Genomic DNA, 56,979 nt, shown 5'->3' on the forward strand with positions numbered 1-56,979 from the left:
TGTGGCGGCCCGACGCCGCCCCCCTCGTCATGGCGATCATGTCGTACCGCGGTGACAAGGACACCCCGTTCGACAACAAGCTGATCGCGGACGCGGCGTCCGTGGTGGCCGACACGATGTCGTAACCCGATCGGCCGGGCACCTCAGCCGCGCAGGAAATACAGGACCGTCATGGTCACGGCGGTGGTCAGGATGACGGCCCGCAACAGCCACGCGGGCAGACGGCGGGCGATCCGCGCCCCGGCCACACCACCGGCCACCGCCCCGACCAGCATGGCGACGAGCAGCCGCGGCGCGCCCAGCGCGTCCGAGGCGATGAGGAACAGCCCGGTCGCGCTGAGGTAGATGGCCGTGATCTGGGCGACCCGCATCGGGTTGCCGGTCGAGGTGTCGAGGCCGAGACCGATGCTCCACACGGCCAGCATCATGATGCCTACGGCACCGCCGAAGTATCCGCCGTACACGGCGAGGAGGAACTGGCCGAGCAGGACGGCCCGGGGACTCATGCCGACCGCGTGGCCCCTCGCCTCGCTCACCGCGCGGGAGACGCGGCGCCCGAAGGCGAGGACCACCGTGGCGAAGGCGAGCAGCCAGGGCACGGCGGCGTCGAACGACACCGCGGGCAGCGTCAGCAGCAGACCGGCGCCGAGCCCGCCACCGAGCACACTGACCGTCGTCAGGGCCCGTGTGGACGTGTCCCCGACCGGGGCGAGATCGCGCCGGTACACCCACGCGCTGGCCACGCTCCCGGGGACGAGGGCCACGGTCGAGGACGCGTTCGCCGTCACCGGGGGCAGACCGGCCGCCACCAGGGCGGGGAGCGCCACGAAGGTGCCGCCGCCCCCGACCGCGTTCAACGCCCCGGCGGCCACACCCGCCAGCAGAACGAGCAATGTCTCGGACACCCGCCGAGCATGGCCCCTCGGCCCCTGGGCCCACAATGCGTGATCCGCGTAGCGAGCCCAAGGCTCTGCCTTAGGCTCGTCAGGGTGCGGTACGACCTGGACGACCTGCGGCTCTTCCTTCACATCGTGGCGGAGGGCTCGATCACGGCGGGCGCTCGCCGGATGCATCTGAGCCTCCCGTCGGCCAGCGCGCGGGTGCGCTCGCTGGAGCACCACGCGGGCGTGGACCTGCTGATCCGCGGACGGCGGGGGGTGCGCCCCACCCCGGCGGGGACGGCGCTGGCCCGCCACGCACGGGACGTGCTCGCCCGAACGGCGCGCCTGGAAAGCGCCGTGGCGAGCTACGCCCGGCCGCCGACCGCCCCGCTGACCCTGCTGGGCGGCGGCTCCGCGCTGCACCGCCTGGTGCCACGGGCGCTGGTCTCGTTCCTCCGCGCACACCCGGACGTCGACGTCGAGGTGTCCGAGAGCCGCACCCCACGAACCGTGCGGATGCTCGCCGACGGCGAGGCGGACCTGGGCGTCGTCCTCGACCGCGAGGCCCGCGACTGCGGCCTCACCATGGAACCCCTCGGCGACGACTCACTGGTGGTGATCGGCCAGTGCGGCGGGATCCTCGCGGGGCGTACCGAAGTGACCTACAGCGAGGTGGCCGAGCATCCGCTCGTGGGGCTCGACGCCGGTTCCTCGCTGCGCCGCTGGATCGAGAAGAACCTCGGTCCGCACGCTCCGGCGGTGCGCTACCGCACCACCGTCGCCCACCTCAACACCCTGGTCTCCCTCGCGGCCGCCGGTGTCGGACTCGCCGTCGTGCCACGCCGTGCCATCGCCCCGTACCAACCGCTGGACGTGTGCGACCTCCGCGATCCCTGGGCCCGCCGCCACCATCTGCTGGCCTGGGGCGCCAAGGCCGGGGCAGCGTCCACCGCCACCGCGGCACTCGCCGAGCATCTGCGCCGCGCTGCCATGTCCGAGCCGGACGGGGGCGAGGGCCTTCCGGCCCAGTAGGGTGCCGTCGCCGGGAGCGGCAGCCGATGGAGCCGACGGAGCCGACGGAGCCGATGGAGCCGACGGGAGAGATCGTGCCACGCAATGTTCGCCCGCCTCTGGGGCGGCTGGCAGTCCTCACGTGCACGTCCGTCCTCGCCGCCACGGGCTGTGGCGGCGACGGATCCGGCACTCCGAAGCCGACCGCCGGCGCGGGGCTGATATCCGTCAGCCGGGCCTGCGGTGGCCTGTTCGACGAGACCATCGCGAAGGAGGCCCGGGAGCCGAAAGGGCCCAGCGAGGTCCATCCGGTCAGGACCCCGAGCACCGGGCAGGTCGCCGAGGCGCTGCGGGAGGAGTCGGCCAGGAGGAGCACGCCCGAGGACCTCTGCACCTTGACGGACAAGGCCGGCGGCGAGGAGCTGCTCGCCATCACCGTGGCGTGGACTCCCCAATCGCCCCCAGCGGGCCGGTCGGTGCGCTACACGGCCACCGTCGGTCCGGAGGACGCCGGCAGGCTCCTCGCGTGTGACATCGGCAGCGGCGGCGCGACGGCATCGGGCGGGGACCGTTCCCTGGAGTTCGCCATGCGCGATCACTTCACCGTCAGCGACCACTCGCACGCCAAACTGCTCATCGCCTCGGCGAAGAAGATCACCGCGCGGTTGGACTGCCGGGAAGCTCCCGCGTATCCGGATCCCGAGGATGTGGCCCCGCCACCGGATCCGGGGCTCGCTAGCCCGGTACGCGATCCCGGTCGCGCCTGGCACAGCCGCGACAGCCACGACGACATATGTACAAGACCGACACCCATCGGCCCCCGCACCATCCCAGCATGAGTGAACACAGCGTTGAGCTCTCGCACGGGATGCATGTGGTCCACGACGGCCCTCGGCAGGCACCGCCACTGTTGGCACCGCCACTGTTGCTGATCCACGGCTCGGGGGCCTCGGGCGGCTTCTGGGGGCCGGTGGTCCCGGCGCTCGCCCGCCACCATCACGTCATCCGGGTCGACCTCCCGGGCTGCGGCCAGTCCCCGCCCGCGGCGTCGTACGACGTGCCCGCGCAGGCGGGTCAGGTGGCGGCGCTGCTCGATGGCCTCGGCCTGCCTCCCGTGGTCGCGGTCGGGCACTCCAGCGGCGGCTACGCCGCCACCGCGCTCGCCGAACTCCGCCCCGACCTGGTGAGATCGCTCGCGCTGATCAGCAGCGGCCCGAGGCTTGACGCCCTCCTGCCGCAGCCGCTGCTCCTCCGGGCCCTGATGGCGCCACCCCTCGGCCCGCTGCTGTGGCCGAGACGTTCGGACGCGACGATCCGGAGGGGGATCAACGCGACGTGCGCTCGCCCGGTGGACCTGCCCGACGATGTGGTCGCCGACATACGGAACATCACCTACCGCGCGCTCAGGACCTTGCTGCGCCGGAACGCCGCGTACATCACCGAGCGGAGCGTGCCCGCGCGGCTGGCCGCCCTCGAGGTGCCCGTACTGGTGATCTTCGGCGCCGCCGACCCCCGTTGGGAGCCCTCGTCGGCACGCCAGTACGAGGTGGTGCCGAACGCGCGGGTCGAGTTGCTGCCCGGCGTCGGGCACCTACCCATGTTCGAGGAGCCGGGGGCGACCGGCACACTGCTGCTGGGCTTCACGGCGACGGGCGTTGACGCCGCGCCCGTGACGCCCTGAGACCTAGACTGGCCGTGTGATGCCGGGAGGGACGCCATTCGACTGGGCAGCGGTGGACGTCGCGGTCCCGCGCCCGCCAGATCGGCTGCCGGGGGTCAGCATGGCCGGGTTCCGCCAACGCGTCCCCGCACCGGTGGACATCGCCATGGTCGCGCACCCGTCCGTCACCCTGCTGGTCGACCTGAGCGAGGGAGAGGGCCTCGTCTACGACGCGCACGGCCGGCACGGGCGCGGCAGCGTCGTCGTCGGGCTCCACCCCGGCGAGCTCCGGGCGGGCGGCCGGGTGGGCGAATGCCTCCAGATCCGGCTGGAGCCGGTCGCGGCTGCCGCGGTTTTCGGTGCGTCGACCCAGCTCAGCGGGTCGGTGGTACCGCTCGAGGACGTCTGGGGCCCAGGCGCCGGGCGAGCCGAGGGCAGGCTGCGTGCCGCCGCGTCGTGGGACGAGCGGTTCGCGATCGCGGTGGACATCCTCGGCCGATGGCTGGGGACTCGCCCGCCCGTCGCCCCGGAGGTCGCCCACGCCTGGCGGCTGACGCTCACCGGCCGGGGGCGGGTGCGGGTCGAGCGCCTGGCGGAGGAGGTGGGCTGGAGCCGCAAGCGCCTGTCGGCCCGCTTCCGGTCCCAGCTCGGCATCACGCCCAAGCACGCCGCTCGACTGGTGCGGTTCGACCACGCGGCCCACCTTCTCGCGGCGGGTCACGCCGCCGCAGGCGTCGCCACCGAGAGCGGCTACGTCGACCAGTCCCACCTCCACCGCGAGGTCAAGGCGTTCACCGGGCTCACGCCCGCGGCCGTGGCCGCCGCGCCGTGGCTCGCGATCGACGACGTCGCGTGGCCGGCTTCATCGCCGGTGTGGCCGGCTTCATCGCAGGCCCGGAAGCCGCCCGCGGCGATCGCGGGGGCGCGACGAACCTCATCGCCGTGACACGGCACACCCGTCGCCGCCGACCACGCGACGGATGAACACCGGGCCGGGCCCGGATCAGCCCTGCCAGGTGTGCCCGGTGCAGAGGCGGCGCAGCTCACCCACGCTGTCCGCGAGCGTGCGGTCGCCCAGCGACTCGAGGACCGCATTCTCGGCCTCGGCGGTGAGCGTGGCGAAGTACTCACCGGCGTGCGCGGTCACCGGGCACACGGGCGCCACCCCCGGTGAGGGGGCGAACAGGGGCTTGTCACCGACGGCACAGCGATAGATCTCGGCCAGGGTGATCCGGTCGCTCGGCCGCCCCAGCCGCGCCCCACCGGTGCGGCCCTTGACGCAGACCACCAGCCCCTCGTCCGTCAGCGGGACGAGGAGCTTCCGGACCAGGCTCGGGTTGGCGTCGAGTTTATGGGCCAGCTCGGCGGAGCTCAGCGGCCCGTACCCGTTCTCGGCGGCCACGGCGAGGAACAGCATCACCTGGAGCGCCCGGGAAAACCGGATGTCCAGCACCTTCTCCACCTCCGCCCGCAGATCGGGGCACAGCCTACTCGACGGTGCCGTTCCGCTCTCACCTAAAGAGCAATCGCTACAGTTGCAGTTTACGCCGTGAAAACTGTACCTTTCAGACTCACACTTTCGAGGCTCGGGGGAAGCCTCCTCGGAACGACACGTCTGGAGAGCGACACCGTGAACACCCGCCTGGCCGCGGCACTGTCCCGCCCGTTCACACTGGGTTCGGCCAAGCTGCCGAACCGGATCGCCATGGCACCGATGACCCGTGGGCACTCCCCCGACGGCATCCCCGGTGCGGACGTCGCCGCGTACTACGCGCGCCGGGCGGCGGCGGGGACCGGCCTGATCATCACCGAGGGCACCACCGTCGACCACCGGTCCGCCGGTTACCTCGACGGCGTCCCCCGGTTCCACGGCGAGGAGCAACTGGCCGGGTGGCAAAAGGTCGTTGACGCCGTGCACACCCACGGTGGCGCGATCATGCCCCAGCTCTGGCACGTGGGCATACAGCGCACCGCTGGAGCGCCGCCGTTCCCCGACGCCCCGTCCATGGGCCCGTCCGGAATCTCGCTGGACGGCACGCCCGGAGCGGGCGAGACGATGACCCTCGCCGACATCGACGACATCATCGGCGCCTTCGCGAAGGCCGCGCGGGCGGCCGAGGAGATCGGCTTCGACGGCGTGGAGCTGCACGGCGCACACGGCTATCTCATCGACCAGTTCCTCTGGGAGCGCACCAACCGGCGCACCGACGCCTACGGCGGCGATCCGGCCTCCCGGACCACGTTCGCCGCCGACCTCGTGGCCGCCATCCGCGAGCGGGTCGCGCCCGACTTCCCGGTCGTCCTGCGGTTCTCCCAGTGGAAGTCCGAACAGTACGACGTCCGGCTCGCCGAGAACCCCAAGGAGCTGGAAGCCGTGCTCACGCCACTGGCGGAGGCCGGGGTCGACGCGTTCCACGCCTCCGGGCGGCGCTACTGGCAGCCGGAGTTCCCCGGCACGGGGTCGGACCTGAACATCGCCGGATGGGCGAAGAAGGTCACCGGCAAGCCGGTGATCACCGTCGGCTCGGTCGGCCTGGACAGCGCCTTCCACCCCGGCTCCCTCTCCGGCGCCAACTCGGCCGTGGAGTCCCTCGACCGGCTCCTGGAGCCTCTGGAGCGGGATGAATTCGACCTCGTCGCGGTCGGCCGCGCACTGCTCGCCGACCCCGAGTGGGCCGACAAGGTCCTGACCGGCCGGGTGAGCGAGCTCACCCCGTTCAGCCGGGACGCGGTGGAGTCCCTGCACTGAGACCCGCACCGATCCCCGCACCGAAGGGGACGACGCCGGCCAGCACGGGGGGATCTGGCCGGCGCCGGGCACGGGGTGCGCAAATTAGTTTAACATTTCACGACTGCACCCCGCGTTCCCGGTGCTAGCCGGTGGCGCAGGCGTCGCCGTTGAGCGTGAAGGCGGTCGGCGCGGCGTTGGTGGCGCCCTTACCTGCGGTGAAGCCGAGGGTGACCGAGCCACCGGCGGGGATGGTGGCGGTGTACGAGGCGGGGGTGACGGTCACCGCGGCACCGCTCTGCCGCGGCGTGCCACCCCACATGCTGGTGATGGTCTGGCCGTTGGCGAAGCCGAATCCCAGCGTCCAGCCGCTGATGGCCGCGGCGCCGGTGTTACGGATGGTGATCTCGCCCTGGAAGCCACCGCCCCATTCGCCCGCCACTCGGTAGCCGACCGAGCAGCCGGCGCCGGAGCCGCCGCCGTAGATGGTGGCCTCGCGGGAGGTCTCGGCGATGCCATCGGGGCCGTTGAAGACGCGCTTGCCCCAGTCGGTGAGCCTCGCCGGGTCGAAGTCGGTGGCCAGGTCCAGGACGGGATCGGTGTTGCCGCTCCAGGACCAGGCCAGATAGCCCAGCTTCAGCCGCTGGGCGGTGGCCATCATGGTGTTCTCGTCCGGATCGCCCCACTGGTCGGCGGGGCCGCCGAACTCACCGATGAGGATGGGCAGCCTGGCGCTCACGAAGGCGTTCAGATAGTCGGTGATCTCCTGCGCCGTGTCATAGACGCTGTACATGTGGATCGAGAAGATCAGGTTGCCGGTGGAGTCGGCGTCGTAGACGGTCCGCGCGTTCGTGCGCATCACGTTCTGGAGGTCCTGCCCCCAGTTGGGGGCGTCCACCATGATGGTGTGCTGGAACCCGGCGCTGCGCAGCTTCTGGACGGCGGCGACGGTGGGGGCGGTCCAACCGGCCGGGTCGGTGTTGCCCCAGGGTTCGTTGCCGATGTTGATGATGACGTAGCCCTCCTGGCCGGTGAGCACGCTCTTGAGGCCGATCCAGTAGTCGGCCGCCTGGTCGAGCGTGCCGGCCGCGGCGTCCTCGCCGTAGCCGGTGGTGTCGTGCACCTCCAGTACGCAGATGAGCCGGTTGGCCTTGCACTGGGCGATGATGGCGGCCACGTCCTCGGGGCTGTTCTTCGTCCAGCGGTGGCCGTTGGAGAGGACGACGCGGACGGTGTTGGCGCCCAGGGCCTTGATGTCGGCCAGCGACCGCGTCTCACCCGGATACCAGGTGTGGGCGTGGTTGACACCGCGCATCACGAAGTCGTTGCCGTTGCCCTCCAGCAGCCGGCCGTCGCCGATGTGCAGACCCGCGGCCACGGGGACCCGCGCGCGGGCCGGGTCGGCATGGGCGGTCCGGCCGAGGCCCGCGATCCCGAAGAGGCTGACCAACAGGGCGAGTAAGGCGGCCAAGGATCTCTTCCGTCTCATCATGACTCCAAGGAGTGAGCGCGCGATGGCGTCCGCAGTGGACGTACGGTCGATTTGGGAGCGCTCCCATCCATTGCATCGGGCCCGGGAGACGTCAAGACCCCAAGGGAAGGGCGGCAACCGGAATGCGGACCGGCGTACCGGGGTTATGCCGGTCATGAGCGATTCATCCGGCGATGCCGCTTTCTCTCCGGCCGAGCGCGAAGCCATCCGCGAACGGCTGGCGGCCGAGCGTGCCGAGACCAGCACACGGGTCGCTGCCCTGAACCGTGAGTTCGACGCGATCGTCGCGTCGAACGCCCTGGTGGCGGTGGACGACGAGCACGACCCGGAGGGGTCGAGCACCGCCTTCGAGCGAGCCCACACCGCCGCCCTGCTGGCCCAGGCCCGCGATCATCTGACCGCCCTGGACGAGGCGCTGGAACGGCTGGACCGCGACGACTACGGGCGGTGCGATGTGTGCGGCGAGCCGATCCCCGCGGAACGCCTGGAGGCGCGCCCCACGGCGACCACCTGCGTACGCTGCGCGACCGCCCACCCCCGCTGAGCGGCTCAGACGGCGGACCAGCTGTCGGGCCGCGAGCCGTCGGTGTCGGTGAATCCGTACTCCCGGGCGAGCTCGGCGGAGCTCACCGATCGCTGGTTCCACCTCGCCCGGCCGGGGTCGGCGGCCAGGGCCGCGACGGCGCGGCCGACGTAGCGCGGTGACTCGGAGGATCCGAAGGCTTCGGGGGCGGTCGGGCGGCCCTCGCCACGGTCCGGGAGCAAGGCGTCGCGCCAGTTGCCCTCGCCGACCCCGTACGCCTCCAGCATCATCTCCGAGCGCAGCCAGCCCGGTGTGACGGCGACGGCCGTCGCCCCGTGCGGCGCAAGCTCATGGCCCTGGGAGAAGGCCAGCCGGTTCACGGCGGTCTTGACCAGGTCGTAGAAGACCGAGATGCGGTAGCGCTCGGCGTTGTACGCGGCGGTGCCGTCGGTCATCTCCACGAGCAGCCCACCCGGCTTGCCGATCAGCAGTGGCAGCAGGTGGTGCGAGGTGATCAGGTGGGTGTCAAGACCGAGCCGGAGGATGCGCAGTCCGTCCTCGATGCTGTGCTCCCAGATCGGGGTGTTCCAGTCGGCTGGCCCGCCCTTGAGCCGCTCGGCGCCCCAGATGTCATTGACGAGCACATCGATGCCGCCGTGATCGTGGCGGATGCGCTCGGCCAGCCGCCCGACCTGCCCGGGGTCGAGATGGTCGGTCCGTACGGCGACACCGGTGCCACCGAGCCGTGTGACCAGCTCGGCCGTCTCCTCGATCGTCTCGGGCCGGTCGTAGTCCGACCCGCCCCCGCCCAACACGCTGCTGCGTCCGGTGCAGATGACGGTCGCTCCGGCCTCGCCCAGCGCGGCCGCGATACCGCGCCCGGCGCCACGGGTCGCCCCGGCCACCACGGCGACACGTCCGCGCAGCGCATCGTGATCGAGTGTCCCGTTCACCCCATGAGTGTGGCAGATCGCGGAGCAGCGGGCGCGGGCTCCGGGCCGGACGGGGCCGCCCCGGATCCGCCATCGGGTCAACGGCGCTGGTCCGGACACTAGTTGTTTCCCCAGAGCCACCGCGTGTCCGCCACCCCGAAGCATGACCGATTTTCGCCTGGTGAGACGATGCGCTCGCCCGAAACACACCTCAACAAGCGAAACGGAGGGCGAATGCATAAACGTCGTGGAACCGTGACCCGCCGCTGGAGAGTCGCGGCGGTCGCGTCCACGGTGGCCGTAGCGATCGCGGTCCCGGTGGCGATGGCCCAGGCTTCGGCCGAACCGCCACCGGAGGTCAGCGCCAAGGGCGCCTACCTGCTCGACACCGGTTCCAACAAGGAGCTGATGGCCAAGGACGCCGACACCAAGCGTCCGATGGCGAGCACCACGAAGATCATGACTGCCCTCGTGGTGCTCGAGACCCGAGGCCTGGACCTCAACCAGCAGGTCACCATCAAGCAGGAGTACCGCGACTATGTGACCAAGTCCGGTGCCAGCACGGCGGACCTGCAAACCGGTGACAAGCTCACCGTCAACCAGCTGCTGTACGGGTTGATGCTGCCGTCCGGCTGCGACGCGGCGATGGCGCTGGCCGACACGTTCGGCACCGGCGACACCACCGCCGAGCGGACCAAGTCGTTCATCTCCAAGATGAACGCGAAGGCGAAGGACTTGGGGCTGACCAACACCAAGTACGACTCCTTCGACGGTGTCTCGGCCGACGCCGACAACTACTCGACGCCCCATGACCTGGCGCAGCTGACCCGGCGCGCCATGGACAACGCGACGTTCGACACGGTTGTCAAGTCGGTGTCCACCAAGCAGGAGGCACCGGCGGCCAATGGCCACACCCGGTACTACTCCTGGGACAACACCAACCAGTTGCTGGGTTCGTACCAGGGCGCGATCGGCGTCAAGACCGGGACCACCACCCCCGCCGGCCCCTGCCTGGTGTTCGCCGCCAAGCGCGGTGACAAGACGGTCGTGGGAGTCATCCTCAACGACGCGGACCGTTACCCGGACGCGAAGAAGATGCTCGACTGGACGTACGACACCACCACCGAGGTGAAGTGGCGCCAGCTTCCCAAGGACGCTCAGCGGGACTGATCCACAAGCCCCGTGCGGCGACAGCGCGGTGCCCCGGCCGGACTCGCTCCGGCCGGGGCACCGGCGCTCGGGGCCGGAGTCAGCACATAGGAGCGATGTACCCCGATCGGGTGATATAGCGGGTACACACATCACAGGAGCCCGGCGCGGCCGAAGAATGACCTCGGGTCAGGCGGCGCGCAAAGGGGGAGTTCCGCGATGACGATGCCCGTGGCTGAGGAGATCACGGTCGACTGGGTCCACATCAGGGACACCATCCAGGTCAATGACGCACTGCTCGCCGAGATCAGGGCCGAGCTGACCCGTCTGCCACCCGAGGCGCGGCTGGCGCTGATCGCGCGCGAGGTGGTCCACGATCCCCAGTACGTCCTCACCGGACTCCCGGGGCACCCCCTCGTCGTGGTCGCCGAGACCTACCGCGGCAACGGCGGCGCGCTGGACAGCAGCGGCGCGCCAGGGGCCACGGGTGCGTACGGCGCCACCGGCCCGTCCGGTGTCGGCTACAACGGCATGGACGGCGGTCCCGGCGGACCGGGCGGCACCGGGGGCACGGGCGGCGCCGCCACACCCGTCACGGTGCTCGCGCACACCATCACCGACCTGCGGATCGCCGCCCGCGGCGGCCAGGGCGGCCAGGGTGGTTCGGGCGGGCCCGGCGGACGGGGCAAGAACGGCGCATACCCGCCCAACCGGCCCGGCGGGGACCCGCCCGACTCCATCCCGGGCGGCAACGGCGGCGCCGGTGGACCGGGGGGCACCGGGGGCGTCGGCGGACCGGCCGCGGAGATCGTGGTCGAGACGGTCGCGTACTCGGGCCTGTCGCTCGACGGGGCGGGCGGAGCGCCCGGCGCGGCCGGGTCCGGCGGCAGGGGCGGCACCGGAGGCAGTCACGGTGGCGAGAACGGGCCCGGCGGACCACCGGGCGCCACCGGGTCCACGGCCGGTGCGGGGGTGGAGCCGAGGCTCCTGGTGCACTCCGACGCCGACTGGTGGGGCGCGGTGCGGCCGCGCCTGGGCGGGCGCGCGGCGGAGTGGGCCCACTACCGGACGACGGTGGGCGAGTTCCTCTTCCGCTCCTACGCCCCGGGGCTGCCGGAGCGGAGCGGTCACCGCGACACCGCGGCCCATGAGTTCGGCCGGGCGCTCGCACTCGACCCGGGGCAGGAGCGGGCCGCCGAGCTGTCGCGGTACATCGCGACCAACCTCTCGCCCATCGGCCAGCCGTACAACCTCGACCTCATGCCGGACTTCCCGAACTTCGAGGACGTGGTCGTCGACTACGACGCGATCGTGCACGGCCGCTTCACCGACGCCATGAACCTGCTGCTCTCCGTCCTCAGCACCGGCCAGAAGCGTGACCTGCTGAAGACCGACATGGAGCAGCTGGCCGGTATGCGCGAGGTGCTGGTCCTGGAGGAGAAGGCGGCGGGGCTGGCGCTGGAGGGGGCCGAGGGCCGGCAGAAGATCATCAATCAGCAGATCGAGGAGGTCAACCAGCAGATCCAGCAGGTCCGCGAGGAGATGACCCGGCAGCGCATGCAGTTCCCACCGGGCAACGACCTCGGTCCGCTGGTGGGCGCGGCCATCGCGGTGGCCGCCGCCGCGTCCGCGATCGCCACCGCCGGTGCCACCGCCGTGGCGTTCGTCGCCGCGGCCGAGGCGATCGCCACCTCCAGCGCCTCGTTCGAGGGGTTCGACACCGCCACCGGCCGGTACGGCGAGGGTGCCTACCTCATCAACTACGTCGACTGGTCCAACCCCACCAGCCCCAAGCCCAAGCCGGAAGCCGCCAAGGTGATGGGCGGGCTGAGCGATCTCGTCAAGAAGAGCGCGAAGTTCATCGAGGCCGGGCGGACCATCGCGGAGCTGGCCTCCACCACGATCGACGGCAAGCTGGAGAGCAGGGAGCGGGACCTGGTGTCCCGCCACCTCGACCTGGTCCGGCAACTCGGCGTGCAGATCCTGGAAGTCCAGCAGAAGCAGCTGCTCAAGCGGGCGGCCCAGGCCAAGATCGCCCGAAATGAGGCCGACGTCGAGGCGATGCGGAGGCTCGACGGGGACTGGGCCTCCGACATCACCGTGCTCAGCGCGACCGCCCGCCGCCTGGTCACCCAGACCCAGTTCTATGTCGACGTCCTCATCCGGTACTCGTTCTACGCACACCGGGCGCTGGACATCTTCACCTTCGGCAACGAGGCCCCGGCCTACAGCTTCGACTGGGGCCATCTGCACCCGGACGAGGTGGAGAACGCCTATCAGCCGCTTGCCCGGGGCGATGCGAGCAGGGTGCCCGGCCTGTTCGACCGGTACCACCAGTCGTGGAACGCGATGCTCAAACTGGAGCCCCTGCGCACCAGGTACATGGAGTACAAGGCGTTCCTCGACCACACGGTGCGCTTTGTGAACATCACCGCGCCCGAGGTGCTGACCGCGCTGCGGACCACCGGGCAGGCGACGTTCACCGTCTCCCTCGACGGTTTCCCGGCCGCCTTCTCGGAATTCAAGATCGACCGGGTTCATCTGGGTCTGGTCGGGGCCACCGCCGAGACACCGGCCGTCGTCCTGTTCCTCCAGCACGGAGGCGCGGCCGTGAGCCGCCGCCGGAGCGGGACGGAGGAGCGTCCGAGCGGCCGCCCCCTGACCGCCACCGTGGAGGCCACGTTCGACCGGAGCGACCCGACCGACCCCGCGGATCCCCGGCCGTCCTACTGGGGCCGCAGCCCCGCCACGACCTGGACGGTCACCGTCGAGCCGACCTCGGCGCGGGAGGGCGGTCTGAAGCTGGACCGGCTGAGCGCGCTCCAACTCACCATCTGGTACTGGTACTTCACCGCGCCCGCCGGTGCCGCGCAGCCCGTCGCGCCCATGCCGGTGCGGGCCGACTACGACGGGGACGGCGTGGCCGACGAGGCCACCTGGTCGGCCGCCGAGGGCTCCTGGCAGATCCGGCCGTCGTCCGGCGCCGCGCCGCGCTCACTGCCCTGGGGACGGCCCGGCGACATCCCCGTACCGGCCGACTACGACGGTGACGGCAAGGCCGAACTGGCGGTGTTCCGGCCGGACAACGGCAAGCTCTACACCACCCGGGCGGACGGTGGTCCCGCCGCGGTCCACTACTGGCGGACCGCCGACTACGTCCCCCGGCCCGCCGACCTCCCCCGTATGCATCTGCTCGCGAACACGTTCCGGCAGCGCGCCGCCGTGCTGACGAACGCCGGTCGGCACGCCGAGGCCGTCGAGGTCCAGTTCCAGGCACGCGACGCGTATCTCCAGCTCGCCGCGGTGTCCGCCCCGGCCCGCCGGGACGTGGCCCAGACGCTGGTCGTCCTCGGGATGTATCTGTCCCGGGCCGGGCGCCATGACGAGGCGATCACGATCGGCCAGGAGGGCGTCGCCGAGTACCGGGCCATCGGGGACGAGGAGCATGTGGCCTGGGCGCTGGGAAACCTGGCGGCCCGGTTCTACGAGGCCGGCCGCCCCGCGGAGGCCGCGGAGGCGCAGCGGCGTGCGGTGGCCGCCTACCGGGTCCTGGCCGCGGCCAACCCCGCCTTCGAGACGGAGATGGCGAAGATGCTGGTGTTTCTGGGGATGTATCTCCAGCACGCGGGCCGCCACGAGGAGGCGGTGACGGCCGGACGGGAGGCGGTGGCGGTCTACCGTCGCCGTGCGGATCTGCCCAATCTGGCCTGGGCGTTGGGCAATCTGGGCGCCCTGTCGCAGTCCGCGGGCCGGCCCGGCGCGGGTGCCGACGCATGGCGGGAGGCGCGCGAGATCTACCAGCGGCTCGATGCCGCCGTGCCCGGCACCTACCGCCCGCTGCTGGCCATGGCCGCGTACCGGCAGGCGGCGCTGCTGGTGGCGGACGGGCGCCGCGAGGAGGCCCTGACCGCGGTCGAGCAGGCGGTGGTGCTGTACGAGGAGCTCGGCGCGGCCAACCCCGGCAAGTACATCGCCGAGACCGAGGCGGCCAGGAAGCTGAGGGACTCGCTGCGACCCGGGTGAGGCGGTCAAGGATCCGACACCTTGTCGCAAGCCCACGTTTCCCGGGAGTACGGAAGCGGAGGCGGGGAAAGCGATGATCGGGAGAGCCGAGGGTCAGGGGCGGGCGCACCGCGGCGAGCGGGGCGCCCGTCCCTGAGGTCTTCCTCCCTGAGGTCTTCGTCCCTGAGGGTCTTCGTCCCCGAGGGGCCAATCCCCGGGAGGCTTCGTCCCGTTCACCCGGCCTCTGTACCGGGCCTCGAGTGCAACTCGGCAGTCTGGGAGGACAGTTGGGGCAGCGGCCCCGCCGTCCTCGAACGGAGTCGACCATGGCCTTCACCCTCGACCCTGAGCTCGCCGCGGTTCTCCAGGCCCTCGCCGAACAGAGCGACCCCACTCCCCCGCCCGAGCGCGACGACTGGCGGACGCTGCGTGCCAGGGGCACGGCCTCGATGCGGTGGATGGCCTCACTGCTCCCGGCGTACCCGTCCGGCTATCCGCTGGTGAAGGCGTCCTCGCACAAGGTGCGGTCCGCGGACGGGGCGGAGATCCTCGTCCGCTGGTACGAGAAGGCCGAGTCCGCGCCGGGCTCCGCGGTCGTCTACGCCCATGGCGGAGGGATGATCGCCGGAAGCGTCGATCTCTATGACTCCGTGGTGGCCGGGTATGTCCAGGCCACCGGGGTGCCGTTCGTGTCCGTGGACTACCGTCTGGCCCCCGACGCGGCCACCGGCACCGGCCCTGTGGAGGATGTGTTCGCCGCGCTGGCCTGGCTGGGCGACCAGGCGCCCGAGCTGAGGGTCGATCCCCACCGCATCGCCGTCATGGGCGACAGCGCCGGGGGCGGGCTCGCCGCCGGAGTGGCCATCCTCGCCCGTGACCGGGGCGTTCCGCTCGCCCGCCAGGCACTGCTGTACCCCATGCTGGACGACCGCACTCTCGCCCCGGATCCCCGGCTGACCCCGTATGTGGCCTGGACCTGGGACGACAACTGGACCGGCTGGCATGCCCTGCTGGGTGCGGCGTTCGGGACCGACGATGTCCCGCCGCAGGTGGCGCCCGCGCGTGTCGCCACCGTCGAGGGCCTGGCACCGGCCTATGTCGAAGTCGGCGAGCTCGACATCTTCCGCGCCGAGGCCGTCAGCTACGCACAGCGGCTCGCCGACGCCGACATCCCCACCGAACTGCATCTGCACAGCGGGGCCATCCATGAGTACGACCGCCTCGCCCCCGCCTCCCGGCTCGCCCGCCGGGCCATGGAGGACCGCAGGCGGGTGATCTCCTTGCTGTGAGAGCCCGTCACCGGGGAGCCCGTCATGAGCCGGTGCGAGGATCCGGCACCACTGCCCGCCCACCCGCGTCCATGGCGTCGGTCCGCCGCGCCGCGGCGCTCTCCCGCAGCGAGCCGAGGAACGCCCCGGCGGCGGGAGTGAGGGCGTGGTCGGCCATGCGCACGAGCAGGATGCGGCGCACCGGCGCGGGCGGCCGCAGCGGCAGCACGCTGACGCCGGGGCGGATGCCCTCCAGGGCCAGGGTGGGGGCCAGCGCCACGCCCAGACCGGCGGCCACCATCGCCTGCGCCTCCTGGTAATCGTGGGCCTCATAGGCGATCTGCGGTTCGAAGCCGACCGCCCGGCAGCCGCGCACCAGGGCCTCGGCCACCGGATGGCGGTCGGCACGGGTGATCCACGAATCGCCGGCGAGATCGGCGAGCGTGGCGTCGGTACGGGTGGCCAGCGGGTGGCGGTCGCCGACCAGGAGGGCGGGCGGATCGTCCAGGAGCGGGGTGATGTCCACGTCCTCGCGGTCGATGCGGCACCAGTCGTAGTCCCACATCAGCGACATCTCGATCTCCCGGCTCTCCAGCATCGACCACAGTCCCGCGATACGGGCGCTGCGCACGGTCAGCCGCACGTCCGGGTGGGTGTCGCGGAAGGCGATCACGGCGGGCGGCAGCAGCGAGGCGCCGACGGTGGGGAAGGTGCCGATGCGCAGAGTGCCCGCGCGGAGCCCCGCGAAGTCGGCGAGCTCACTCTCCGCGGCCTTCAGCTCACGGGCGATCCGCTCCCCGCGGTCGGCCAGGGCGCGCCCGGCGTCGGTGAGGGTGACACCCCGTGCGTGGCGGTCGAGCAGCGGCTGGCCGGCCTCCGTCTCCAACCGGCTGACCTGCTGGGACACCGCTGATGGCGTGTAGTTCAGGGCGCGCGCGGTGGCCGTCACGGAGCCACGCCGGGCCACCTCGGCGAAGAGCAGAATGCGCCGGACGTCCAGCACGGCATCACCTCAAGCCTTCAGTTCTGCTTAATACCCCCACAGATTTCCGAGATTGTACTTCACGCTGCGGTAACACACCGTGGATGCCACCGCCCACGGAGGAGCCGTCGGCGGGGTGTCGATTCCACGGCCATGGGGAGTCCGTTGTGTTGCGTCTACAGGGCGAGATGATCCGCGGGGGTACCAGCAAGTGCTGGATCTTCGACCACCACGATGTGGTGGCCACCGGAGTGGATGCCGACACCCTGCTGCTCGCCGCCTTCAACGCGGCCGACCCGCGCCAGATCGACGGAGTGGGCGGCGCCTCGTCCACCACCTCCAAGGCCGCGATCGTCCAGCTGTCCGACGTGGCGGGCGTGGATGTCTCCTACGCCTTCGCGCAGGTGGGCATCGGCGATGAGCGGGTGGAGTGGACCAGCAACTGCGGCAACTGCGCCACCGCGGTCGCGCTGTACGCCGTCCACCGCGGACTGGTGCCGATCACCTCGGACACCACCACCGTCCGCATGCTCAACGTGAACACCGGGGCCCGCCTCACCGGCACCATCCCCACCCCCGGCCGGACCGCGCCCGACGAGGGCACCGCCGTGGTGCCCGGCACCGACGCGCTCGGGGTGCCGGTGCTGCTGGGGTTCCAGGACCCGGCCGGGTCCACCACCGGCCACGCCTTGCCCACCGGCCGTCCCCTGGACACCCTGACCGGGCCGGACGGCCCCGTCGAAGCCTCGCTCGTGGACGCGGGCGCGCCCGCCGCGCTCTTCGACGCCAAGGCGTTCGGCCTCGACGGCTCCGAGTCCCTGGCTGCGTTCGCCGCCGTGGTGCCCGCGCTCACCGTGCTGCGCCGCAAGGCGGCGCTCGCGATGGGGCTGGTACGCGAGGACGCCCCGGTCAGCCACGCGGTGCCCAAGGTCGGTGTCGTCGGCGGCCCCGTAACATATCGCACCACTCACGGCCCACAGGTCACCCAGGACCAGTACGACGTGGCCGTGCGCATGGTCTCCATGCACGCCCCGCATCCGGCGATCGGCCTCACCTCCGCCGTCGCCCTGGCGACGGCCGCCGCGACCCCCGGTACCCTCGCCCACCGCGTCACCCGGCAGACCGCCGACGGCACGCTGCGGCTGGGCACCCCCGCGGGCGTCATCACCGCCCGAGCCGTCCCCGCACCGGACGGCGCGTCCCCCACGGTGCTCCTGCACCGCGCCGCCCGGCGCATCGCCCGAGCCGAACTTCTCGTTCCCGTCCCGGAAGGACGCCCCGTATGAGCCGCAACGCCGCAGCGCCGGGCACCGTCGCCGCCCCCGACCGGCCCGGCCGCATCCGCCTGCTGCTGTCCCGCCTCTATGTCCAGTGCCTGCTCGCGGTCCTCGCCGGGGTCGTCGTCGGTTCGCTGTGGCCCTCCTTCGGGGCGGAGCTGAAACCGTTGGGAGACGGATTCGTCGCGCTGGTGCGGATGATGATCGCGCCGATCATCTTCTGTACGGTCGTCCACGGTATCGCGGCCATGAGCGACCGCAGAACGGTCGGCCGGGTGAGCCTCAAGGCGCTGGTCTACTTCGAGATCCTGACCACCATCGCCCTGGTCATCGGGCTGGTCGTGGTCAACGTCGTACGGCCCGGCAGCGGACTGCACGTCGATGTCTCCACCCTCAGCACCGACGGTCTCCCTGCCGAGGCGACCCAGGCCCATGAGAGCTTCGCGGACTTCGTCCTCAGCACCATCCCGGACACCCTCGTCTCCGCGCTGACCGGCGAGGAGATCCTGCCGGTGCTGCTCGTGGCGGTCCTGTTCGGCTTCGGTCTACAGGCCAGTGGCGAGGCCGGGGCGAGCATCACCGCGGGCGTCGAGAAGCTCTCCACGGTGCTGTTCCGGCTCATCCGCTGGATCATGCGGCTGGCCCCGATCGGCGCCTTCGGCTCGATGGCCTTCACCATCGGCAACTACGGCCTGGGCACCCTGCGCCATCTGGCGCTGCTGGTCGGGTCGTTCTGGCTGACCGCCCTCTTCTTCGTCCTGGTGGTCCTCGGCACCGTGATGCGCCTGGGCGGACTGCGCCTGCTGCCGTTCCTGCGCTACATCAAGGAGGAGCTGCTGATTGTGCTCGGCACCTCGTCCACCGAACCGGTGCTGCCGCGCATGATGGCCAAGCTGGAGCACGCGGGCGCCTCGAAGCCGGTCGTGGGCATCACCCTGCCCGCCGGGTACTCCTTCAACCTCGACGGAACGGCCATCTACCTCACCATGGGGTCGGTGTTCCTCGCCCAGGCCGTGGGGGTGGATCTCAGCCTCGGCCAGCAGCTGACCATGCTCGCCGTCATGCTGCTCACCTCCAAGGGCGCGGCGGGGGTGACCGGTTCGGGCTTCGTCGCCCTGGCCGCCACGCTCAGCGCCGTCCCCCATGTCCCGGTGGCGGCCCTCGCGCTGATCTTCGGCATCGACCGGTTCATGTCCGAGGCGCGGGCGCTGACCAGCCTGGTGGGCAATGGTGTCGCCACGCTGGCGGTGGCCCGCTGGGAGGGGCAGCTGGACGAGGCCAGGACCCGGGCCGTGCTCCGGGGCGACCTGCCCTTCAACCCCGATGACACGGCCACCGACGACCTCGCTCCCAAGGAGGAGCCTGCGGGGTCGCCCCGCGAACCCGTCCCCGCCATCGGCTGATCCCCTCCGACGTGGCCATCCGCCCGGGCCGAAGCGAACGCTTCGGCCCGGGCGTCGCTCGTCGGCCCGCCGTTTTCCGTTGCACGCGGGTAAACCCAGCAGTGCCATATGTGCAATTGCCGTCATCGACGAGGGTGCCTACGGTCGAGGCACAGACGGCGAAGCGCGCGCCAAGCCTCCCCTCTTTCACCATCCGCGGGAGCACTCATGTCCACGTCCACCGGCACCACCACCATCGACAGCGGCGTCGACGCCGCGTTGCTCAGCCGGGTCACCACGGCCGTCCGCGCCGCCGGTGACCTGCTGCGGGAGCGCCACACCCCACAGGCCCGCGGGGTGGCGCTCGACGAGATCGTCGCGGAGATCCACGCCAACGACGACGCGGTCCTCGACGTCCTGAAGGCGCCGCTGATGGCCGCCCGGCCGGGTGCGCGCTGGGCCGAGGACGAGCTGGAGGGCGGCGCGCTGCCGCCGGGCGAGTGGTGGATCGTCGACCCGGCCGAGGGCAACATCAACCATGTGCACGGCATGTCCGACTGGGCCGTGACCGCCACCCTCGTCCGCGACAACCACCCGGTGCTCACCGTCGTCCACCTTCCGCTGACCGGTGACTGGTACACCGCGGTGGCCCGTGACGGGGCCCGGCTGAACGGCGCGCCCCTGCGGGTGTCGGCCAAGACGGACCTGGGCGCGGCCCTGGTCGGCACGGGCCAGGCCCGGCCGGGCGAGGACGAGCGCACCTTCCACCGGATCGGCGCGTCGGTCACCCGGATGCTGATCCACGGCCTCGTCGTACGGGTCTCCGTACCCGCCACCCTCCAGCTGATCCAGGTGGCCGCCGGACGCATGGACGCGTTCTGGCAGTTCTCCGATGTGCGCTCGGGCCTGGTGGCCGGCGCGCTGCTGGTCGCCGAGGCCGGTGGGACCGTCACCGACACCCGGGGCAATCCCTGGGACCTGGCCAGTCGTGACTTCCTGGCCACCGCCCCCGGCATCCACGCCGAGGCCGTCTCCGTCCTGTCGTCCATCGTCTGACCGCCCGCCCCGGCAAGGAGTTCATTCGCATGACCACCATCGGCATCCTCGGCACCGGACGCGTCGGCAGCGGTCTCGCCCGCACACTCGCCACCGCCGGCCACCAGATCACTCTCGGCCACCGGCGGCCGCCCCGGGAGACCCCGGCCGACGAGACCGGCGCCGTCCCCGCGATCCGCCACGCCGACCAGCGCACCACCGCCGCCACCACCGACATCGTCATCAACGCCACCCCGGGCGACACCGCCCTGGAACGCCTCTCCGCCCTGCACACCGAGCTGGCGGGCAAGATCCTCGTCGACGTCTCCAACGCCACCCGGCACACCCCCGACGGACTCCCGTCGGACCTGTGCTATTCCGGCGGCAGCCTGGCCGAACGGCTCCAGCGGGCCCTGCCCACGACCCGGGTGGTCAAGACCCTCAACACCATGCTCTTCCCGGTCATGACGGCCCCCGCCGAGCTGTCCACCCCGCCCACCGCCTATCTCTCCGGCGATGACGCGGACGCCAAGGCCATCACGGCGGGCCTCCTCGCCGACCTCGGCTGGAAGCCCGAGTGGGTCGTGGACCTGGGCGACATCACCACCGCCCGTGCCACCGAAGCCCTCGTGCTGCTGGTGCCGCATGTGCTGCGCCGCCAAGGATTCCGGCCGTTCGCCGTCTCCCTGGCCCGCTGACCGCCCCACATCTCCGGCATCGCGGGGACGTGTCGTACCACACGCCGTGAAACATACCCTTGCGCATCGATAGAACCTCAGGCCAGCATCGACCGTCTTCTCTTCCGAACAGCCGCCGGACGAAGGACGCGCATGACAGGCAGAGACGGGGAGACGACGAGGAGCGCCACCACGGAACGGACGGACGCGGGGCGCCAGCCCAAGGGGCGCCGCCCGCTGCGGATCGCCCTGGTGATCGTGGTGTCGTTCCTCGTGCTGCTCGGCGGCGGAGTGGGCTGGCTCTACTTCAAGCTGAACGGGAACATCACCACCTTCGGGGCGGACGGCCTCTCCGACAACCGGCCGGAGGGGAACGCCGCCGGTCAGAACGTGCTGGTCATCGGCTCGGACACCCGGTCGGGCGACAACAGCGAACTGGGCGGCGGCACCGGAGACGTGGGCCGTTCGGACACCGCCCTGCTGCTGCACGTCTACGCCGATGGCAAGCACGCGGTCGGGGTGTCGATACCCCGCGACACCCTGGTCGACATCCCGCCGTGCCGGCTGCCCGACGGCAAATGGACCAGGACACAACGGAACGCCATGTTCAACTCGGCGTTCTCCGTGGGCGAGACCGCCCAGGGCAATCCGGCCTGCACCCAGAACACCGTCGAGAAGCTGACCGGGCTGCGCATGGACCACACCATGGTCATCGACTTCGAGGGCTTCTCCCGGATGACCTCCGCGGTCGGCGGGGTCCAGGTGTGCGTGCCAGAGGACGTCTACGAGCGCGATCTGAGCCCCAGCCGGGCCACCCGCGGCAAGCGCATCTTCAGCAAGGGGGTCCAGACGGTCTCCGGGCAGAAGGCGCTGGACTACGTGCGCATCCGCCACGGGATCGGCGACGGCTCCGACATCGGGCGGATCCGGCGGCAGCAGGCGTTCATCTCCGCCCTGCTCAAGAAGGTCAAGAGCCGGGGAATCGACCCGACCACGCTGTATCCGCTGGCCGACGCGGCCACCAAGTCCATGACCGTGGACCCGGGGCTCGGCTCCGCGAAGAAGCTGATGTCGTTCGCCATGTCGATGAAGGACATCGATCTGCACAACACCAAGTTCGTCACCATCCCCTGGCGCTACCAGGGCGAACGGGTCGCCATCGTCCAGCCCGACGCCGACCGGCTCTGGGCGGACGTCAGGGCCGACCGCACCATCGACGGGAAGGCGGCCGGCGGGAAGAAGGACGAGCCCCGGGACCCCGCCACGCCGAGTGCCACGTCCACCGTGTCGGGCGCGGGCATCAGCGTCGCCGTCTACAACGGCACCACCACCTCGGGCCTCGCCGCACGCGCCGCGGACACGCTCAGGAGCCACGGCTTCACCGTGACCGGCGCCACCAACGCCGGCACCCAGGACCACGCCACCACCGTGGTCGGCTACGGCCCCGGCGAGCGGGACCGGGCCCAGACGGTGGCCAAGCTCTTCCCCGGCGCCGGACTGCGCCCCGCCACCACCCCGGGGATCAGCCTCACCCTGGGCCGTACGTACCTCACCGCGCCCTCCCCCGACGCCTCCACCCCCTCCGCGCCCTCCACACCGTCCTCCCATGTGGCCGACGACGCCCGCTCCGCCGACGACGACCCCTGCTCCAATCTGTCCTACGGCTGACCGGATCCCCGCACGGTCCTCACATCCCGTTCAGGCATGGCCCACCACTCCCCGGGCATCAGGAAGATCAAGCCGCTCGCAACCACCGCCGAGCGAACCGCGTCTTCGTTGACGCCCGTACACCCGCACAACCGACTGAACACGTCATCGACCGGGCTCACTCACCCCGGCACCGCACAACAGCACGACGAAGGGGACGAACAACGTGGGCATCGTGAGCTGGATCATCCTCGGCCTGCTGGCCGGAGTCATCGCCAAGATCCTCCTCCCCGGGCGCGACCCGGGCGGGCTGGTCGGCACCACGGTCACCGGCATCGCGGGCGCGTTCGTCGGCGGCTGGATATCCGCGAAGTTCTTCGACCGCCCGGTCGAGAAGGATTTCTTCGACCCCGCCACCTGGGGCGCGGCGATCGGTGGCGCCTTCGTTCTGCTCGTTGTGTACCGCCTGTTGTTCGGCAATTCACGGAACTGACGCATCCATCGTGCTCATCCTGTCCGCCACCGCGACCGCGAGCCCGCGGATCGTACGGGCGGAGGGGGACCCCGGGTCGGCCGTGATCAGGACCACCTCCTGGTCGTCCTCGGGGACGAGCAGGACGTCGCAGTTCAGCCGGAGTGGCCCGGCCGTGGGGTGGTCGATGGTCTTGGTCCGGTGGCCGGGGGCGTGCACCGGACGCTCCTCCCAGATCTGCCGGAACTCCTCGCTGCCGGCGCGCAGTTCGCCCAGCAGCGCGGTGAGCGCCGGGTCCCGGGGGTAGCGGTCGGCGGCCCGGCGCAGCCGGGCGACCACGATGTGCCCGAACTCCTCGGCGCTGGAGCTCTCGTACGCGTGGCCCCGGCCGAGGAAGCGGCGGCGGGCGAGGTTGCTGTCCCGGCCGAGGCCGTCGCCGAGCAGGGCCTGCGCCAGCGGGTTCCAGGCGACCACGTCGTAGACCGCGTCGGTGACGATCGCCGCGGTGTCGGGCAGCCGCCGCAGCATCTGGGCCACATGCGGGCGGACCCGCCGCACCGCCCGGGCGCCCGGGGGCGCGCTCGTCCCGGCGAGCCGGAACAGATGGCTGCGCTCGGCGGGCGCGAGCAGCAGCGCCGCCGCCAGTCCGTCCAGGATGCGGGGCGAGGGCCGGGGGCCACGGGCCTGCTCCAGACGGGTGTAGTAGTCGACCGACATATGGGCCAGCTCCGCCACCTCCTCCCGCCGCAGCCCGGGCGTACGGCGGTGGGGGTCGGCGGGCAGGCCGATGTCCTGGGGGCGCAGCCCCTCGCGGCGGTCCCGCAGGAAGCGGGCCAGCTCCTGCCTCGGCATGCTGCCTCCTTCGGCTGACGGTACTGCCTGGGACAGGTTGTCCCTGGCAGGGTGAGCGTGGCCGGGCAACCCTTGGTGGCATGAACAATCGCACAGCACTGGTCACCGGTGCCAACAAGGGCATCGGCAGGGAAATCGCACGGCAGCTCGGTGCCGAGGGGCTCACCGTGTACGTGGGCTCGCGCGACGCCGAGCGGGGGCGGCGGGCCGCCCGGGAGATCGGCGGCGACGCCCGGCTGATGGTGCTCGACGTGACCGACGCGGACAGCATCGCCACGGCCGCCGCCCAGCTGGAACGGCTGGACATCCTGGTCAACAACGCGGGCATCATGGCGGGCGGCTCCACGGCGCCCGAGGCCGATCTCGAGGACTTCCGCCGGACCTATGAGACCAACGTCTTCGGTGTCCTCGCCGTCACCAACGCCTTCCTCCCGGCCCTGCGCCGCTCGGACGCGCCCCGGATCGTCAATGTCTCCAGTGGCACCGGCTCGCTGACCTGGAGCGCGGACCCGGAGCACCCGTTCGCCGTGTCCGCCGGGTCGGGCGCGGCCTATCGCTCCTCCAAGACGGCTCTGAACGCTCTCACCCTCTACACCGCACAGGCCCTGGCCTCCGAGGGCTTCAAGGTCAACGCGCTGGCCCCGGGGCTGCGCAGGACCGATCTGAACGCCCGTGCCGCCGAGAGCGACGGGGACCCGGCCGAGGGGGCGGCGGGCGCGGTCCGGCTCGCCCTGCTCCCGGACACCGGGCCCACCGGCGGGTTCTTCTCCTGGGACGGCACTCCGGCGCCCTGGTAGCCCCGGCTGCACACGGGCCGTGCGGTGGTCCTCTCGCCACCGCCCCGGTGTCCCCACCCGCTCCCGCCGACCACGTCAGTCAGTCGGCGGAGAGCTGGGTGTTCGGCACCCGCCAGGCGGCGATCACAAAGGCGATCAGGCCCACCGCGGCCCCGGTGAGGAAGACCACGCGCAGGGCGCTGACATAGCCCTCCAGGAACGGCTGCGCCACGGCCGGATCGAGGTGGTGGAGGAAGGCCGAGTCCTCCAGGTTCACGCTGCCGTCGGGCCGTACGACGCCCTTCAGCGCCTCCGCGTTCGCCGGTTCCCCGGCCAGCCTGCGGAACGAGGCGTCCTCGGAGGCCACCGCCAGGCGGTCGCTGATCCGCGAACCGGCCAGGGAGAAGAGGATGGACAGGAAGGCGGCGGCGCCCACCGTGCCGCCGTTGGAACGGAAGAAGTTCACCGACGCGGTGGCCGCCCCCATGTCCCGCCCGGGCACCTCGGACTGGGCGAGCGTGGTGATCGTCTGCATCGCGGCGCCCAGGCCCGCCCCCATGAACACCATGCCGATGGCCACGTACCACAGCGGGCTGTCGTCCCTCAGCGTGGCGAACACCAGCATGGCGACGGTGAGGGAGCCGACGCCCGCCGCCAGATGGATTTTGAACCGGCCCGTCCGTGACATCAGCCGGCCCACCACCAGGGTCACCGTGACATTCGCCGCCATGGTGGGCAGCGTGGCCAGGCCCGCCCCCATCGGGCTCATGCCCTTGGCCAGCTGGAGATAGAGCGGAAGGGTCGTCATGGCGCCGAACATGGTGATGCCCACGGTGAAGTGCAGCACGGTGCCCAACCGGAACGCGCGGATGCGGAACAGCCTGACCGGCAGCAGCGCGGCATCCGCCATCCGCCGCTCCAGCAGGACGAAGCAGATCAACCCGGCCACTCCCACCGCGTACATCACCAGCGCCCGGGGCGAGGCCCAGCCCCAGCTCCGCCCCTGTTCGGCCACGACGAGCAGCGGCACGATCCCGACCGCGAGCGTGAGCGCCCCGCCGTAGTCGAGCCGGTGCCGTACGGGCTGGTGGGGTATGTGCAGCACACGCAGGATCACCACGATGGCGAGGGCCGCCAGCGGCACGTTGACCAGGAAGATCCAGCGCCATCCGTCGATCCCCAGCAGCGTGGCGCGCCCGGCGAACACCCCGCCCACCAGGGGGCCGATGACACTGGACCCGGCGAACACCGCCGTGATGTAGCCCTGGTAGCGGCCGCGCTCCCGTGGCGAGGTGATGTCGGCGATGATCGTCATGGCGAGGGACATCAGCCCGCCACCGCCGAGGCCCTGCACCGCCCGGAACGCCGCGAGCTGATGGATGGACGTGGCGAATCCGCACAGCAGCGACCCGAAGGTGAACAGCACGATCGCGGACAGATAGACCGGGCGGCGGCCGTAGATGTCGGAGAGCTTTCCGTACAGCGGGGTGACGATGGTGCCGGTGACGAGATAGGCGGTGGTCACCCACGCCTGGGCGGTGAGGCCGTGCAGATCGTCGGCGATGGTGCGCAGCGCCGAGGAGACCACGGTCTGGTCGAGCGCGGCCAGGAACATGCCGAGCACCAGCCCGGACAGCACGGTGACGACCTGGCGGTGGGTCAGCCGGGCGGGGGTCTGGGGCTCGGTGGGCTCGGTGGTGGTGGATGAGGACGACATACGTACCTGCGAACCTTCTCTGCCGCGCGTGGGGGACGTAGCGGGGGCTGGATACCCGCGGGGAAGAGCGGGGCCCGGAGCCCGGGCGCCGGGGGCCCGGGCTCCGGAGCCGGGGGTTATCCGGCGAGCTTCTCCAGGTCGGGGACGGCGCTCTCGATCTCCGGCAGCGCCAGCATCTCCAGCCGCGCCCGGCGGGCCCGGGCCCGGCAGCCGTCGTCGGCCAGCACCTCGCGGCAGACGGCGGTGATGCCCTCCGGTGTGGGGTCGGTGATACGCCGGCCGAGGCCGAGCTCCTCGACCCGCTGTGCGTTGCCGGGCTGGTCGCCGAACTGGGGCAGCACCGCCATCGGTGTCGCCGTGCGCAGCGATTCGCGGATGCTGTTGAAGCCGCCGTGAGTGAGGAAGAGGTCCACGGATTCCAGCAGCAGCGGCTGGGGCAGCCGATCGGTGATGTGCACATGCGGCGGCACCCCGTCGGTGTCCACGGGGATGCCCCCGGTGGCGAGGATGACGGTGCACTCCTCCAGCCGGGACACCGCCTGGATCATGGTCCGCAGCGTCTGCACCGGGTCCGGCATCGGCATGGGCGACGCGGAGGCGCCCGCCTCGCGCGCCTTGTCGCGGAGCATGGGGATCGCGGTGCCGATGGCGGCGAACATCAGGGGCCGGTCGGTGGGCAGTTCGGCGACCCAGCGCGGCAGCACGGCACCGCGGTCCACGTCCACCGTCTGCCGGTAGGCCAGGGACGTCGGCAGGTGCTGGGCGAAGGAGAAGGCCGGGGGTACGCAGTCGATCCGCCCGTGCGGGACCACCGACAGCGGGTCTTGGGACGTGGACAGCCCGTGCTGCTGTCGCAGGGCGTTGAGGTGCGGCAGCACCTTGTCCGGGTTGAAGGTGTTGCTGCTCCCGGAAGGGGTGGGCAGCTGCGGTATACCGAGGGTTTCGGCGATGAGGCAGGAGCCGAGGTCCATGCCGTCGCGCAGGATGAGGTCGGGCCGGAAGTCGCGTGCCACGGGGAGCAGGGCGTCCAAGAGCGTTGTGGCCATCGGGCCGGACAGGACCTTGGCGACGACTCGCAGCAGGAAAGCCTGCCGTTCCGCAGCGTCCATCCGGGCCATGTCCGGCGGACCGTCCGGGCCGGCCTCCTCGGCCATCGCGGGGCCGAGGAAGGATGCCGGGGAGAGGTCGTCGAGGCACGTCGTCACCCGCACATCGTCCGATGCGAAGACGGCGGCGAGGGTCGGGGTGGTGGCCACCAGCACCTCATGGCCTGCCGCCGCGAGGGCCCGGGCCAGGGGAAGCTGGGCGCGGCCGTGGGAGGGGCTGCCGAGCGTAGTGAACATGACCCGCAACGCAGGGGCCTTTCTGTGGGAAGGGTCTCGTACGGCGAGGAAGGGGCGGGCGGGGCGGTCAGCGCGCCATCGCGGGCGTGCGGCCGATGCCCTCACAGCTGAGTCCGGCGCGGCGCAGCCGGTCGGGGTCCAGGAGGTTGCGGAAGTCGTAGACCACCGGGGACCCGAGCAGTCCGGCGGCGCGCTTCCAGTCGAGGGCGCGGAACTCCGGCCACTCGGTGAGCACCAGACAGGCGCGCGCTCCGCGGAGGGCCTCCTCTGGGGTGTCCGCGAGGGTGAGCAGATCGCTGAGGTCGGGGCGGGTCTCGCTGAGCGCGGGGTCGTAGGCGTGGAGGTCGGCGCCCCGCTCCTTGAGCAGCCGGGCGATGGCCAGGGCCGGTGAGTCGCGCAGATCGGAGGTGCCCGCCTTGAAGGCCAGGCCCAGCACCGCCAGCCGTACGCCGCGCAGCGAGCCGTCGCCCGGGGTGCATCCGGCCACCACGCGCTCCACGAGCCGCCGCTGGTGTTCGACGTTGGTCTCGATGGTGGCGCCCAGCAGCGGGAAGTCCACGCCCGACTCCTGGCAGATCGTCAGCAGGGCGTGGGTGTCCTTGGGCAGGCAGGAGCCGCCCCAGCCGGGGCCAGGTTTGAGGAAGGCCGAGCCGATGCGGGGGTCGTGGCCGATGCCCGTGAGCACATCGTCCACATCGGCGCCGAAGTGCTCGCAGAGCGTGGCGAGGTTGTTGGCGAAGGAGAGCTTCATGGCCAGGAAGAAGTTGGCCGCGTACTTGGCGAGTTCGGCGCCCGCGGCATCGGTGAGCACCAGCGGGGCGTCAAGACCGGCGTACAGGTCCGCCACCCGCCGCGCCGCGTCCCGGTCCGCGGCGCCGACCACGATGCGGTCGGGGTGGAGGAAGTCGCGCACCGCGTAACCCTCGCGGAGGAACTCCGGGTTGGACACCACGGTCACGTCGGGGCGGTCCAGCAGCGCGGCGACGCGCTCGGCGGTGCCCACGGGCACGGTGGACTTGTTGACCACCACGCTGCCGCTCGGCAGCGCGTCGCGGATCTGGTCCGCCACCGCCTCGACGGCGGCCAGGTCGGCGGCGCCACCGACGCCCATCGGGGTCGGCAGGCACAGGAACACCACGTCGGCGCCGGCGACCGCGGCCCGGGTGTCGCGGATGAACGCGAGCCGCCCGGAGTCCAGTCCCTCGCGGACGAGTTCGGGCAGCCGGGGCTCGAGGATGTCGACCTGTCCGCGCCGGAGCCGTTCGACCTTCTGGTGGTCGGTGTCCGCGCACACCACTCGATGGCCGAGGGTGGCCAGACAGGCGCCGGTGGTCAGTCCGACATAGCCGGTGCCCACCACCGCGACGCGTCGTATCTGCACAGGGAATCACCACTTCTGCTGGGGGTCAGATGCGGATGCGTGGCGAGGGCGGCACGGGGCCGCCCGGTCGGGAGACGAGCGGGCCGGACACCGTCGTCCGGCCGGGATCGCGCGCTGCGGCGACCAAAGTCACCACGCGTTGACAAAACATAACGCGCCGACCCACAGCTTGGTCAACAAGTGATGACAACAGTGGATGACTTCTGGACATGCGAGGCTGAACCGGCAGCATGTACGGCACGGTCCAGGCGGAGGTACGACGAGTGAACCGGGCAAGCGACACAGGAGGGTGCGACGACCACCCTCGCCGCGCCCGCAGATACGACGCGGCGGGCACGCGCAGCGCCCTGCTGGGGGCCGCGGCGCTGCGGTTCGCCAGGTACGGCTACGACGGCACCAGCGTGCGCGACATCGCCAAGGACGCGGGGGTGGACGCCGCCCTGGTCTACCGCTATTTCGGCTCAAAGGAGGCGCTGTTCGACGCCGTGTCGGCCAGCACCGGCATGTTCGAGCCGCTGCGCCATCTGCCGCTGGACGAGGTGTCGGCGTGGATCTGCGATGTGGTCTCCACGGGGCCCACCGAGGAGGAGGCCCCGCATCCGCTGCTGACCAAGCTGCGCTCCTCCAGCCGGGAGGAGACCGTCGGGCGGTTCCGCGAGGAAATCACCGAGGTGTTCTCGGAGGGGTTCGCTCGGCGTCTGGAGGGCGAGGACGCCGAGCTGCGGGCCGAGTTGATGGCGGCGTGGCTGATGGGCATCACCCTGCTGCGCCTGGCCATCCGCTCACCGGCGCTGGCCGCCACGCCGGACGACACCCTGCTGCGCTTCCTCCGGGCGGGTATCGACCCGCTGCTGGACGCGGGCCGCCCCGGGGGCGGGAGCGAGGACGGCTGACCCGCTCCTCGCTCCGCCCCCGGGGGCAGGGGAAGCCGCCACCGGCCCGCGGGTTCCCCTGCCCGCTCCTTCCCGCGGCGTCGATATGCGGCTCCGCCGCGTGGCAGGGGCTTCGCCCCTGGACCCCGCGGTCAGACGTTCGGCACGCGCAGCTTGTCCCAGCTGGTCTTGCCGGGGACGCCGTCCGCGTCATCGCCGGAGTAGCCCAGCTTGCGCTGCCAGGCCGCGTAGGACTTGCGGTCCGCCTCGGTCCACTCCGGGCTCGGGCCCTCCTCGTAGCGTCCGCAGCCCTCGGCCACCAGCCGCTTGCCCATCGCCGTGATGATCTTGCTTTCACGGCCGTCGCGGAAGAAGTCGGCGCCCGGGAACGGCTCGTAGGTCGCCGGTGGCTTGGGTGCCGGGCCGTCCGGTTTGGCGCCGAGCCGCTTGGCGACGCGGCTGCGCATGCTGTCCATCGTGAAACCACGCGGGTCGACCTTGCCCGGCTGCCACTCCAGATGGCCGATCACCGAGCGCTGGGTCCAGCCGTGGGCGCGGCAGATGGCCGCGGACACCTTCTCGATCGCCAGCTTCTGCGCCTCCGGCCAGGGGTCCTCGCCGTCGCCGAGGTTGATGCACTCGAAGCCGTAGAAGTGGCGGTTGCCGTCGGTGTCGGCCTCGTTGTCGGGGGGCAGCGCGGATTCGTTGACGACGGCTCTGAGCACATCGCTGTCGCCCAGGCCCGCGTGGTTGGCGCGGCCGTTGCCGACCAGGTGGACCGCGCCCGCCTTGTCGATGACGCCGTGGCACAGCGGCCCCGGCAGCGAGGAGTGCCCCTCGTAACACAGCTCCACGGAGGAGTCCGTGCCCTTGGTGACGGTGTGATGGATCATCACACCGTTGACCGGCCCCCAGGGGCCCTTGCTGTTGCGGTTGTGAGTCCGCCAGTCGCGGTACTCATGGACTTCCAGTCCCTCGTCGCGAAGCGCCTTGAGCAGACGGTCGGCGGTGAGCGGCGTGGCCATGGTGGTGTGCTCCTTAGGGATGAGGCATGGTGATGTACGGATGCCACGGGCACGGAACTCAATCGGCTCCGCACCGGGGCTACGCTTCCGGTTCGGCGTCCTCCCTGGCCCTGGTCTCGGCCGCCGCCTCGGCCTCCGCCGCGAGCGCCGACGCGTCCGCGGCCGGGGCGGGCACGGCCAGCGGCCCGAACACCATCCGCAGGTCCAGCTCCGCCTGCTCGGCGGTCACCCACGCCAGGGGCGCGTAGTGCGCCTGGATCCCGTCCGGGGCCCGGAGGAGCGGTTTGCGGGCCGCGTTCACCGGCCACTCCACGCCGCCCGTTGCGGTGCGGGCCGGGATCAGCCAGTGGTCCCCGGAGCGGTAGGCGCCGTCGGGGGCGAAGTACACCTCGACCCCGTCCTCCAGCGGCAGCCAGCGGCCCTCCTCGACCTTGAGCGCACCGCGCTTCAGCCGCGCCGCCGCGCCCTTGCGGGGGCGCCGGGCGGTCTCCCGGTGGTCCCAGCGGCGCAGGAACGGCCGCAGCTCGGGGCGGCGGCCGACGCCCGGCTCGGGCTCACCGGACAGCCGCACCCGCCGCCCCGGCAGGTCGACCTCCTCCACCCGCAGCAGCGGCAGCGGTTCGCCCCGGCTGGTGTAGGCGGTGTCCACGAACTCCACCAGGTCCCCGACGCCCAGGTCCAGCTTGTCGTCGCTGCCCAGCGACGCCAACTCGACCCAGGTGCCGTCGAGTTCATCGACCGGGAAGACCACCGAGCCGTTCTCCCGGGACCATTTGAAGGTGGCCTCCTTCGCCGTGCCGCCCTCGTGGATCTCCACCCGGTACAGCTGGTTCTCCGGCCCCCGGTAACGGGCGTCCGGGCGGACCAGGCAGGGGTCCTGGTCCGCGTGTTCCGGCCGCTCGGCGCGCGCCGCCAGCCGGGACCCGGGCGCCGTGGCCTTCCGCACCCACGCCTCGAACGCCTTGCCCACCTGCTCCTTGCTCGCCCCTCCCGGGTTCTCCAGCTCCAGCGCCGTGCTCTCCACCGGCAGCACCTGCCAGACCACCTTGACCCGCGCCGCCGTGTCCGGCATCGCCGACCCGAGGGCCACTTCGCGCAGCGCCGGGTCCTCGGCGGCGGTCACCGACCGCTCCCACACCTTCAGGGCGACCAGGAACGGACGCTGCTCCGGCAGCCGGTCGCCCGGCCGCTCCGGGTCCCGGTAGGCGTCGGGCTGGTCCCAGTAGGTCCAGGTGGCGGGCGGCTCGTCGGGCTCGGGCGGGTCGGCCTCGCCCTCCGTGCCGGAGGCCCCGTCCGCCGCCTCGTCGTCGACGGCCGCGCCGGGCAGCGGCCGGGTCGCGTCGCACAGGATGCCGTCCACGTAGTAGCGGCCGCCCTCGATGATCAGGTCGTCCAGATCGCGGCTGCCGCCCTTGAACCGGATGTGGAATCCGGCGTCCCCGGACGGGCCGCCGTGCTGCCCGATCAGGTCGGCGGCGAGCGTACGGGCCTGGTGGAGCTGGATCGCGGTCTGCTCGTTGGCGTCGGCGTCGAGCTGTACGCGGCCCTGCTGGGCGACGACGGCGGAGTAGCGCCGTTCGGGCCGGAAGGTGAGTCGGGAGAGGTCGGCGTGCATGGAAGGGGTCCCCCTCGGAAGGTTCGGAAGTCTGGCGGGCGCGGGTCGGGGCATCGGTGTCGGTGGCACATCGGTTCACGTCACAGCGATGACTCCCGCGTCCGTGCCCGCCGGCGCGTACTCCGCGAGCCGTGCCCACAGGCTGTCCTCGCGCTGCGGCTGGTACAGGTCGTGGAAGGCGCCCAGCTCGGCGCCGTCCTCGGCGCCCCGGCGGATCTCCTCCGCGCATCCGGCCGCCAACTGCCCGTACACCGGGGTGCCGTAGCGCTCGCCGCTGAACAGCGGCCGCACCCGCCACGCCTGCTCCGCCCCCACCAGATCCGGCTGGCAGCGGTGGCGGCGCGGGGTGCGCGAGCCCGGCGGCACATAGCTGAACCGCAGACATCCGACACCGCGCCGGGCCACGTGCATCCGCCCGGTGAAGAGGCTGTTCTCACCGATCCGCACGGCGTGGGTGTGCACTTCGCCGATGACGGTGGTGCGGTGGGCGTGCAGTACGGCGTGGGCGTGGCGGCAGTCCGGGGCGGACAGCGCCGGGCGGTCGTGTCCGGTGGCGTCCAGGATGGAGTCGCGGATGTGGAGGGCGAGCGGATCGGTGCGCACCTCCTCGCCGATCACCTCGATGGTGCCGAGAACGCTGCGCTCGATCTGGACACACGCGGTGGTGCGCTCCAGGACCAGGCTGGGCTCGTCGGGCGAGCGCGGCTCGCACTCCGGCTCCAGGGACCAGCCGGGGACGAGGGTGCAGTGGCGCAGCACCACGGCGCCGACCGGCCCGGTGACATTGAGCCCGCGTCCCGCGATCAGCAGCCCGTCCAGCACGATGCGCGGCGCCTCGCCACCGGTGTTTCCCTGCTCCTCCCGGGCCCGGATGTTGAGCGCGTCGGGGCGGTTGCTGTACCAGTCCAGCAGCCGGATCACCGGCCGGGTGCCCTCGGCGGCGCGCAGTTCGAGCCGGTCGCCCGGGTCCAGGTCGAAGTCCAGCTGCTCCTGGTAGGCACCGCTGTGGGTGATCTCGATGATGCCCTCCGGGCCGCATCGCCCGCCCCGCCGGTCGTGCCGCCACTGCCGGTACGCGTCCATGATCCGCTGGTACGCGCACCCCGGGCCGACCCGGTAGACCTCCGCGGTCGGGGAGGTCTCGCGGTCGTCCCGGTCGTACTCCCCGCCGCCCATGTCGTCGGGGTACGCGTAGTGGTAGGTGACCCAGACGCCGTGGCGGGGCGCGGTGCGCGAGCCGAAGGCGATCCGGCCGAGCTCGGGGTCGATGACCACCTGGCCGCGCTTGGCCCGGTAGCGCCAGTCCGTCAGATCGGCCACCACGATGTCCGAAGGCGGTACGGGCTCGTCGTGGCCGTCCCGCCAGATGGTGAAGCTCTTGCCCGGTCCGTAGTCGTCGAGGAGATGGTCGGCGAGCTGACGGCGACGGATGTAGGCGGGCACGTTGTCGATGGACGCGATGTGCGAGGCCGACGGCTCGGGTTCGGGGCGGGTCACCAGCGGGGTGTCATTGCCGAGGATCGAGAAGGTATAGAGGTTGCGGGCCCGGTCGATGCAGTACGCGGGCGCCCTGGTCACGCGGTACGGCTTCAGCCGCCACACGAACAGCCCGACCCCGGCCGGGGTGTGGCCGCCCTGTCTGCGGCGGGAGCCCGCGCGCCGTACGTCCACCGAGCGCGCCACCGTCCCGAACGGCCCGCCCGCCAGGTCCAGCGCCGCCCCGTCCCGCAGCTCGGCGAGCCGGCCCCGGGAGAGCCTGCGCGGGTCCGCCGCCGCGCCGCCGGTCCCGCCGTAGAGCTTGACCGGCTGCTGGTGTGCGGTGAGCCGGGAGAGTTCGACGGCGCGGGCGGGCCATCCGGCCACCGACGCGGAGAGCTCCTCCAGCAGCGCGAGCGTGCCCTTGCGCCGCCGGTAGGCCACGGTGGCGGCCACGTCCCGGCGCGGCGCCAGCGCCTCGGCCAGCCGCGCCAGGGAGGCGTCCGGCGGTCCGCCGTCGCGCAGTCCGGTGGCCAGCACCCGCTCGTAGCCGGGCAGCGGGCGGTAGCCCACCAGATCGCCCAGATACGGCAGCACCCATGCGGTGGCGGTCTCCACGAACCAGTCGTCGTAACTGTGCTCAACCCCGTCCCGCACCCGATCGACCTGCTCGGCGAGCACGGCGAGCAGGGCGCGCAGGGGCTCGCCCGCCTCGGCGTCCCTGAGGCGATGCCACTGCGGAAGCAGTTCGGCGAGCCCGTCCGGCTCCCTGCTCATGAGGTGACCTCCGTGAGGATCAGCGTGTCCGGCACATCGGGTGAGAAGATCGCGAGCCGCGCCGGGCGGATGCCGCGGAACACGGACACCGAGCGGCCCTCGGCCAGGCGGCGGGTGTCGGTGATGTCGGGGTTGAGGCGCAGCAGTTCGGCGAGCGGGATGCCGTGGCGTCCGGCGATGTCGGTGAGCGTCTCGCCGTCGGTGGCGGTGACCCGGTAGGTGTCCTCGGCGTACTCGGCGGGCCGGGCGGGGACCACGGCGCCGGGCTCGGTGAGCCGGGCGGCCAGATCGGCCAGTTCCCGCGGGGTACCGGCGGCCGGGACGCCGGTGAAGGCGTCCACGTCCACATAGTCCACTCCGGGCACCGACTGGGCGGTGGCCAGCACCTCGGAGAGCGCGGCGGGCTGTCCCAACTCACGTCCCGGATAGCCGAGTTCGCGCAGCAGGGCCTGGCGCAGCCGGGGTTCGACCAGCTCCCAGGAGTGGTCCGGCGCCACCTTCACCCGTGCCACCAGCACCAGCAGCACCAGTTCCCGCACATCCACCCGGACCGGCAGCCGGGTGTCCCCGTACGCGGCCAGCGAGGCGCGCAGGGCGCGCAGCACCTCCGCGTCCGCGCCGATCGGCGCGTCGTCCACCCCGGCCACGGTCACATGGAGCACCCTGCGCCGACCGTCGAAGAGTTCGCGGGCGGCGGCCCGGCCGATGCCCGCGCGGGACCGGGCGAAGTCCTCGTAATCCTGGACGGAGACCAGCCGGTCGAGCGCGGAGACCGCGAGCGGGACGGTGCGGCGGGTCAGGCCCGGGCCGTCGCCGTCCGCGCCGCCGGTGGCGGGCTGCGGATTGGTGACGGCGGTGACGCCGAGGGGCCGGGTGAGGGCCTGGGTGATGCGGTCCGCGGGCACGTTGGCGGCCTCGCCGGTGCCGAAGCGGTAGCGGGCCCGTACGTTCTCGTGGCCGCCGGGCAGCCGGGCGCCGTGCGCCCCGTCGCCGAAGGTCACCGTGGTCCGCCCGTCGCCGGTGGTCCCGGTGACGTAGACGCGCTCACGGGGTCCGCGTCCGGCGAGGCTGTCCACCCGGTGCCACAGCAGCCCGTCGACGCGGATCTCGAGGGCGGGGGCGGCGCCCAGGGGGTTGTCCGCGGGGAGCCAGGTCAGCGGCGACTGCCACAGCGTGAAGGTCTGGTTGGCCACGGCCGGGTCGCCGCTGCCGATGGGCTCGTCCCGACTCTCGCCGTGCGTGGCGGGCACGACGTTGCCCTGGACGCGGACCGTCTCGCGGCGGTAACGGTAGGCCAGATCGGCGGTGAGGGTGAGAGTGGTGTGCACATGGTCGCCGGGCAGATCGGGGTCGACGCGCTGGTCCACGGCGGCGATCACCGCCAGTTCCGTGCCCCGGACCCCGGTCGGGGCGCCCGGACCGGCCGGACCCGGGAGGTCGGCGCGCTCACCGGAGACGACGATCCGGCGGCCGGGCCGCAGCCCGTCGTACAGCTCGGCGAGCTCGATCTCGTTGCCGTGCACATCCTCGCCCAGCAGCTCGTCCGCCGGTCGCAGCGGCTCACCGCCCGCGTGCACGGTGGTGTCGCGGATGGCGGAGAGCAGCACATCGTGTTCGTCGAGCCACGGGTCGGCGAGGGTCAGCTGGGTGCCGCGGCCGGTGATGCCGTAGTTGGTGTACGCGGCGGTGCGCACGGCGACGACACGGGTGGTGAGGGAGGCGAGCTTCTTGTCGCCCGGGATGCCGTCCGGCTCGCCGGAACCCTTGCGGGGGCGCTCGACGGCCACCCAGCTGCCGACCGTGATGGAGTCCTGGACCGAATCCAGTGGCAGCACATAGCGGTTGGTGGGCTCGGGCACGGTGGCGATGCCGATCTCGACGGCCGGGGGCTCACTGCCGGGGGTGAACCGCAGCGTCAGTTCGTAGGACCCGTAAGTGATCTGCTTCGGGGGTTCGCCACGGCTCAGCATCCACTGCTGGGTGTCCCCGTTGTCCACGACCACATGCACCCGCCCGTCCTCGGCGGGCCGGGACACGAACAGGGTGAGCGCGGGCAGTCCGGGCAGCAGGGTGGCGGTGACACCGGGCTCCTGCGAGTCGGTGGGACGGCCCCGGAGCCAGCCCAGGTCATGGTCCTGGCCGGTGCGGGTGGACAGCTGGATCTGGCCGGGGCCCAGCGTGAACGAGATGGTGTTGGGCAGATTCTCGCTGCGCTGCCATGACGTCCCGGTCTCGATGTGCTGGAACTCCGCCTTCACCGGCACCTTGCCCGCCGTGTCGTACACGATCCGTACGGCGGTCAACTCCCCGCCGGTCAACGGCCAGTCGGTCTGCCGGATGACCCGGCCCCGGTCGTCCTGCACCGGCTTGAGCGGCGCCATCGCCCCGAAGGGCGCGGCCGTCACCCGCAGCGCCAGCAGCTCGCGCAGCAGCGGGAGGGTCCCGGGCGGGGCGGTGGCGGGCGGGGCGGCCCGGCGCCACGCGGCGTACATCCCGCTCCCCACCCTCGGGTCGAGGGCGGAGAGCAGCCCGGCGGCCAGGTCGGAGCCGGGCCCGAAGAGCCGCCCCGGATCGTGCGCCGCCGTGGCGCGGGCGCCGGACGGGGGCCGTACGACACGGGTGCGCAGGGCGGGCAGGACGGCGCCGAGCGCGCGCAGGGCGGCGGTGCCGTGGGCGGGGCCGTGGGTCCCGGTGGCGGAGCCGTGGGTCCCGGTGGCGGAGCCGTGGGTCCCGGTGGCGGAGCCGTGGGTCCCGGTGGCGGAGCCTTGGGTCCCGGTGGCGGAGCCGTGGCTTCCGGTCGCGCTGCCGGCCGCGGGCCGGTCCTCGGCGAGCTGGGACCGCAGCCGCACCTCGCCGGACCCGGCGGCGTCCAACTCCGCCGCACGCTCGCGCAGTTCACCGACCACCGCTTCCAGCCGCTCGAACCAGGCGGCCACCTCCTCGTACGGGGCGGCCAGCACCTGCGCCTCCGCCAGCCGGTCATGCGGTTCGGCGAGCCGCCGGGCGAGCTGTCCGGGCGTGGTGATCCCGTCCAGGTCGCCCCGCAGCGGCGCCAGCACCTGCGCGTCGAACTCCTCGATCAGGCGGCTGACGGGACGCGGATCGGGGTGGTCCGGCGTGGGCTCGGCGTCCCCCCGGTCGTCCGGGTCCTCGTCCGCCTCCGGGTCGGTGATCCACCGCCGTACCTCGTCCACCAGCTCCTTGAGGGACGGCGGGGCGGACTCCGGCAGCCCGATCGCCGTCACGTCCTCCTCACGGTCGACGGTCACCCGCGCCACCGGCAGCAGCAGCCGCTTGCCGCCGCCCCCGGACTCCGCCGTCCCGCCGAAGACGAGGAGCAGCTTGTCGCCGACGGTCAGCCCGAGCGAGGTTCCGGACACCAGCAGCTCGGAGCGGCGCCGCAGGTCGTCGGGGCCGATCAGGGCGGGCCGGCGGCGGCGCACCGCCAGTTCGTTCCACGCCCAGCGGGCCGTCAGCTCCTCGCTGGTCTCGAAGGTTTGCGACTCCTCGTCGGAGGCCGCCGGGACGCTGTGGCTGATGGCCCCGCGCGGAATCGTCACCACCACGTCCTCGGCGCGCGGATCCCGGTCCAGGGTGTACGCGAGGTGGGTGTCGGCGGCCACGCCCGGCCGTGGCACATGCCCCACCAGCCGGCCCAGCAGGGCGAGCGAGCGGGGGTCGCGGGCGGTGCGCAGATAGCCCTCGTCGGCGATCCGCTCGGAGTGGAAGGTCAGCAGGTCGCCCAGGACCGCCCAGGCGTCCAGCAGCCCGATGGCCGGGTCGTCCGGGGTGCGTACGGTCAGGCCGCGCAGCGCGGGGTAGGCGGGCGAGGCGAGCCGGTCGAGCATGGCGGCCAGGAACGAGCCGTAGTCGCCGACGCGATAGTCCAGGGCGGTGCGGCCGGGCGGGTTGTGCGGGATACCCGGGGCGGCCCGGCGCTCGTCGTGGCCGCCGCAACTGCAACCGCAGCCGCGGCCACCGGAGTTGACGTGGTCGGAGTGGTCGGGGTGGTCGGGGTGGTCGCTCATCGGGCCCCCTTCAGCTCGATGACCAGGCGGCCGTTCTCGGGCCGTTCGGGGTCGTTGTCGCATTGGGCGATCTCCAGGGGGCCGATGCGCAGGATGCCCTCCTCCAGCGCCTCGCCGTGTGATGTCTCGTACGAGGTGCCGTCATCGGGCTCCTTCGGCCCCTCCAGCCCCTCGTGCCACAGCCGCCGCAGCCGGCTGACCTCGACGCGTCGCACCCCCGGCACCGCCGCGGCGACCGCCACCAGCCGGCTGAGCCGCACCGGTTCGCCGAAGGTCAGCGCGTCGGGGTGGAAGAAGCCGAGCCGCCCGCCGGAGAGCCGACGGCTCCCCAGCGCCCGGTACAGCTCGGCGAGGATCTGCCCGTGCTGGTGTCCGGGCGCGGCGCACACCTCGAGCGCGATGTCCAGCGGCACGGCGCGGGCCGGGCCGACCACCAGGTCGTGTCCGATCCGGCGGTAGCCCTCCAGGGCGTGCGCGACCGCGTCCAGGAGGGCGGGGGGCGGTGCCCCGGTCCCGTACGCGTCGATGGCGACATGCGCCTCCCGCACACTGCCGGTCCAGCGGATCTCCGCCGCCGCGCGTTGCACCCCGGGCAGTTCGGCGGCGAGCGCCGCGTAGTCCTCGGCGGTGATGGCCCGGTGCCGGGTGCGCCTCAGATCGAGCGGGGCGAGCTGGCGGACCTGTTCGACCGGCTCGGGCTCGGTGCCGCCGACGGCGGGCAGCGGATTGCGCACCCCGGCCACGGGCAGGGGCCGTCCGCTGGCAGCCTTTTCCGGGCGTTCCGGATCCCGGCACAGCACCAGGTGGTTGATGGCCTCGGGGCCGACGTTGCCCGCCGTGCCACCGCCGGTCCGGTAGTGGACCGCGAGGCGTGCCCCGGGCCTCGGCACCGCGCCGTACCGGCCGTCGCCAAAGCGCAGCGCGATGCGGCCGTCGTCCTCCAGCTCGCCGACGAAGTGGCGGTCCCGGGGGCGGGAGGTGAGCAGATCGCGGCGCGGTGTCCAGGTCTCGTCGCCGTCCTCGATCGTCACGGCGGGAAGCGCGGCCCGTGGATCCTGGACGAGCGCGGCGGCCGGACCGTGCAGCACCGGATCTTCCGGGCGCAGCCCGGCGGCGTACGCCCGGCCCCAGCTGTGCGCGATCTCCCAGGCGATGCGCCCGTCCAGGACGGTGCCCGCCCGGGCCCTGGCGGTCAGTGCGGCCAGGCGCCCCAGCTTGGCGTCGAGCAGCCGGTCGCAGCGGTGCAGCAGCTCGCGCAGCGCGCGGACGGGGTGGCGGGCCAGTTCGAGGCGCTCCAGGACCCGCGGCCCGAACAGGACGGCCAGCTCGGCGATCTCCTCGTCCGAGAGCCCGTCGCGGTCCCGGGCACTGCGCCACAGCTCCGTCAGCCGCTCCCGCACCCGCCCCGGGACGGCGGCCAGGTGCTCGGCCTGCCCGGCCGCGATATGGCGCGGATCGGGGAAGGGCACGGCCTGGGTGACGGGCGCCTGGTGCAGTACGGGCCGGAAGCGCGGCACGATCCCGGGGTAGACGGACTGGGCGAGAAGTGTCCGCAGGGCCTCGGCCTGGGCGTACGCGGTGCCGGGCACGACCTTCTCGCGCCGCTGCCCGGCCGCCTCCAGACCGATCCCGGCCCGGCCGGTCGCTTCCAGGCCGACGGTGGTGATCAGCTCCCGTACGTCGTCGGGGGTGAGCTGCCGCCCGTGGCGGGCCCGCTCCAGCAGGAAGTCGATGAGCCGCGCGGGGGCGTTCCCGGCGTCCTTGTCGAAGCAGCCGAAGGCGGGTGGGTCACAGGACCCGGCGACGGCGGGTACGGGCGGCACGGTGAGGGTTTCCGGTGTGCCGCAGCAGAAGGTCAGAGAGCGGCCGTGGTCGACCAGCACCACATTGCCGCGCGCCACGCTCACGTCCTCGACGGGCGCGCAGTCCGGACCGCCCCGGGTGGCCAGGCACAGCGGGAAGGCCAGCGCGTCCTCCCGCGCCCAGGTGACCTCGAGCACCGGCTGCTCGGCGAGCCGGTCGACGGCGGGGGTGACGGAGGTGAGGCGCACGGCCTGCCGGTGCGACGGGTCGGCGTCGCCGGGCATCCCGGAACGCGGCCCCCGCACCTCCTCGAAGAGCAGCAGATCGCCGGGGCGCAGATCAAGCACGCGGGCCCGGCACTCCTCGTCGGCCCACGCGTCGCGCAGGGTCGCGGACGTGGCGCCCACCGGCAGCGAGCACACCTCGCCGCCCCAGGTCCACAGGCGGATGCGGTGGTGTTCCGGCCGCAGGTGGAGGGGTCGATCGGTGACGACGGGCTCGAACACCTCCACCGATCCGCGCTCATCGAGCACGGCGAGCTCCCGGTCGTCCAGCACGGCCCCGATGTCCGGCCGGTCCAGCGGGCCGAGCGTACGGATGTCCACGGCGGCGAAGCGGTACTCCCCCGGGCTCAGCGTCAGCGGCTCGACCGTCTCCACGGTGACGAAGGCGCGGGCGTTGCAGCCGTCGTGCATCGGATAGTCGATGAGCCGTACGTGGCGGCGTACGGACACCCGGCGGCGGGCGGTGTCGAGATACGCCTCGGTGGCCACCGCGTCCTGCTGGTAGCTGATCTGGTCCGCGGTGTAGGCGAGCAGCTCGACCAGGGTGATGCCGAGGTCGGCGGCGTTGCGCTCGACCCACTCGGGGGTGGTGAGGCGGAGCCGGTCCAGGACGACCTGGCGGAGGGTGTCGTAGTCGCGGGCGGTGTAGTCGATGACGGGAGCGGGGTGGAGGGCGGCGGGGAGGGGCGGGGTCTCGTCCTGGCAGTCGAAGAGGGTGGGGCAGTCTGGCCGGAAGGTGAACTCGGCGGAGTAGTACCGCTGGTCGAAGCCGGGGAAGGGCTCGGTGCCGGGGCGCCCGTAGGGGTCGGTGTCCACGAGGGAGAGCCGGTAGGTGGAGGTGTCCCCGGCCCGGTCCACGGTGACGTACAGCTTGTCGTCGAGCTCGGGGTCCTCCTCGCGCTCGACGGAGATCTCCATGACCTCGATGCCGGTGATCCGGCGGCCGCCGTCGACGCGTACGTTCTCCGGGCACAGGCCGTGCGGGGCCTTGCCCAGGAAGGTGACGGTGAGGGTGACGCCGTCGTCGCCGACCTCGACGGCGTCGACCCCGTTGAGGTGGGCGGCCCTGATGCGATCGCGCCGTGACGCGGTGGAGGGGTGGCTCACGCGGCGCCCCTCCCCTCGAACACCTCATCGCGCAGGCTTGCGGTGGCGCGCACCACATACCGCAGATGGACGCGTACGACGTTCTCCTCGCTGACCACGTCCAGGGACTCCACCTCGATCAGCTCGCCGAGCCAGCGCTGGAGCGACGCCTGGACGGACAGCCCGACGGCGGAGGCCAGTTCGGGGCTGTTGGGCGTGAAGACGAGGTCGAGCAGCCCGCAGCCGAAGTCCGGCCGCATGACGCGTTCGCCGGGGCTGGTGAAGAGCAACTGCTCGATCAGATCGCGTATGTGGTCGTCGTGGTCGGCGTGCGCGGTGCGCCCGCGCCGGTCGATACGGAACGGGAAGGCGATGTCGGTCCGTACGGTGTGTGTTCTGCCGGTCCGTGTCCTGCCTGTCGGTGTCCTGCCTGTCGGTGTCCTCATCCGCACCTCACCCCTTGCCGCGCGGCGGAGACGACGGGTGGCCCCTGCGGCACGAGCCCCGCGCTGAAGCACTGTGCCGAGGAGGTGTCGAGCAGGACGGGCACGCCGTCGATCAGCACTGTGTCGCGGTCCGGAGTCCACCGGACGGTGGTGCACGGCAGCGGGACGCGGTCGACGGTGTGCGGGCAGCCGACGACCGTGAAGACGTCGTCGGCGGATGGCATGGGCTGCCCGTCGAGCCGCACACCGGACGACGACGCACCGGATGCCGCCTGTACGCGTCCGCCGTGCGGGCAACTGATCACGGCGGTATGGCTGACGAGGTTCCCGGAATTCCCGGACACGTCGCTTGTCCCTCCCCGTTCGCTGCGTTCGCTGCTGACAATCGCTTCTTGTGGCTATCGCTTCTTGTGGCTATCGCTTCTTGGGCACGGTCAACCGGCCCTTGTTCAGGTCGACTTGGTCCCCGAAGAGGGAGACGGAAGCCCCCTGGCCGTTGTCCATGTGCACCCCGGTCGCGTCGATCCTTATGTACGCGCCACCGGGAGCCTGGAGCAGAATGCCCTCGGCCGGAACGTCGGACATCACGATCTTGTGCTTCCCCGGTGTCTGGATGACGACGGGGTGCGCGGTGGCCGGATCGGACCGCGCGTCCTCCGGGAGCTGGTCCCGCGCCCCGAACCAGCACCCCGTCCAGATGGGGAAGCTGGGGTCGCCCTGCTCGAACTCCACCCAGACCCCCGCCCCGACGGACGGCACGACGTATTGCCCGGCGGGCCGCTGCTGCTCCCCGGTGAAGGGGAAGCAGGGCATGGCCCAGGTCGACGGCTCATCGCCGAGGACATCGGGCACCTCGACGGTGATCCGGCCGATGCCGAGCGGGTCCTGGTTGTCCCGCACCCGGCCCCGGAATTTGCCGAGGAAGCGGTTGTTGGGCGTGGCCGCCATAGGGGCTCCTTGAGGGCTTAGGGCCGAACGGTGTCGCTCCGGGCGATGAGCCCTTCGCGGGTGAGCGTGAAGTTCTGCTGGAAGGAGCCGGGCCGGAGGTGGTGGGTGACGGTCTTGACGTAGTACTCCCCGTCGTAGGTGACCCCGGCTCCCCGGACGCCGACGAGCTGGCGTGGCTGGAGGATGTACCCATGCCGGTTGACGTCCAGCGAGCCGGAACCGGAGATGGCGTCGGCGGTGGTGGCGGCCCTAGCCAGCGCCTCGGCCTCGGCCTGCGCCCGGTCCTTCTTGGCGGTGCCGGAGAGCGTCTTGCGCTTGAGGGCCGGGGTGGCCCGTTTGCCGAGGGGCGGCCGGAGAGGGCTGATGTCGGGCTGGGCGAGGAGGGTGGAGGTGCGGGTGGCGGGGTCCTGCACACGGGCCTGGGGCTCCTCGCGGGCGGTCCCGTCGTAGGCGAACGTCAGCTGGTCGACGGTGGAGTTGACGTCCATGTTGACGGTGAGGGCGTGCTGGGCCGTGCCGACGCGCTTCTCGGGCCCCCAGTAGGCGGTGGAGACGCCGGCCACGGGCCCGGGGATGAGGTAGAAGACATAGCCGTTGGCGTGGGCGAGATCGGTGACGTACTGGAGGTCGGTGCCGGTCTGGTAGTCCACGCGGCGCTGTGCGTTGGGCGGCTGGAGGATCTTCTCTTTGACGACGTCGGCCTCGATGCCGTAGTCGGTGTACTTGGTGAGGATGCGGGTGACGCGCTGCCAGGGTGAGAGGTTGGGGTAACGGTCGGCCCGCTCCTCGAGGTCCATGAGGAGGGTGAGGTCCTCGCCGGTGACGGTGAGGGTGGTCTGCCCCGGCTGATTGCTGGCCCCCACCTCGTGGCGCACGATGAGCCCGTCGAGGAGGACGATCGGCGTGCCCTTGACGGCGGCCGTGACGATGACGCGGGTGCGGGGGTCGAAGAACCCCTCGGGGAGCAGCCGATCGATGATCGCGCCCCTTTTGGTGAGGTCGAACGCCATCTGGAAGCCGCTGCGTTCGCCCGCGGTGGTGGTGATCTGCGCGGACAGCAGCGCGTCGGTGACCTCGGGGGGCACGGGGCGGGTGAGCTTGGGCCCCATCCGTAATTCGAGGTGGATGGGCCCCTGCCCGACGGGCTCATCAGCCATGACGCCCACCGCCTCCGCCTCCCGCGTACCCGTCCGGTATCGCTATCTCCTCGCCAGGCTCGGCGGTCAGCTCGCGGGGGTCGAGGACGGGGTTGGCGTCGGCGATCCGCCACCAGGCGGCGGGGTCGCCGAAGTAGCGCTGACCGAGGTGGTCGGGGCGCTCGCCACTGCTGACGGTGTGGGTGGCGGTGTCCTCGTCCACCCCAGCCTCACCGAGGGGCGGCAGCAGCCGCCGCTTGACGTACCGGACGGGCGTACCGTCGGGCTGCGTGTGAATCCCGATCTCGGCGTCGTGGTACCGGCTGGAGCGGGGGTAGGGGTGCGCCCCCGGAATCGCGTCGAGCGCGCTCTCGTAAGGCTGTGGCTGTGCCATGTCTTGTTACACCCTCCCCAGCCCGATGTCCCCGCTGTTCAACCCGAGCGCGCTGAGCGCCCCTCCGCGCGCGGCCGCCGCGAGCCGTTCCTTCTGCGCGAGATGCGCGAGGTAGAGCTCGGCCCCACGGTGGCCGGCGGGCAGGTCGCTGACGGTGAGCACCTTCAGCCCGATGCTGAGGGATGCCCGGATGGGGTTGAGGTTGACGTCGAATGCCGATTCGTTGATCGAAAGTTCCGTTATCCGCACGGGCATGACCCGCTTACTCCCCCAGGTGAAGAGGGTCAGCGGCATCTCGATGGGACTGATCTCGATGGTCCCCTTTTTGGAGAGCCGCATGGCGTCCCGCAACTTGGCCGTGGTCGGCTGCACGAGCATTTCGAGCGTCGCGAGCTGCGGGTGTATCCCGTCGGGCGCGGCCACCTCGAACTGATCGGTCGCGTCGATCTCCGCGGTGAACTTCCACGTCTCCTGGGCGGGGCCCTTGAGGCGCAGCGCCTCGTTTTTGTCCCCGCTTCCGCTGCCGCCTCCGCCGCTGTCGGCTTGGTCGCCGGCGGATTGGGGAGCCAATGACCGCTCCAGCGTGTCCGGATTGAACTGCAACACGATGATGCGCTGCGGCGTCCCCCGCTCGGGGTCGACCAGGACGATTCCGGAGCGGATGGGTTTGGGGATGTCGGCGTAGCGGGTCATAGACGGGCCTCCAACCTTTCGGAAATCGGCCCATAATCCCAGCCAGGAAAGAGCGTGGGCAGAATCTCCATCATGTCCTGCAATCGCACCATTGTCTCCCGGAGACCGGGAGAATTGAGGGGTACTGTTTCCGTGAACAAGTACTGCCACCCCAGAGCGCCCTTGGTGATGGCGAGATTCCGGAGATATTCAGGATATGTGAGATCGATTCGAAAGTATGGCTTCTCCGCCTCCGGTATGCGCACGAGCTGCGGATCGTAGAACCACATCTCAAGGGGGTCCGTGTGCGGAAGAATCCTTATGCCAGCCCAGTGCCCGGTTCCTATAACAGGAGCGTCATCAACTACCCGGATCGAAGAGAAGAAGGCCCTGTCCTCGGGTGGGCTTCCTTCCCAGAGCGGCTCAGGTGGAGGTTGAATAAGGTCGGTGAAGACGTCACCCACGCAGAATTCTCCTTGGAGCTCGGGAAGTGGGGCGACAGTGCTCCAGTAGGCCTTTATTTCCGTGACGCGAGGGGTGTTCTGACAGAGGTCTTGACTGAGTATGACGTCTTCCCACCCCGGCAGGCCAGCAAAGAGAGTCGGCCTTTGATGGAATTCCATACCCAACTCTCCAAGGTTTACATACTGGCTGCGCAACTGCACCGCACTCTCTATTTCACGATAGGCGCGGAAGAGGTCCGACTCGATACCACTCAAATTTCGCATTAACCTTCACCTCCTCCTATGGGTTCCCCAATTGATGCGATTCTGCTCTTGCACCAGCAAGGCCTTCCCTTCATTGAATGCTTCGCCAGCGAGAGTGATTTCCGGGTCATTCTCGATGCGCTCGATCACCTCAGCGACAGATTGTGGCTTCGTTCCGTTATTGCGAACCTTTGTTATGGCGCTGGCGAACTCCTTGCTGATCCCCAACAGCTTCCGCAGTTTCATCGCGTCATAAGAATTAAGGTATACCTCGGGTGCGTCACCTTCGCGCGTCGGTGGAGGTTCAAGAATCCCCGAGTCATGCTTATGCGGCGCGACAGGCGTCACCTCATCCCAGTCCTTTTTACTTCGATCATAGTCATATGTTTTCCATTCTGCCTCAATGGTCCGAGGAAATCCCTCTATCTCTGCCTTGTGGTACGTTAGGTTAATTTTATAAGAGATCATGGTTAGCTTGTCGTCGCGAGTATCATCTTCTTCTGCGATTCGCGCCTCCGCGAACTTCTCGATTTTCTGATAGAATTCAGGATTATTCACCGTGCTTCTCGCGGGGACAAGGTTTGACCCCTTGGCCGGCCCTCCGAGTGCCGCTGGAAGCATGTGCATGCGAACCCACCGCCCCTTGGGGTGACGCTGGTTCAGGTCGTTCTGCAAGATGTACTGAAACGGCTTGGGAATCTGCAAGTGCGCATCCTGACTTATCCATTCTCCGTGCTTCTTTGCCCACAGCCTGTTGAGGTATTTAGCCTCGAAATTACTAGCCAATTGGTCGTCGTTGAAATCAGGCGCCACGGGTGATGGGAGATCCGGGTCTTTCTGCTCCTCCAGGTAGTTCACATAGGTTTTGTACGCGTTCTGGTCGTGAGCGACGATGTGCTCTTCTTCTTCGTGGCCCGTGTTAGAAATTCGGTCCGGGTTCAGCGAAGCGATCACCGAAAAGTTTTTCCCGCCACGTTTTTCGAGGCCGGTAAGTCGATACCAAGACTGAAGCCTGTCAAGCATCTCCTGGAGATCTTTCTCAACAATTCCAGGGAGAAGCTTTTCATTAATGCGTGGCCGAATCCGGGCGATGATCTCATCCAGCCGATCCCCCTTGGACTCTCTCGAGTCCTCTTCCTTTTTGTGCCTGTCCTTTTCCTGCTTGGACTTGGGCCTGCCCGGGCCGCTCTTGTCGGGGTGGGGTTTGCGCCTGTCAGGGCCCTTCTTGTTTGGTCGCCTGCCGGGGCTGTCCTTGTTGGGTTTGGGCTTTCGGGGGCTTGGCTTGTCACCGTCCTTGTCCGGCTTGGGCTTCTTGCCGTCGTCTTTCTTCGGCCTGGTGGGCTTGTCGTCGTCCTTGTCCGGCTTGGGCTTGGTGGGGTCCTGATCCTTGGGGTCCTTGGTTGGGGGTTTGTCGTCGTTCTTGGGCCTGTCCTCCGGGCCCTTGTCGTCCTTGGGGCTGCCCGGGGTGCCGTCCTTATCCGGCTTGGGCTTGGTCTGCGTCTCGGGCTTGGGCTTCGCCGGGGGTTCCGGCTTGGGCTTGGGCTTGGCCGTTGGGGTTGGGCGGGTGTCGGGCCGTTCGTCTTCCTCGGTCTTCGGGTGGCCGTTCTTGTCCTTGGCGCTGGTGGGCCGCTTGGTATCAGCGGGGCCGGGCCTGGGCCTGCCTGGAGTGTCGGCCCTGGTCGGTTTGGGCTGCGACTGCGTTGTGGGCTTCGGCTTCGTGGTCGTTGTCGTCGTGGGGCGCGTAGTCGGGTGTGTTGCGGGAGTACTCGTCCTCGGTGAGTTCGGTTGTTCGGGCTTCTCGTCGGGCTTCGGCTTGCTGCCCCGGCCCTCCGCGCCCTCCCCGTCCGCGCCGCCCTTCCCTCCAGCTCCGCCCCTGCCACCCTTGCCCCGGCCCAGCTTCGCCGCGATGGCCTTGAAGCGTCGGCCCACCTTCGCGACGTACTTGCCGATCCCCGACAGCAGCGCTTGGTAGGCCAATTCGAGGAGCGCCACGATGCCCGCCGCGACGGCCTTCGCGAAGAGAATTCCCGCGCCGCCCATGCGGACGAGCTTCAGCCAGTCGAGGACCGCGCCCACTGCGCGCAGGATCGCGCCGAGCGCGCCGATGGCCGTGCGGATGGCGTCGATGACGGCCATCACCCAGCCCGCACCCGGGATCAACTTGGCGATGACCTTGGTGATGACGATCTCGCCGATGATGAAGGGGAGTTGGGGGACGATCGCGTCCCACGTCTCCTTGACGATCTGCTCCAGCGTGAAGCCGCCCTTGAACAGCCTGTCTAGGATCGCCTTGGGAACGCCGATGATTTCCTGGATCTTGGACTGGAACCATTCCTTGACGGCCGACTTCACCTCGCGGAAGAGGTGGTTCTTCGCGCCGTCCACCGCCGAGTTCTTCGCCCCGCTCAGCCAGCCGCCCGGGTCGGTGAGGAAGTCGACCGCGATGAGCATGAAGTCGCCGAGCGCACCCAAGAGCTTGGAGGCGAAGTCCAGGACCGCCTTGACCGCGTCCACGACGGCCTTGACGACGTCCAGCAGCATCTTCTTCAGGACGTCCAGGATGCTGCTCAGCAGCTTGCCGAGGGCGTTCAGCAGGTCGGTGATGGCCTGCTTGAGCATCGTGGCGAGCTTGTTGACCAGGGCGATCGCGGCGTTGATCAGGCCGGCGATGAAGTTCCGGATGCGCTTGGCCAGGTCGATGACGGCCCGCACCATCGCCTTGGCGAACTCGATCAGGTCGTTGATAAAGTTCTTGATCGCGTCAACGATCGCCTTACGAGCGTCGTTGATCCAGCGTTCGACGGTCTCCTTGAAGTTCTTGATGAAGCCGATGACCGCGTCCCGCGCCTCCCTGATGACGCGGACGATCGCGTTCTTGATCTCGATGACCTTGTCTTTGATCCAGTCGAAGGCCTTGCTGACCCAGTTGCCCGATTCCTCGACACTGTCGTCGCGCTTCTTCTCGGCGTCCTTTTCGGCCTGGTCGCTCTTGTCCTGGATCTTCTTGTCGCTGTCGTCCTTCTCCTTGTCGACGTCCTTGTCGGTCTTCTCTTCCTTGTCCTTGACGTCCTTGCGGATCTTCTCGTGGCGCTCGGTCTTCTTGTCGCCGAGTGACTGGAGCTCCTTGTCCTGCTCCGTGCGCCAGTCCTGACGCTTGGCGGTGACCTCCGTCATCGCCTTCTGACGCTCGCTCGCCTGACTCTTGGTGTTGGTCGCGATCTCCGCGTTGACCTGCTGCTTGTGCTGCTGCTGACCGTTCCTGAAGTCGCGGTCCTTGGTCTGCCGCCCCTCGGACATGCTCTTCTGGCCATCGGAGAACGCGGCCTGGAACTGCGGTCCGCGTTCGTGCTCGGCCACCTCCGACGCGGCCTCGGGAGGCACGGCACCCGTCGCCGCGCCGCCCCCGGGCGCACCGCCGCCTCCGCCGCCCTGCTGGCCGGGGACCTTCGCCTCCATCCGCTCCTTGGGAGCGTTGGGATAGACCTGGTCCTCGCCCATCCCCCGGCCCGCGTCGTCGCGGCCCGTAGCGACGGTTTCCTGGCCCTTGGTGTCGACGGCCGAGCCCTGCTCACCAGCCGTCTGGTCGGCAGCGCCCCGCATCTGTACGCCCGGCGCGTTGCCCGCCTGGGCCTGCTTGAGCGCCTCGTCCTTGGTCGGCAGCCCGGCGAACTTGGCGGCCAGCGCCTGCGGGTCCACTACGGGCTTGTCGGCGCCGAAGAGGCTCGCGGCCGCGTTCACGATCTTGCCGCCGATGAAGCCCAGGGCCATCTTGAACGTGTCCCAGCCGCCGGGCTCCTCGGCCTTCTCCGCCTCGATCTGGCCCTTGGGCTCCTTGGCGCCCTCGACCTTGGCGTCCTCCTTCTCCGGCGCCTCGGACTTCTGCGCCGGATCCTGCGAGTACTGGGCCGGGGCGTCGGTTTTCGGCTTGCCCTGGAGGGTCTGCGGGGCGCCCGCCGGGCGCTGCATCGAGGGTGGGGCCGCGGCCAGGGCCTTGTGTTCGTCGCCGACGGTGCGGTTGACCGAGCCGCTCACGCCCGTCATGGCCTGCAACGCCACGTGGGGCTTCAGCCTGGAGGCCGTGGATAGGCCCGCTTCCGGGGACACTTGGGAGAGGTTCGGGGCCGGTCCGGAGTCCTTCTTCTTGCCCTTGGCGGGGGCGGATGCCTTGCCGCCGCCACCGCCTCCACCCGCCCCTCCGCCACCGCCACGCGGTGTCTTGGGGGCCGGTGCCGACTTGGGCGCTGTGGGCTTTGCTCCCGACGCGGACTTGGGTGCCGGCGGCGCGGGCTCGGCGGACTTCTTCGGTTCCGGCGCGGACGGCGCCGGCTCCGCCGCCGGGGCCTCCGTACGCCCCGCCGGCGCGCCCTGCCCGCTCTGCGCCCCACTGCTCGCCCCGCCGGGCGTATCCGCGTTGGACCCGCCCGTGACCTGGGTGTCCCGCGCCGGTGAGGGCGACTTGGCGTCCGCCGTGGGTTCGCTCCTGGCCGCCGGTGCCGCGTCCGCCTTCTTCTGCTCCGCCTCGGCCGCGGGCTCCTGCACCGTCTGACCGCCCACCGCCTGCTGGGACGCCTTCTCCTGCGCACCGCCCGGCGCGTCACCCGCCGCGGGTGTGCCCTTCTCCTCCTTGGTGGCCTGTTCGGTGGCTTCGCTGCCGTCCTCCGACCTGCCCGCGGCCTCCTGCACCGTCGTCTGCGCGACGACGGGCCCGTCCTTGGGGTCGGCGCCGCTCTTCGGGTCGCGGGTCGTGGCTGGTCCCGGTCGGCTCTCGGCGGCCTGTTCCACGGCGAGGCCGCCGAGCCCCTCGCCTGCGGCCGCCGTGCCCTCGTCCGCCTCCGTCGACGGCTCCGCGTCGGCGGCCGAGTCTCCGGGGTCCTCCTCGGGTTCAGCGTCCTCCGCCTCGTCCTCGGCGTCCTCCGCGTCCCGTTCGGCCTGCACCTTGTCGGCCTTGGTCAGCGGAGGGGCGGGGAAGGACGGAACGGGGGCGCCGGCGGACGAGGCGGGGTCGAGCTGGTCCGCGGTCGGTACGCCGGACACGTCGAGGTCCTGCTCGGGCAGGAAGTCCTCCGGCTGGAGCTTGATGTCCCAGGCGCTCTTCTCCGCGCCCCCGACCTCGACCTCCGACTCACTGCCGGAGCCGAACGGATCCTCGTCGGCCCGCTCCTCCGGACCGTCGAGATCCTGGGCCCGTACACCGTCGAGCGTGGAGAAGGCGCCGGGCCACTGGGTGTCCTTGCCGGACGCCATCGGCGAACCGGTGGGCTTGTCCGCGTCCCGCTTGTCCTGCTGCTTCAGCTGCTGACCCGCCACGAGCGAATCGACCGCGCCCGGGCGGTTCTTGGCCGCCGACTCCTCCTTGCTCGGCGTCGCGACACCCTGCTGCTCCTGCCCTTCCTTCCCCTCGCTCTCCTTGTCTTCCTTTCCTTCCTTGCCCTTCTCGGAGCCCTCGTCCTTCCGCTCACCGCCGGACGGCTGTTGGGACTGGGGTTGGGGCTGAGCGGCGGCTGCTGAGGCCGAACCGCCGGACTTCCCATCCGACGCGGGGCTTCCGCCCTGGTGTCCCGCGTCAGCGCCCGGCCTCTGGCCCTCCTTCTCGGGCGCGCCCCCACCGTTCTGCGGCGTACTGCCCGGCGCGTCCTCCCCCGCGGGCCCGTCCTTCTCCGGACCCGGTGCGGGCGCCGGGCGCTGCTCCTCCTCGCGGTGCTCCTCCGCCCTCCGCCGCCGTGTCTCGCGCTCGAACAGCAGCTCCTCGACCGGGTCCGGTTCGACGTCCGGGGCGGCCAGCGACTCCCGCTCCAGGTTGTCGTCCGCCTCGATCTCGTCCACGAAGTCGAGCACCCGCTCGTGCTCCGAGCTGAGCAGCCTGGTCTCCAGGCGGTCGAGGACGGCGTCCTGCACCTCGTCCGGCATCCGCGCCAGTTGCATACGGGTGCGCTTGGAGCGGTCCTCGGGGTCGCCGCGCAGGGAGCGGACGACGCTGTTGGCGAGGCGGTCGACCAGGGTGGCCGGGTCGAGCTTCTCCATGCGGTTGCGGTCGGCGTCGACCGTGGCGTAGCGGAGCCAGCCCGGGGTCGTGGACTTCTCCGGCGCCACGCCCGCTTCCGGTTGCCCGCCGCGGACCAGTTCCCGCGCCGTGCCCTCCGCCTCGCGCTCCATCGCGTCCTGCGGCAGGCTCACCGCGCCCAGGTCGCGGCCCGCGCGCAGGGTGCCGAGGCCGTGGGGGTTCTGGACGGTGTGGAGCAGTTCGTGGGCGAGGAGGCGTTGGCCGTCCGTCGTGCCGGGGCGGTAGGTGTTCTCGCGGAAGAAGATGTCCTGGCCGACCGCCACCGCGTCCGCGCCCAGCAGTTCGGTGAGGTGGCCCGCATCGCGGTCGGTGTGCAGGCGGACCTGGCCGAGGTCGTGTCCGAGCTGTTCCTCGAGGTCGCGCCGGACGCTCGGGTCGAGGGGCTGTCCGGCGCCGCTGACGATGTCCTTGGGCTCGGGCGCACGGGCCTTGCCGGTCCGCTCCTTGCGCTTGCGGCGCTTGGCGGACTGGGACGCGCGGTCGTCCTGGGTGGTGGACGGTGTGTTGCTCATGTCCCCTCCCGCCCCCTTCCGGACAGGCCCGCGTGCACGGCCCGGGCCAGGGCCTCGCCCAGCCGGGCCGGGGAGGTGGTGGCGGGGAGCGGGGGCAGGTCGGACAGGACGTCGAGGGCGCGGTCGGCCCCGGTCGCCGCCAACGGTACGCCGCGCTCCTGTACGAGGCGGGTCAGCTCTGTCTGGAATGCCACCCCGACCTGGTCCGGGTCGATCCCCGCGTCGAAGCCGGTCAGTGCCAGCTCGCCGATGTCCACACGGACCGTGCGCGGCTCCTCGTTCAGACCCATCCGGTGACCTCCGAGGGTGTGAGCGAACGGTCCAGCTTCTGGTACTCGGTGCGCGCCGCCGCCAGCATGTGGCGCATCTGGAGGCGGTCGCCCTCCTCGGCGGCGAGGAAGGCGCCGGAGAGCGCGATGTTGCGGATCGAGCCGCCCGCCACGGTGAGTTGGGCGAGGCGTTCGGGGTCGATGTCCTTCATCGGCGCCCGGGCGGGGAGCATCCGGCGCCAGATCTCGGCGCGCTCGCTCTCGCCGGGGAAGGGGAAGTCCACGACGAAGCGGATCCGGCGCATGAAGGCCGGGTCGAGGGCCTTCTTCATGTTGGTGGTGAGGATGGCCAGGCCCCGGTACGCCTCCATGCGCATCAGCAGATAGCTGACCTCCAGGTTGGCGTACCGGTCGTGGCTGTCCTTGACCTCGCTGCGCTTGCCGAACAGCGCGTCCGCCTCGTCGAAGAGGAGCAGTGCGCCACCGCGCTCGGCGGCGTCGAAGACCTTGCGCAGGTTCTTCTCGGTCTCTCCGATGTATTTGCTGACCACCTGGGAGAGGTCGATGATGAAGAGATCCAGACCGAGCTCCTTGGCCATCACCTCGGCGGCGAGGGTCTTGCCGGTGCCGGAGCCGCCCGCGAAGAGGGCGGTGACGCCCAGGCCGCGGCGGAGCGTCGCAGCGAAGCCCCACTCCTGGTGGACGGTGGCGCGCTGCCGTACGTGGGCGACGATCTCGCGCAGGATCCGCGCCTGGTGGTCGGCGAGCACCAGATCGTCCCAGGCGGCCTCGGGTTCGATCCGGCGCCCCAGCTCGTCCAGGCCGATGCGCGCCTCGATGAGCCCGGCTCGCCAGGCGAGGTCGGTGGGGTCGAGCGCGTCCATATCGGCATCGGCGTCGGGGAGGTCACGGCGTACGGCGGCGGCCGCGGAGCGGATGATGTGGGGTGGCAGCTGGAACTGGGCGACCAGCGACCGCAGATGGGCCTCCTCGATCCGCGGGATGTCGGCGAAGGCGTCCGTCCAGAGGGCAAGTTGTTCGTCGTCGTCCAGCCCGGGCACGGCGACGCGCTCACCGCGCGGGCGGCCGGTCCGGCGCGGGTCCTCGCTGGAGACCACGAGGGGCACGGCGGCGCCCTCGATGAACGCGTCCGTGGCGGCCGTCTGCTCCCGGTCCATCTCGCCGACTTCCAACAGGAGTGCCGCGGGCAGCAGTACGGCCTCGCGCTGCCAGAGGCGGGCCAGGCGGTCGCGTTCGGCCGCGTCGGTGGGGACGTCGTCCGACGCCATGACGTACAGCGCGAGTCCGGTGCGGCGGGCGGCCTCGGCGGCGATGTCGGTACGGGTGGTCAGATCGCCGCCGACGAGCTCCACGCGCAACGGCGCCTCCGGACGCGACTCGTTCCAGCCCGCGGCCACCTGGTCCGCCGCCCGGTCGTACGAGGGGGGCAGGGTCCGCGGGGGCTGCGCACGGCGCAGCAGCCCGTGCAGCCGGGCGTCGAGGTAGGGCGACCCGGCCAGGAAGTGCAGGATCCGCTCGTCGATGCGGAGGCGCGATGTGGTGAGGCGGGTCTCGTCGTCGAGGTCCACCAGCCGCCAGCGGCGGAGCGGGGACACGGGGGTGAGCGCGCTCCAGTGCGGCTTGTCGAGCGCGGCGAGGGCGAGCGAGAAGGTGGGGTACGCACGGGCCGGATCGCCACTGGCGGCGGCACACCGCGCGGCGGTGGTGGGGTCCAGCTCGGCGGCCGCCGCCAGCAGGACGAGCTGGCGCTCGAAGGTGCTGAGCCCGAAGCAGGCCACGAGCGCGTCGAGGGTGGCGGGGCCGGGGATCGCCTTCGGGGTGGGGTGGGGGCGTGCGGTGGTGGGATGTTGCTCGTGGTCTTCGGTGCGGGGCGGCTGGGCGGCGGTGGCGGGGGTGGCGTCCGAGGTTCCGGGCTCGGGCTCGGCCGACGGGTCCCGTGTAGCGTCTGCCACGGTCGCCCTTGGGCATGTGGGCCCTTGGGACGTACGGCGGTCGCGGCCTTGGCCGTCGTCGGCCGGAGCGATGGGCTCGTCAGTGGTGGCGGCGCCGGGGGCGGCAGCACCGGAGGCGGGGCCGGGGCGAACGGCGCTGGGACCAGCGGCGCCTGTGCGGGCGGCGCCAGAGCCCGTGGCATCGGGGTGTACGGCGCCGGGCCCAGTGGCATCGTGGCGGGGGTGGCCGGGCCGGGAGCCGTTGGTGGTGGCGCGGCGGGCATGGGCGTCGACGCGGTCCAGTACCGCCTCGACGGCGGCGGCCAGGGCCTGCCCGTCCTCGGCCGCGACGGACTCGGCCGCGAAGGGAGCGGCCCCCGCGCTGGAGTCTGCGCCCGCGACGAAGTCCTCGCCCGCAGCGGCGTCCCCACCCGCGTCCGAGTCCGCACCCGCGACGGCGTCCCCACCCTCGATGGCGTCCGCGCCGTCGGCGACGGCGTCAGGCGCCGCCGATGCGCGGCCGTTTCGCGTGCCCATGGTGTCGTCCACCCCCTTCTCCCCCACCGGGTGCCTCAGCTCTCCGTGTCCTCGGAGCGGCCACCGCGGCGCCGGGGCGTGGACTTGCGTGCACGGGTGGGTGAGGCGGCCGACTTGGCGGCGGCGGACTTCGTGGTCTTGGCCGCGGCCGATTTGGTGGCCGCCGCCTTGGCGGTCCTGGCGGCTTTGGCGGTCTTGGCCGCGGCCGTCTTCGTGGCGGCGGGGCGCTTCTTGACGGGCCGGGCGGGCGTCGGGGTCTCGGCCTCCCCCGCCGCCTTCCCCTCCCCCTCCGCCTCGGCGGGTTCCCCGGGCCGTTCCCCTTCCGCCCCCGGCAGGATGGGTGGCTCCGGCGCCCCCGGGGCGCCGAAGGGCAGCACCCGCACCGTGGGCCGTTCCACCGGCTTCGCCGGGACCGGGCGCTCGCGCCCCTCGATCAGGACCAACGAGCCCTGGTAGCAGACCGACAGCACATACGGGGTCTGGTAGAGCATCCCCCAGAGCTTCGAGGTCTCGTCCACGTCCATCTGCGTCGGGGTGAAGCGCACCCGCTGCACCGCCTCGACCAGGTCGCTGCCCGTCAGATACGAGCGCCGGGCGGCCTCCTCGATCACGTCCTTCGGCAGCATCGGGATCTCGTGCAGGATGCGCACCACGGTGCCGATCAGGCGCTGCCCGACCAGTTCGGACTCCTCGCCGTACGCGCTGATCAGGTAGTGCAGATCCATCGCCGCGGCCGGTCGCTTGAGCAGGGTGCCGTCCGAGGCGCGGGTGGGCAGGTCGGTGGCGCGCATCGAGGCGTTCGGGGTGACCTGGTAGAGGAAGATGTTGATGGTCGGTTCGGTGGGTGGCTCGGCCGGGGGCCTACGGGTGTCCACCGTGACCGCGATGTCGATCTCGGGCCGCAGATTGTTCGCGATCAGCAGCGCGAGGGCCTGGGTGACGGTCGCGAAGGCGAGTCCGTTGCTCATGGTGTCAGTCCCTCTTCTCGCCGCGTGCCAGGTAGTCCTCCAGGCTCAGCGCGGGCGCGCGCCGTCCCGTCGTTCCGGTGCGGGCGCCCGTGGCGCGGTCGGCGCCGGGCGGGGTGGCGGCGGTGACCTCCAGCCGCCCGATCTGGACGTGCACCGTGCGCTGGGCGGACCGGGCGCGGCGCCGCCCGGCGGGGAGCCGCGCGGCCTCGCGGCCCGGGGCGGCG

43 protein-coding genes and 1 pseudogene (1 of these 44 cut by a window edge) are annotated in these 56,979 nt (G+C 71.5%); 18 read left to right on the top strand and 26 right to left on the bottom strand.

Annotated features, from left to right (window positions below; all coding sequences use genetic code 11):
• Window positions 1–125, top strand: partial view of a class A beta-lactamase gene (gene bla / locus ABD329_RS25320; protein WP_198275726.1) — the end only. 832 nt of this gene lie to the left of the window's left edge; the window shows 125 of its 957 coding nt (coding positions 833–957); the start codon falls outside the window, past its left edge; it ends in the stop codon at window positions 123–125.
• A gap of 18 nt (window positions 126–143) precedes the next feature.
• On the opposite strand, the gene ABD329_RS25325 is transcribed toward bla, so the two are convergent.
• Window positions 144–905, bottom strand: coding sequence for a sulfite exporter TauE/SafE family protein (locus tag ABD329_RS25325; RefSeq protein WP_198275725.1), 762 nt, complete (start codon window positions 903–905; stop codon window positions 144–146).
• A gap of 84 nt (window positions 906–989) precedes the next feature.
• On the opposite strand from ABD329_RS25325, the gene ABD329_RS25330 reads away from it, so the two are divergent.
• From ABD329_RS25330 to ABD329_RS25345, 4 genes are all read left to right on the top strand, one after another.
• On the top strand, window positions 990–1,913 hold the full coding sequence (locus ABD329_RS25330; protein WP_198275724.1) for a LysR family transcriptional regulator: 924 nt from the start codon (window positions 990–992) through the stop codon (window positions 1,911–1,913).
• Between the two features lie 74 nt (window positions 1,914–1,987).
• Window positions 1,988–2,731, top strand: coding sequence for a hypothetical protein (locus tag ABD329_RS25335; RefSeq protein WP_198275723.1), 744 nt, complete (start codon window positions 1,988–1,990; stop codon window positions 2,729–2,731).
• Window positions 2,728–3,573 (top strand): alpha/beta fold hydrolase, encoded by an 846-nt coding sequence (locus ABD329_RS25340; RefSeq protein ID WP_198275722.1) that lies wholly within the window; start codon window positions 2,728–2,730, stop codon window positions 3,571–3,573. The genes ABD329_RS25335 and ABD329_RS25340 overlap by 4 nt, the downstream gene beginning before the upstream one ends.
• Before the next feature lie 100 nt (window positions 3,574–3,673).
• Window positions 3,674–4,498 carry a helix-turn-helix domain-containing protein gene (locus ABD329_RS25345; protein WP_198275721.1) on the top strand — a complete coding sequence of 275 codons (825 nt, stop codon included), beginning with the start codon at window positions 3,674–3,676 and terminating at the stop codon, window positions 4,496–4,498.
• Between the two features lie 57 nt (window positions 4,499–4,555).
• Here the strand turns inward: ABD329_RS25345 and ABD329_RS25350 are convergent, their stop codons facing one another.
• Entirely contained in the window at window positions 4,556–5,005 is a 450-nt protein-coding gene (locus ABD329_RS25350; protein ID WP_198275720.1) for an RrF2 family transcriptional regulator, read from the bottom strand.
• Window positions 5,006–5,182: 177 nt separating this feature from the next.
• On the opposite strand from ABD329_RS25350, the gene ABD329_RS25355 reads away from it, so the two are divergent.
• A complete protein-coding gene (locus ABD329_RS25355) occupies window positions 5,183–6,301 on the top strand; it encodes an NADH:flavin oxidoreductase (protein ID WP_198275719.1) in 1,119 nt (372 codons plus the stop codon).
• Between the two features lie 124 nt (window positions 6,302–6,425).
• Here ABD329_RS25355 and ABD329_RS25360 read toward each other — a convergent pair whose 3' ends face one another.
• Window positions 6,426–7,769 (bottom strand): cellulase family glycosylhydrolase, encoded by a 1,344-nt coding sequence (locus ABD329_RS25360; protein WP_198275718.1) that lies wholly within the window; start codon window positions 7,767–7,769, stop codon window positions 6,426–6,428.
• A 157-nt stretch (window positions 7,770–7,926) separates the two neighbouring features.
• Between ABD329_RS25360 and ABD329_RS25365 the strand changes: the two genes are divergently transcribed.
• Complete coding sequence (locus ABD329_RS25365; protein WP_198275717.1) at window positions 7,927–8,316, top strand: TraR/DksA family transcriptional regulator; 390 nt, start codon at window positions 7,927–7,929, stop codon at window positions 8,314–8,316.
• 5 nt (window positions 8,317–8,321) lie between these two features.
• On the opposite strand, the gene ABD329_RS25370 is transcribed toward ABD329_RS25365, so the two are convergent.
• The gene (locus ABD329_RS25370) at window positions 8,322–9,248 is read right to left on the bottom strand and encodes an SDR family oxidoreductase (RefSeq protein WP_309142637.1); all 927 of its coding nucleotides are present in this window, start codon (window positions 9,246–9,248) and stop codon (window positions 8,322–8,324) included.
• Window positions 9,249–9,461: 213 nt separating this feature from the next.
• Between ABD329_RS25370 and ABD329_RS25375 the strand changes: the two genes are divergently transcribed.
• The 3 genes from ABD329_RS25375 to ABD329_RS25385 all read left to right on the top strand — a co-directional run bounded on the left by ABD329_RS25375 (window position 9,462) and on the right by ABD329_RS25385 (window position 15,667).
• A complete protein-coding gene (locus ABD329_RS25375) occupies window positions 9,462–10,397 on the top strand; it encodes a D-alanyl-D-alanine carboxypeptidase family protein (RefSeq protein ID WP_198275715.1) in 936 nt (311 codons plus the stop codon).
• Between the two features lie 198 nt (window positions 10,398–10,595).
• Window positions 10,596–14,399: a tetratricopeptide repeat protein gene (locus tag ABD329_RS25380; protein WP_198275714.1), complete on the top strand. Its 3,804-nt coding sequence runs from the start codon at window positions 10,596–10,598 to the stop codon at window positions 14,397–14,399.
• Between the two features lie 305 nt (window positions 14,400–14,704).
• Window positions 14,705–15,667 (top strand): alpha/beta hydrolase fold domain-containing protein, encoded by a 963-nt coding sequence (locus ABD329_RS25385; protein ID WP_198275713.1) that lies wholly within the window; start codon window positions 14,705–14,707, stop codon window positions 15,665–15,667.
• Between the two features lie 22 nt (window positions 15,668–15,689).
• Here ABD329_RS25385 and ABD329_RS25390 read toward each other — a convergent pair whose 3' ends face one another.
• A complete protein-coding gene (locus ABD329_RS25390; protein ID WP_198275712.1) occupies window positions 15,690–16,649 on the bottom strand; it encodes a LysR family transcriptional regulator in 960 nt (319 codons plus the stop codon).
• Window positions 16,650–16,795: 146 nt separating this feature from the next.
• Here ABD329_RS25390 and ABD329_RS25395 point away from each other — a divergent pair, with 146 nt between their 5' ends.
• The 6 genes from ABD329_RS25395 to ABD329_RS25420 all read left to right on the top strand — a co-directional run bounded on the left by ABD329_RS25395 (window position 16,796) and on the right by ABD329_RS25420 (window position 23,139).
• Window positions 16,796–17,914 (top strand): PrpF domain-containing protein, encoded by a 1,119-nt coding sequence (locus ABD329_RS25395; protein WP_198275711.1) that lies wholly within the window; start codon window positions 16,796–16,798, stop codon window positions 17,912–17,914.
• Entirely contained in the window at window positions 17,911–19,308 is a 1,398-nt protein-coding gene (gene dctA, locus ABD329_RS25400; RefSeq protein WP_198275710.1) for a C4-dicarboxylate transporter DctA, read from the top strand. Before ABD329_RS25395 ends, dctA begins: the two co-directional genes overlap by 4 nt.
• Window positions 19,309–19,515: 207 nt before the next feature.
• Window positions 19,516–20,343, top strand: coding sequence for an inositol monophosphatase family protein (locus ABD329_RS25405; RefSeq protein WP_198275709.1), 828 nt, complete (start codon window positions 19,516–19,518; stop codon window positions 20,341–20,343).
• A 29-nt stretch (window positions 20,344–20,372) separates the two neighbouring features.
• Entirely contained in the window at window positions 20,373–21,020 is a 648-nt protein-coding gene (locus tag ABD329_RS25410) for an NADPH-dependent F420 reductase (protein WP_198275708.1), read from the top strand.
• A gap of 132 nt (window positions 21,021–21,152) precedes the next feature.
• The gene (locus ABD329_RS25415; protein ID WP_344316947.1) at window positions 21,153–22,667 is read left to right on the top strand and encodes an LCP family protein; all 1,515 of its coding nucleotides are present in this window, start codon (window positions 21,153–21,155) and stop codon (window positions 22,665–22,667) included.
• A gap of 205 nt (window positions 22,668–22,872) precedes the next feature.
• Window positions 22,873–23,139 carry a GlsB/YeaQ/YmgE family stress response membrane protein gene (locus ABD329_RS25420; protein WP_198281747.1) on the top strand — a complete coding sequence of 89 codons (267 nt, stop codon included), beginning with the start codon at window positions 22,873–22,875 and terminating at the stop codon, window positions 23,137–23,139.
• Here the strand turns inward: ABD329_RS25420 and ABD329_RS25425 are convergent.
• Window positions 23,128–23,970 carry a helix-turn-helix transcriptional regulator gene (locus ABD329_RS25425; RefSeq protein WP_198281748.1) on the bottom strand — a complete coding sequence of 281 codons (843 nt, stop codon included), beginning with the start codon at window positions 23,968–23,970 and terminating at the stop codon, window positions 23,128–23,130. The genes ABD329_RS25420 and ABD329_RS25425 overlap by 12 nt on opposite strands.
• 80 nt (window positions 23,971–24,050) lie before the next feature.
• Between ABD329_RS25425 and ABD329_RS25430 the strand changes: the two genes are divergently transcribed.
• On the top strand, window positions 24,051–24,767 hold the full coding sequence (locus ABD329_RS25430) for an SDR family oxidoreductase (RefSeq protein ID WP_198281749.1): 717 nt from the start codon (window positions 24,051–24,053) through the stop codon (window positions 24,765–24,767).
• A 79-nt stretch (window positions 24,768–24,846) separates the two neighbouring features.
• Here ABD329_RS25430 and ABD329_RS25435 read toward each other — a convergent pair whose 3' ends face one another.
• From ABD329_RS25435 to ABD329_RS25445, 3 genes are all read right to left on the bottom strand, one after another.
• Complete coding sequence (locus ABD329_RS25435) at window positions 24,847–26,463, bottom strand: MDR family MFS transporter (protein ID WP_344316948.1); 1,617 nt, start codon at window positions 26,461–26,463, stop codon at window positions 24,847–24,849.
• 116 nt (window positions 26,464–26,579) lie between these two features.
• Window positions 26,580–27,806: a glycosyltransferase gene (locus ABD329_RS25440; RefSeq protein ID WP_198279286.1), complete on the bottom strand. Its 1,227-nt coding sequence runs from the start codon at window positions 27,804–27,806 to the stop codon at window positions 26,580–26,582.
• 67 nt (window positions 27,807–27,873) lie between these two features.
• Complete coding sequence (locus ABD329_RS25445; RefSeq protein WP_198279285.1) at window positions 27,874–29,187, bottom strand: UDP-glucose dehydrogenase family protein; 1,314 nt, start codon at window positions 29,185–29,187, stop codon at window positions 27,874–27,876.
• Window positions 29,188–29,450: 263 nt separating this feature from the next.
• Here ABD329_RS25445 and ABD329_RS25450 point away from each other — a divergent pair, with 263 nt between their 5' ends.
• A complete protein-coding gene (locus ABD329_RS25450; protein WP_309142823.1) occupies window positions 29,451–30,080 on the top strand; it encodes a TetR/AcrR family transcriptional regulator in 630 nt (209 codons plus the stop codon).
• A gap of 131 nt (window positions 30,081–30,211) precedes the next feature.
• On the opposite strand, the gene ABD329_RS25455 is transcribed toward ABD329_RS25450, so the two are convergent.
• The 17 genes and pseudogenes from ABD329_RS25455 to ABD329_RS25535 all read right to left on the bottom strand — a co-directional run.
• On the bottom strand, window positions 30,212–31,084 hold the full coding sequence (locus ABD329_RS25455) for a peptidoglycan-binding protein (protein ID WP_198279283.1): 873 nt from the start codon (window positions 31,082–31,084) through the stop codon (window positions 30,212–30,214).
• A gap of 79 nt (window positions 31,085–31,163) precedes the next feature.
• Window positions 31,164–32,699 carry a DUF6519 domain-containing protein gene (locus ABD329_RS25460; RefSeq protein WP_198279282.1) on the bottom strand — a complete coding sequence of 512 codons (1,536 nt, stop codon included), beginning with the start codon at window positions 32,697–32,699 and terminating at the stop codon, window positions 31,164–31,166.
• A 75-nt stretch (window positions 32,700–32,774) separates the two neighbouring features.
• On the bottom strand, window positions 32,775–34,952 hold the full coding sequence (locus ABD329_RS25465) for a hypothetical protein (protein ID WP_198279281.1): 2,178 nt from the start codon (window positions 34,950–34,952) through the stop codon (window positions 32,775–32,777).
• Window positions 34,949–38,980 carry a putative baseplate assembly protein gene (locus tag ABD329_RS25470; protein WP_344316950.1) on the bottom strand — a complete coding sequence of 1,344 codons (4,032 nt, stop codon included), beginning with the start codon at window positions 38,978–38,980 and terminating at the stop codon, window positions 34,949–34,951. The genes ABD329_RS25465 and ABD329_RS25470 overlap by 4 nt, the downstream gene beginning before the upstream one ends.
• A complete protein-coding gene (locus tag ABD329_RS25475; protein ID WP_344316952.1) occupies window positions 38,977–42,174 on the bottom strand; it encodes a putative baseplate assembly protein in 3,198 nt (1,065 codons plus the stop codon). The genes ABD329_RS25470 and ABD329_RS25475 overlap by 4 nt, the downstream gene beginning before the upstream one ends.
• Window positions 42,171–42,599 carry a GPW/gp25 family protein gene (locus ABD329_RS25480; RefSeq protein ID WP_214665549.1) on the bottom strand — a complete coding sequence of 143 codons (429 nt, stop codon included), beginning with the start codon at window positions 42,597–42,599 and terminating at the stop codon, window positions 42,171–42,173. The genes ABD329_RS25475 and ABD329_RS25480 overlap by 4 nt, the downstream gene beginning before the upstream one ends.
• On the bottom strand, window positions 42,596–42,943 hold the full coding sequence (locus tag ABD329_RS25485; RefSeq protein WP_198280882.1) for a hypothetical protein: 348 nt from the start codon (window positions 42,941–42,943) through the stop codon (window positions 42,596–42,598). The genes ABD329_RS25480 and ABD329_RS25485 overlap by 4 nt, the downstream gene beginning before the upstream one ends.
• 70 nt (window positions 42,944–43,013) lie before the next feature.
• Window positions 43,014–43,547, bottom strand: coding sequence for a phage baseplate assembly protein V (locus ABD329_RS25490; protein ID WP_198280883.1), 534 nt, complete (start codon window positions 43,545–43,547; stop codon window positions 43,014–43,016).
• A 17-nt stretch (window positions 43,548–43,564) separates the two neighbouring features.
• On the bottom strand, window positions 43,565–44,704 hold the full coding sequence (locus tag ABD329_RS25495) for a hypothetical protein (protein ID WP_198280884.1): 1,140 nt from the start codon (window positions 44,702–44,704) through the stop codon (window positions 43,565–43,567).
• On the bottom strand, window positions 44,697–45,077 hold the full coding sequence (locus ABD329_RS25500) for a LysM peptidoglycan-binding domain-containing protein (protein WP_198280885.1): 381 nt from the start codon (window positions 45,075–45,077) through the stop codon (window positions 44,697–44,699). The genes ABD329_RS25495 and ABD329_RS25500 overlap by 8 nt, the downstream gene beginning before the upstream one ends.
• 6 nt (window positions 45,078–45,083) lie before the next feature.
• Window positions 45,084–45,770 carry a hypothetical protein gene (locus ABD329_RS25505; RefSeq protein ID WP_138912572.1) on the bottom strand — a complete coding sequence of 229 codons (687 nt, stop codon included), beginning with the start codon at window positions 45,768–45,770 and terminating at the stop codon, window positions 45,084–45,086.
• A complete protein-coding gene (locus ABD329_RS25510; RefSeq protein ID WP_198280886.1) occupies window positions 45,767–46,468 on the bottom strand; it encodes a hypothetical protein in 702 nt (233 codons plus the stop codon). Before ABD329_RS25510 ends, ABD329_RS25505 begins: the two co-directional genes overlap by 4 nt.
• Before the next feature lie 15 nt (window positions 46,469–46,483).
• Complete coding sequence (locus ABD329_RS25515; RefSeq protein ID WP_344316955.1) at window positions 46,484–53,029, bottom strand: eCIS core domain-containing protein; 6,546 nt, start codon at window positions 53,027–53,029, stop codon at window positions 46,484–46,486.
• Window positions 53,026–53,319, bottom strand: coding sequence for a hypothetical protein (locus tag ABD329_RS25520; RefSeq protein ID WP_198281800.1), 294 nt, complete (start codon window positions 53,317–53,319; stop codon window positions 53,026–53,028). The genes ABD329_RS25515 and ABD329_RS25520 overlap by 4 nt, the downstream gene beginning before the upstream one ends.
• Window positions 53,310–55,787 (bottom strand): ATP-binding protein, encoded by a 2,478-nt coding sequence (locus ABD329_RS25525; RefSeq protein ID WP_344316960.1) that lies wholly within the window; start codon window positions 55,785–55,787, stop codon window positions 53,310–53,312. The genes ABD329_RS25520 and ABD329_RS25525 overlap by 10 nt, the downstream gene beginning before the upstream one ends.
• A 35-nt stretch (window positions 55,788–55,822) precedes the next feature.
• Window positions 55,823–56,755: a Pvc16 family protein gene (locus ABD329_RS25530; RefSeq protein WP_344316956.1), complete on the bottom strand. Its 933-nt coding sequence runs from the start codon at window positions 56,753–56,755 to the stop codon at window positions 55,823–55,825.
• A 4-nt stretch (window positions 56,756–56,759) separates the two neighbouring features.
• Window positions 56,760–56,979 (bottom strand): annotated as a pseudogene (locus ABD329_RS25535) (hypothetical protein); the annotation flags it as partial.

The sequence above is a fragment of the Streptomyces javensis genome (assembly GCF_039525925.1).
Classification (GTDB): Bacteria; Actinomycetota; Actinomycetes; order Streptomycetales; family Streptomycetaceae; genus Streptomyces; species Streptomyces asiaticus.

Excerpts from the sequence above, each read along its gene's own strand:
- ABD329_RS25405 (WP_198275709.1), top strand. The coding sequence starts at position 19,516 with ATGTCCACGTCCACCGGCACCACCACCATCGACAGCGGCGTCGACGCC.
- dctA (WP_198275710.1), top strand. The coding sequence starts at position 17,911 with ATGAGCCGCAACGCCGCAGCGCCGGGCACCGTCGCCGCCCCCGACCGG.
- ABD329_RS25375 (WP_198275715.1), top strand. The coding sequence starts at position 9,462 with ATGCATAAACGTCGTGGAACCGTGACCCGCCGCTGGAGAGTCGCGGCG.
- ABD329_RS25385 (WP_198275713.1), top strand. The coding sequence starts at position 14,705 with ATGGCCTTCACCCTCGACCCTGAGCTCGCCGCGGTTCTCCAGGCCCTC.
- ABD329_RS25345 (WP_198275721.1), top strand. The coding sequence starts at position 3,674 with ATGGCCGGGTTCCGCCAACGCGTCCCCGCACCGGTGGACATCGCCATG.
- ABD329_RS25470 (WP_344316950.1), bottom strand. The coding sequence starts at position 38,980 with ATGAGCGACCACCCCGACCACCCCGACCACTCCGACCACGTCAACTCC.
- ABD329_RS25530 (WP_344316956.1), bottom strand. The coding sequence starts at position 56,755 with ATGAGCAACGGACTCGCCTTCGCGACCGTCACCCAGGCCCTCGCGCTG.
- ABD329_RS25480 (WP_214665549.1), bottom strand. The coding sequence starts at position 42,599 with ATGAGGACACCGACAGGCAGGACACCGACAGGCAGGACACGGACCGGC.
- ABD329_RS25505 (WP_138912572.1), bottom strand. The coding sequence starts at position 45,770 with ATGACCCGCTACGCCGACATCCCCAAACCCATCCGCTCCGGAATCGTC.
- ABD329_RS25515 (WP_344316955.1), bottom strand. The coding sequence starts at position 53,029 with ATGAGCAACACACCGTCCACCACCCAGGACGACCGCGCGTCCCAGTCC.
- ABD329_RS25525 (WP_344316960.1), bottom strand. The coding sequence starts at position 55,787 with ATGGGCACGCGAAACGGCCGCGCATCGGCGGCGCCTGACGCCGTCGCC.
- ABD329_RS25495 (WP_198280884.1), bottom strand. The coding sequence starts at position 44,704 with ATGGCTGATGAGCCCGTCGGGCAGGGGCCCATCCACCTCGAATTACGG.
- ABD329_RS25435 (WP_344316948.1), bottom strand. The coding sequence starts at position 26,463 with ATGTCGTCCTCATCCACCACCACCGAGCCCACCGAGCCCCAGACCCCC.
- ABD329_RS25440 (WP_198279286.1), bottom strand. The coding sequence starts at position 27,806 with ATGTTCACTACGCTCGGCAGCCCCTCCCACGGCCGCGCCCAGCTTCCC.
- ABD329_RS25455 (WP_198279283.1), bottom strand. The coding sequence starts at position 31,084 with ATGGCCACGCCGCTCACCGCCGACCGTCTGCTCAAGGCGCTTCGCGAC.
- ABD329_RS25465 (WP_198279281.1), bottom strand. The coding sequence starts at position 34,952 with ATGAGCAGGGAGCCGGACGGGCTCGCCGAACTGCTTCCGCAGTGGCAT.
- ABD329_RS25380 (WP_198275714.1), top strand. The coding sequence starts at position 10,596 with ATGACGATGCCCGTGGCTGAGGAGATCACGGTCGACTGGGTCCACATC.
- ABD329_RS25500 (WP_198280885.1), bottom strand. The coding sequence starts at position 45,077 with ATGGCACAGCCACAGCCTTACGAGAGCGCGCTCGACGCGATTCCGGGG.
- ABD329_RS25490 (WP_198280883.1), bottom strand. The coding sequence starts at position 43,547 with ATGGCGGCCACGCCCAACAACCGCTTCCTCGGCAAATTCCGGGGCCGG.
- ABD329_RS25415 (WP_344316947.1), top strand. The coding sequence starts at position 21,153 with ATGACAGGCAGAGACGGGGAGACGACGAGGAGCGCCACCACGGAACGG.
- ABD329_RS25425 (WP_198281748.1), bottom strand. The coding sequence starts at position 23,970 with ATGCCGAGGCAGGAGCTGGCCCGCTTCCTGCGGGACCGCCGCGAGGGG.
- ABD329_RS25460 (WP_198279282.1), bottom strand. The coding sequence starts at position 32,699 with ATGCACGCCGACCTCTCCCGACTCACCTTCCGGCCCGAACGGCGCTAC.
- ABD329_RS25365 (WP_198275717.1), top strand. The coding sequence starts at position 7,927 with ATGAGCGATTCATCCGGCGATGCCGCTTTCTCTCCGGCCGAGCGCGAA.
- ABD329_RS25430 (WP_198281749.1), top strand. The coding sequence starts at position 24,051 with ATGAACAATCGCACAGCACTGGTCACCGGTGCCAACAAGGGCATCGGC.
- ABD329_RS25340 (WP_198275722.1), top strand. The coding sequence starts at position 2,728 with ATGAGTGAACACAGCGTTGAGCTCTCGCACGGGATGCATGTGGTCCAC.
- ABD329_RS25410 (WP_198275708.1), top strand. The coding sequence starts at position 20,373 with ATGACCACCATCGGCATCCTCGGCACCGGACGCGTCGGCAGCGGTCTC.
- ABD329_RS25360 (WP_198275718.1), bottom strand. The coding sequence starts at position 7,769 with ATGAGACGGAAGAGATCCTTGGCCGCCTTACTCGCCCTGTTGGTCAGC.
- ABD329_RS25520 (WP_198281800.1), bottom strand. The coding sequence starts at position 53,319 with ATGGGTCTGAACGAGGAGCCGCGCACGGTCCGTGTGGACATCGGCGAG.